Source organism: Rhodococcus artemisiae (assembly GCF_036327795.1).
GTDB classification, from domain to species: domain Bacteria; phylum Actinomycetota; class Actinomycetes; order Mycobacteriales; family Mycobacteriaceae; genus Rhodococcus; species Rhodococcus artemisiae.
In genome coordinates this window covers 1-57,671 of record NZ_JAUTXY010000010.1, presented here as the reverse complement: position 1 = coordinate 57,671, position 57,671 = coordinate 1, and the positions used below count along the sequence as shown (strand labels likewise).

Genomic DNA, 57,671 nt, shown 5'->3' with positions numbered 1-57,671 from the left:
TCCAACGCCGCAGCACCGGCACTGGCGACGGTGACCTGTGGCAGCGGCAGCCGCACCCGAAGCTGCTGGGCCTTGCGCAGCGACAGCACCGTCGAGCACACCGATCGCACGTCGTCCATGGCCGACACGAGGTCAGGATCGGCGGGGAGCTCTTCTGCAGCAGGCCAGTCGGCCAGATGTACAGAGCGACCGCCGGTCAGACCACGCCAGATCACCTCGGTCGCCAACGGCAACAGTGGGGCCGCAAGCCTGGTGACCACCTCGAGCACCGTGTGCAGGGTGTCGATCGCATCGGCGTCCTCATCCCAGAACCGCGACCGCGACCGCCGCACGTACCAGTTGGTCAGCGCGTCGCAGAAGGTCCGCACCTCGTCGCAGGCACCCGCGATGTCGATCACCTCGAGTGCCTCGGTCACGGACTCGCGGGTCTCGGCGAGTTTCGCCAGGATGTACCGATCGAGCACATGGGTCGAGTCGGTGCGCCACGTGCCGGCCTTCGGTGCGTACAGCTGCAGGAAGCTCCACGCGTTCCACAGCGGCAGCAGGGCCTGCCGCACCCCCTCGCGAATCCCCTGTTCCGTCACGACGAGGTTGCCGCCGCGCAGGATCGGCGACGACATGAGGAACCAGCGCATGGCGTCGGAGCCGTCGCGCGCGAACACCTCGTTGACGTCGGGGTAGTTGCCCTTCGACTTGCTCATCTTGAGCCCGTCCTCGCCGAGGACGATGCCGTGCGCGGCGACGCACTTGAACGCGGGTCGGTCGAACAGTGCGGTTGCGAGGACGTGCAGCGTGTAGAACCAGCCGCGGGTCTGCCCGTTGTACTCGACGATGAAATCGCCCGGGTAGTGCGCAGTGTCATCCCCCCTCGCTCCGCTCGACCCGATGAACCACTCGGTGTTCTCGAAGGGGTAATGCACCTGCGCGAACGGCATCGAACCCGACTCGAACCAGCAGTCCAGAACCTCCGGCACACGACGCATCGTCGACTTCCCGGTCGGGTCGTCCGGGTTGGGGCGCGTGAGCTGATCGATCATCGGCCGGTGCAGATCGCCCGGGCGCACACCGAAATCGCGCTCCAGTTCGTCGAGCGAACCGTAGACGTCCAGCCGGGGATAGTCGGGGTTGTCGGACACCCACGCGGGGATCGGACTGCCCCAGTAGCGGTTCCGGCTGATGTTCCAGTCGCGCGCACCCTCGAGCCATTTACCGAACTGGCCGTCGCGGATGTGCTCGGGGACCCAGGTGATCTCCTGGTTCAGTTCGACCATGCGTTCGCGGAACCGGGTGACGGCCACGAACCACGACGGCACGGCCATGTAGATCAACGGTTGACCGGACCGCCACGAATGCGGGTAGGAGTGCTCGATCGTCTCGTGCCGCAACAGCTTTCCTGCGGCCTTGAGATCCTTGATGATGACCGGGTTCGCGTCGAATACCTGCAACCCCTCGTAGGGCGGAACCATCGAGGTGAACCTACCGCCCGGATCGAGCGGCTGCACCAGTTCGATACCGTTGCGCTGGCAGTACTCCATGTCCTCTTCACCGAAAGCCGGTGCAAGGTGGACGATTCCGGTACCCGACTCGGTGGTCACATAATCTGCGGCGATCACCTGGTGGGCATTCTCACGGCCCACGAAGAAATCGAACGGTGGCTCGTACGCGAGCCCCACCAGATCGGTACCGGTGTATTCGGCCAGCACTTCGGGCTCATCGCCCAGCTCGCGGACGTAATGGCCGAGGCGATCCTTCGCCAGCAGGTAGGTCTTCGTCTGGTCGCCCTCACCCGCCCGGACCGCGACGTAGGTGATCTCGGGGTGCACCGCGATCGCGAGGTTCGACGGCAGCGTCCACGGCGTCGTGGTCCAGATCAGGGCATTGGCCCCGTCGAGTTCTGTGCCTGGCGCGCGCAGCACCATGTCGACGGTGACCGCCGGGTCCTGCCTCATCTTGTACGCGTCGTCGAGCCGGGTCTCCTGGTTCGACAGCGGCGTCTGCTCGTACCAGCTGTACGGCAGCACACGGAAGCCCTGGTAGATCAGGCCCTTGTCGTACAGAGACTTGAACGCCCACATGACCGACTCCATGAAGTCCAGGTCGAGCGTCTTGTAGTCGTTGTCGAAGTCCACCCAGCGAGCCTGCCTGGTGACGTAGTCGCGCCACTCACCCGTATAACGCAGCACCGACTGCTTGCAGTACGCGTTGAACTCGGCCAGGCCCATCGTGTCGATCTCGGACTTGTCCTTGATGCCGAGTTGCTTCTCGGCTTCGAGCTCGGCCGGGAGCCCGTGGGTGTCCCACCCGAATCGCCGGTCGACCTTCTTGCCGAGCATCGTCTGGAAACGCGGGACGACGTCCTTGACGTAACCGGTGAGCAGGTGACCGTAGTGCGGGAGCCCGTTGGCAAAGGGGGGCCCGTCGTAGAAGACGAACTCCTCGGCGCCCTCGCGATTGGCGATGGACGCTTTGAAGGTCTCGTCCTCGGCCCAGCCGGTGAGCACGCGTTCTTCGAGATCGGGGAAGTCGACACCGGCATCCTTGGCGACGCCGTAGTCGACCTTCGGATACCCGCCGGTCGCTGCAGTGGAATTGACGTTCTCGGTCACCGCGTGACTCCTCCGTGCCTCACATCCTCGGCACGGGGACGATCACCGCGCATTCTGCGCGGCCACCGCGGTACCACCCCGCTTGCACTCCCCGGAAGTATCCGACGGGGTGCCTCTTCGTTCGGGCTGTCACGGGCCCTACCCGTTCGGTTCTACTTGGTACCTCACAAGTGCATCCGCACCGGCTCGGCACTGTTCTTCCGAAGGCTCCCCGGTGATGGCCGGATCGACACCATCCCGCACACGCGGGAAACAGCAGTACGTGTACTGAACTCTACCGAACAGTACTCGTGCTGCCTATTGTAGGCAGCGCTGGTCATTCTCGTGAATCGTGCTGTTCATCGCCTCGGGTAGGCCGCGCACTCGGTGATGCGCGCCGACGAGAGGGTTTCACCGGAGTCGCCGGCTCCCGGGACGTGAGCGAGCTGGCAAGCAGGATCACTCCGCCCACGACACACACCGCAATACAACCCCAGGCCCACGCGATGGATCCGGTCATCAAGGCAATGACGAGAAGACCGAATCCGATCGCTGCGAGCACCAACGTCACGACGAGCACGACACCTCCTCAACCGAGGTGCGGAACCAGGCTCAGGACCTCGTTCAGCTGTTGCCCTTGGCGAAGGACGACGAGCCGAACGACGACGAGTTGGACTGGTTGAACGCATCCGCACCACTGTCCACCGGCACCGCGGAACCGCGCTGCTCGAGCTCTTCGAGCTGTGATTCGAGGTATGACTTCAGGCGCACGCGGTATTCGCGCTCGAACGTCTTCAGTCGTTCGATCCGGTCTTCGAGAACGGAGCGCTGCTGATTGATCGTCGCCATGATCTCGGTGTGCTTCTTCTCGGCGTCCGCCTGAAGGCCATCGGCCTTCTCCTTGGCCTGACGGAGCTGCGTCTCGGACCGCGTACGTGCATCGGAGAGCATCGCGTCGGACTTCTGGCGAGCATCGGCGATCATGGCCTCGCTGCGCGTACGCGCATCCGAGACGAGCTGCTCGGAGTTCGTGCGGGCGTTGCGCACCAACTCCTCGGCCTCCGTCTTGGCGTCGCCGGTGAGACGATCGGCCATCTCCTGGGCAAGGCCGAGAACCTTCGCGGCCTGCATGCTCGCATCACCGGACGGCGCGGCTGCCGCCACCGGAGCGGGAGTGGGTGCCGGGGCAGGTACCGGAGTGGGCTCCGGCTTGGGAGCCTCGGCGACCCTCGCCGGTTCCGACTTCGCCGACGACACTGCCGGTACGGCAGAGCGCGGCGCCTTCTTCGCCTCGGCAAGCTCCTGGTCGAGCTCCGCGACGCGCTGGCGCAGGTCGGCGTTCTCCTCGATCAGGGACGTCAACTCCTGCTCGACAAGATCGAGAAATGCATCGACCTCGTCCTCGTTGTATCCGCGCTTCCCGATCGGAGGCTTGCTGAACGCGACATTGTGCACATCAGCTGGTGTCAGCGGCATGGAAGGATCCCTTCACGCGTCAAATAAGCGGTCAAGCAGGCGTTCCGTAGTTCAGACAGTGCGTTACGCGTAGTGAAACCCACTGTATATGGCATTCCATTCTGGCACAGCGGAGCGTGCGAAGGCCCCGCGACGGCGCCACGACGGCGCATCTCAGATCCCCCCGCTACGCGGGATGAATGCCATCAGGAAGTACACGATGAACAGCAAGACCATGATGGATAGATCGAGCCGGATCCCACCCAGATTGAGCGGGGGTATCAGACGCCTGAGCAGCTTCACCGGCGGGTCGGTGACCGTGAAGATCGCTTCCAGGATCACCACGACGAATCCCGTCGGCTTCCAATCCCGCGCGAAGGTTCTGATGAACTCGACAATGATTCGTCCGATCAGCAGAAGCCAGAAGATGAACAGCAGGAAGTACAGCACATCGAATACGGCCACCCACCCACTCTGCCCGACAAACCCGACCCCTTCCAAACCGAAACGCCCGGCCTGCAGTTATCTGCATCACGCCGGGCGTTCGGTGTGCGTTTCGAGGGAGGAACGAGCACGGTGCCCGGACGCGGCACCGCGTGCACTATTGCTGACTGTAGAAGCCTGTCTCGGCGATACGACGGCGCTCCTCCGCAGAGACATCGATGTCGGCGGGTGAGAGCAGGAAGACCTTCGTCGCGACCTTGTCGAACGACCCACGCAAAGCGAATGCCAGTCCGGCCGCGAAGTCGACCAACCGCTTCGCATCGGCATTGCTCATCTCGACGAGATCCATGATCACCGGGGTCCCGTCGCGGAACCGCTCACCGATCGTGCGTGCCTCGCCGTAATCGCGTGGACGCAGCGTCGTGATCTTCGACAACGGACCTCCTTCATCGAACAGCGCGCCGCGCCGCGCCTCGGTCCGCTCGAGCCGCGACTCCGCAGCCATCGTCGACCGTGCAGGGGAACGCGCCGGAGCCGCCGCCGGACGGGGGGCTCGGGCAGTGATCGGCTCGACACGGGCACTGCGCGCCGGCGGGTCGTACCGATCGAAGTCGTCTTCCACGAAATCACGCTCGGGCTCGTCACGACGCGGAGCGGGATACTCCTCTCGACGCGGCGCGGCATACCCGCCGTACGGCTGTTCACCGTAGTCGCGCTCACGACGCGGGCTCGCCGGATCGTCGAGGTAGTCGTCCTCGTAGTCCTCGAGCGGAACCATTCCGAAGTAGGCCTTGAACTTGTGGAGCGTGCTCATCGATCGCCCTTCCCTCGCGCGGCGGTTGGAATTCAGGCTAACGGTCTCGAACCCAACACTCCCGTTCCGACACGCACGCATGTCGAACGGTGGCGTACAGCATGTTCGAGATCACCCGACATCCCGGCAGACAGCTCGCGTGCCTCGGGGTGCTGTTGCCGCAGCCGCTCCCCCAGTTGCGCGAGCACCTCGAACGAGGCGTCGACGTCGGCGCCCAGCGGAGGCACTCCCATCAGACCTGCCAGTTCCAGACCGTCGGCCGCGGCCACCGCATCCGCGAGAGCATCGAGACCGTCCGCGGGGACACCACCGCGCTGCGGGTCGCCATCCAGACTGACCTGCAGTAACACCCGCAACGATGCAGTCCGGTCACCGGCGTCGATCGCCGCTGTCACCCCGTTGGAGAGGGCGCCTGCGAGCCGCGCGCTGTCGACCGAATGCACCGTGTGCGCCCAGCGCGCAACAGCACGGGCCTTGTTCCGTTGCAGCCGCCCGATCATGTGCCACTGCACGGTCGGGTCGGGTACCTCTGCCCGGAACTCCTCGATCTTGGCGTGTGCTTCCTGCTCACGTGATTCCCCGAACGTGCGGCAACCCAGCTCGTACAGCAGGACAGCGTCCGACGCCGGGAAATACTTGGTGACGGTCAGCAGCCCGACATCGGACGGGTCGCGTCCACAGGCGCGTGCCGCATCGTCCAACCGACGCCGTACCGAGGCAAGCCCGCGTGCCAGCTCCTCGCGCCGGGTCTGCTGCGCCTCGTCGCTCACTGCGGATCTTCCTCGAGCCAGATGACGGAGGCCAGCCTTCCGGTCGGCGCGTCTCGGCGGTGGCTGAACAACGTCGGGTCCTCGATGGTGCATCGTGGGTCCTCGGCCACGGCCGCGACACCGTGATCGAGCAATTGCCTGCGCAGGCCGGCGCGAAGATCCAACCCGGCCGTGCCTTCGACGGTGCGTGTTGCACTACCGGGAAGATGTGCTTCCACGTCGTCGCGCATCGCAGCCGGTACCTCGTATCGGCGGCCACTCGCTGCTGGGCCCAGGAACGCCCCGATCCGGTCCGCGCGTGCACCGAGTTCGATCATCGCGTCGAGAACACGCGGGACGATGCCGATGCGCGCGCCGATGCGTCCAGCATGTACTGCGGCCACGACACCGGCTTCCTCATCGGAGAGGAGCACCGACACGCAGTCGGCGCTGAGGGTGGCGAGCGCGAGCCCGGTCACAGTGGTGACGAGTGCGTCGGTCGCGGGAACCGGCTCCGTGACCGGCCCCTCCACCACCGTGACGTTGCGGCTGTGGATCTGCTCCATCCACACGAACCGTTCGGGTGGCAATCCGACGACCGCAGCCAGACGCTGCCGATTGGCTGCGACGGCTGCGGGATCGTCTCCTACGTGGTCACCGAGGTTGAAGGAGTCGTAAGGAGGGGCCGAGACCCCGCCGGTTCGTGTGGTCACGACCCGGCGGGCACGTACCCCGGGGCTAGGCGCCGTCAACGCCGCATGAAGATCGGCACGTCCACGTCGTCGTCGCCCTCGTCGTCGACGTCGACCGAGCGCGCAGAACCCCCTCCCGCCGGGGGAAGTCCGCCCGAGGCCGGAGCCGGCTCACGAACCGGCGCTTCGTCGGCACCGCCCCGATCGGGTCGGCCCAGCTCACCTGCGCGACCCGCGCCGATGGCGCCGGGCCGGGAACTCTGCTGCGGGTTCTGCTGCGACTGCTGACCCTGCTGCTGGCCGGGGCCTGCTTCGACGGGACGCCGAGTCGGTGTGCCTCCGTCGAAGCCGGCAGCGATCACCGTGACCCGCACCTCGTCGCCGAGCGAGTCGTCGATGACGGTGCCGAAGATGATGTTGGCGTCGATGTGCGCAGCTTCCTGTACCAGCGACGCTGCTTCGTTGATCTCGAACAACCCGAGGTCGGAGCCACCGGCGATCGACAGCAGCACGCCGCGCGCACCCTCCATCGACGCTTCGAGGAGAGGCGAGTTGATCGCGGCTTCCGCCGCCTTGATCGCGCGCCCTTCACCCCGCGACGAACCGATCCCCATGAGTGCACTACCCGCTCCGGACATGACGCCCTTGACGTCGGCGAAGTCGACGTTGATCAGACCGGGGGTGGTGATGAGGTCGGTGATGCCCTGAACACCGTTGAGAAGGACCTCGTCGGCGGACCGGAATGCGTCCATGAGGCTCACGGCAGCGTCGCCGAGCTGGAGCAGCCGGTCGTTGGGGATCACGATGAGGGTGTCGCACGATTCGCGCAGCGTCTGGATGCCGGTGTCTGCCTGACCGCCACGCCGCTTGCCTTCGAACGAGAAAGGTCGTGTGACAACACCGACCGTGAGTGCACCGAGCTTGCGCGCGATGCTGGCCACGACGGGTGCACCGCCGGTACCGGTGCCACCGCCCTCACCGGCAGTGACGAAGACCATATCGGCGCCCTTGAGCACCTCTTCGATCTCGTCCTTGTGGTCTTCGGCAGCCTTGCGACCCACTTCGGGGTCTGCACCGGCGCCGAGGCCGCGGGTCAATTCGCGTCCGACGTCCAGTTTGACGTCGGCGTCGGACATCAGGAGTGCCTGTGCATCGGTGTTGACCGCGATGAACTCGACTCCCTTGAGTCCCTGCTCGATCATGCGGTTGACCGCGTTCACGCCGCCACCGCCGATACCGACGACCTTTATTACGGCGAGGTAGTTGTGCGGGGGCGTCATGGGCTCTCGCCTTCCTGGGATTTCGGGTTCATACTTCGATCGATCTACACGAGGTACCCGGCCAAACCCTCAACCATAGCTTGAAGGTTATGTCAAGTACCCGACTGCTGCGAAACGCTATGGCACGGCAGCCCGAATCCGCCAGCAGACTCGCCGACGACACGCCACCAATTTCACACCGACCACCTCACCGCACCGTCGGAAGGTCCGGACTGGCGACATCGAACTGCTGACCGGGCTGTGTCAGGAGCGGCAGAATCACTGCAGCCTTGCGATCCGAACGGTCCACGCCACCCCACACGACCACTCGGCCGTCGACCAGGATGAGGGAAATGTCCGAGTCCGAGCCTGCCGCGACCTCCTGCACCTGCACCGCCAGCTCCGGTGGCAGCAGTCCGACGACCTCTACCGCCGCCGCCGTCGCGGGGTCGCCGGTGCCCGGAGATCCTGTGACCAGTCGGGGAGTCAGTAGCGGTGGCGGCTCCACCGCGAAGTCCACACCTTCCGCGTCGATGGAGTGCGTGCCGTCCTGTCCGTCGAAGTACACCACGGCGATACGTTCGACGATGGTCACCCGCACGGTCGACGGGTAGACCCGCTGCACCCGGACCGTCGCGGCGCGAGGTAGCGCGGACGCGACACGTTGCGCGACTTCGGCCGTGTCCACCTGAAGCAGCGGTGTCCCGTCTGCGATCTCGAGGCTCGAGACGACTTCTTCCCGGGTGATGACGTCGTTTCCGGTCACCTCCACCGAGCGCACCGACAGTAACGGCGAGGTCCATGCCACCACGATCGCTACGAGCAGCGCGATGACCACGATTCCACCGATGAGCACCGTGCGCAGCCGCACCGAACGGCCCGAGGGGCGCCTTGCTGCGTTGCTCACCCCGGTGGCCTCGTCGCGCGCGGATTTCCTGGCACGGCGAACTGTTGCGCGCTCGTCGCGCCGCGTGCGCCCGCTGCGCGACGCTCGACGCTCGGTGGTCTTCGTGGAATCGGGTGTCACGATCCGATCGGCCCCGTTCCAGCGCCTGTCGACCGGAAGCGGCCGGGCTTGCTGTGCAGAGCGTCGAGGATCTGGCGTCCGAGCATCGTGACGTCACCCGCGCCCATCGTGATGACGATGTCGCCGGGGCGGCTCAGCCGGGCCACCTGGCGAGGTACGAGCGACAGGTCGGGTTGGTAGTGCACCGGCTTCGACACCGCCTGCGCGACCAGCGCCCCGCTTACGCCGGGAATCGGTTCCTCGCGGGCCCCGTAGACGTCGAGGACCACCACTTCGTCGGCGAGGTCGAGCGCGGCACCGAACTCCGTCGCGAACGTTTCGGTGCGTGTGTACAGGTGCGGCTGGAAGACGACTATCACTCGGGGTCGCTCGGTTCCGGACTCCGTGTAGCGCAACGGCTCGCCCGCCACGAGCTCCGCGGCCGCAGCGAGGACGGCACGCACCTCGGTGGGGTGATGCGCGTAGTCGTCGAACACTCGCACACCTTGTTCGCGCCCACTGAACTGAAACCGTCGGTGGACACCGCCGAACCCCGCGAGCCCTTCGATCGCCTCGTCCACGGACGCTCCGGATTCGAGCGCTGCGAGCAGGGCTGCGAGCGCATTGAGAGCCATGTGCCGGCCGGGTACCGACAGGCGCACGGTGCGCGGAGCGTCCTCGCCGGCGAGATGGAACTCGGCGACGCCGCCGATATCCTTCGCCTCCCACGCCAGCAGGCGTACTCCGACCGGGACACCACGGACGGTCTCGCCCGTGCCGATGACGTCGGCCGTGCCGTACCCGGCAATCCGGAGATCGGTACGACCGAGTGCGACGACGCGCTCGGCGAGTGCGGCGGACCCGGCGTCGTCGAGGCAGACGATGAGCAGGCCACCCGGGACTATCTTGGCGATGAAGTCGTCGAACACCTTGGTGTATGCCTCGGCGGTACCGAAGAAGTCCAGGTGATCGGGTTCGACGTTCGTGACGATCACGACGTTCGGGTCGTACTGCAGCAGCGAGCCGTCGCTCTCGTCGGCTTCCGCGACGAAGACGTCGCCGCTGCCGTGGTGGGCGTTGGTGCCGGATTCGTTGAGTTCGCCACCGACCGCGAACGACGGGTCGAATCCGCAGTGTTGGAGGGTCACCACCAGCATCGACGTGGTCGATGTCTTGCCGTGCGTGCCGGACACCAGGTACGTGCGGTAGTCGTGCATGAGTGCGGCGAGCACTGCGGGTCGCAGCAGAACGGGGATGCCCCGCTCACGGGCGGCGACGAGTTCGGGATTGTTCTTCGGGATCGCGGCGTGCGTCGTGACGACCGCGGTCGGTCCGCCGTCGATCAGGTCGAGTGCGTCGGCGTGATGACCGATCCGCACCTGCGCTCCCCGAGCGCGGAGGGCCAGAACCCCTCGGCTCTCCTTCGCATCCGATCCGGACACCTCACCACCACGAGCGAGCAGGATCCGGGCGATGCCCGACATTCCCGCACCGCCGATCCCCACCATGTGCACCCGCTGAAGTTCCGCGGGCAGCTGCGCGCTCATTCTCGACTCCTGTTCGGTTCCGCGCCGGCGACCTCGAGCACGATTCGAGCCACTTCGGCTGCGGCACTGCGATGTCCGGCGGCTGCCGCGTTTCGTCCCATCTCGGCGAGCCGACCGGGATCACCCAGCAACGGCGTGACCGTGTCGGCCACGAACGCCGGCGTGAGCTCGGCGTCTGCCACGATCATTCCACCACCTGCCGCCACGATCGGCCGGGCGTTGAGTTCCTGCTCGCCGTTCCCGTGCGGTAAGGGCACGTATACCGCCGGTAACCCCACTGCGGAGACCTCGGCCACCGTCATCGCTCCGGAGCGGCAGACCACCGCGTCCGCCGCCGAATAGGCGAGGTCCATGCGTTCGAGATACGGCACAGCCACATAGGGGGCCTTGGCGTGACCCGGATGGGCGGGGACGTCGACGGTGTTCTTCGGACCGTGGGCGTGCAGGACAGCGACACCGGCCGCTGCGAGTCCGGCCGCGGCACCGACCACTGCGTCGTTGAGCGACCGTGCGCCCTGCGAGCCTCCGAACACCAGCAGCACCGGCACGTCGTCGGGGAGTCCGAAGTGGCGACGTGCTTCGGTACGCAGCGATGCGCGGTCGAGTTCGGTGATCGAGGATCGCACCGGGATCCCCACGATCTCGGCCTCGTCCTTCCTCCTGATGCCGGATCCGGGAACGGCAGCGAGCACCCGGGCGGCGCGCAGGGCGCCGATCTTGTTGGCGATTCCTGCGCTGGCATTCGCCTCGTGGACGATGACGGGGATGCGACGTCGGCGACGCAATGCTCCCCGGCCTGCCGCGAGGTAGGCGGGGAGCGCGACATAACCACCGAATCCGACGACGACGTCCGCATCGACCCGGTCGAGCACCTCGCGGGTGTGCCGGACGGACGCCACCACTCGCGCGGGGAGCCGGAGGAGGTCGAGCGTGGGTTTGCGTGGCAGCGGCACCGGGGGGATCAGTTCGAGCGGGTACCCGCGGCGCGGCACCAGAGTCGTCTCGAGGCCACGTGAGGTTCCGAGGGCGGTCACGGCAGCGCCCGGGATCAGTTCACGAATCGCGTCGGCCACCGCGAGGGCCGGCTCGATGTGCCCCGCTGTACCGCCTCCTGCCACCACCACGGACAGTCCTGGCTTGTCCCCACTCACCTACGATTTCCTCGCTCTCCGGTCCTGCCATTACCGTCGCGCCTTCGTGTGTTCTGCGAAGCCGCGCGGCCGTTGTTCGTGCGTTCTGTTCGAGAGCCACGGGCGCGAGCGCCCTCGGCATCACGGGCGCGAGCGCCCTCGGCATCACGGGCGCGAGCGCCCCCGGCATCACGACCGCGAGCGCCCCCGGCATCACGACCGCGAGCGCCCCCGGCATCACGACCGCGAGCGCCCTCGGCATCACGACCGCGAGCGCTGTCCGCGGCGCGCCGGCGGGTTGCTGTACCCGCGGGTGCTCGTTGTGTCCGCGTTGCCAGTGCAGTTCCAGTTCCGCCGGCGCGGGGGTTGCCGCGACCACGCGGCGGCTTCGCTCGGCGGGGCGCCCCGCCTGGTGCGTCACTGCGTGTGGGGCGGTAGGCCTCGGGTTTGCGGATCTTCATGATCCGCGCCAGCCTCCCGTCCTGGCCGGCGTGTAGTGCTGCGATCGCCTCCGGTTCGTGTCTTGCGGCGTTCGCAATCAGGCCGAACATGAGGAGGGTGGTGGCGGTGGAGGTGCCGCCTGCCGATACCAGCGGAAGCTGCAGGCCGGTCACGGGCAGCAGTCCGACGACGTAGCCGACGTTGATGAATGCCTGGCCGATGATCCACACCGTGGCAGTGGCGGTGAACAACCGGAGGAACGGATCGACCGAGCGCATGGCGATGCGCAGGCCCACGTAGGCGAAGAGGGCGAACAGGCCGATGACGGCGACACCACCGATGAAGCCGAGTTCTTCGCCGATGATCGCGAAGATGAAGTCGTTGTGGGCGTTCGGCAGGTAGCTCCATTTGGCGCGGCTCTGACCGAGTCCTCGACCCCAGATGCCGCCGTCGGCGAGGGAGAAGCGTGCCTGTCGTGCTTGGTAACCGGCGCCTTGTGGGTCGTCGCCCGGGTTGAAGAAGGCACGGACGCGCGCCGAGCGATACCCGGCGGTCAATGCGAGGACTGCGGCACTCGCGACGGCAGTACCGACGATTCCGAGGAAGATCTTCAGAGGCAGGCCTGCAAACCACAGCAGGGCCAGCACGACGATGATGAGTGAGACGGTCGTCCCGAGGTCGGGCTGCAGGACGATGAGGATGGTCACCAGCAGTGCCGCGGGAACGAGCGGCACGATCATCTCTTTGAGGGTGGAGTTCTCCCCGCGCCTCGAGGCCAGTATGTGGGCACCCCACATCGCGATCGTGATCTTCGCGATCTCCGATGGCTGCAGGGATATACCTGCGACCACGAACCATCCGCGGGTGCCCTGTGATTCGGTTCCGATTCCGGGGATCAGCACGAGCACGAGCAGCACCACCGACACCGCGAACGCCGGGAATGCGAACCGGCGCATCGTGCGCACCGGGATCTGCAGGGCAACATAGAAGGCGACGAAGCCGACGCAGGCGAACACGATCTGCGATGTGAACATCCGGTACGGCGAGTCCTCTGCCGCTACCGCTTCCACGCTCGACGACGAGAGCACCATCACGAGGCCCAGGACCGTGAGCAGCACGGCGATGGTGACGACGAGGTGGAACGACGCGAGGGGTCGCGCCATCCACAATCCGATCCGGCCGCGCGCGGTCGGTAATGGTGAGCTGCCCTGCGGCGAGGTCACCGGGGTGTCCCGCTCCCGCGCAGTTCGTCGACCGCGGCCGCGAAACTGCGTCCACGCTGGGCGTAGTCGGCGAACATGTCGAGCGACGCCGCGGCCGGCGCCAGCAGGACCGCGTGTCCCGGGGACGCGAGTGCGGCAGCCTCACGAACCGCGATACGCATCGCGGCGGGTCCGTCGGCGCCGGGTGCGCTCACCCGACGTAGCTCCGGTGTGGGTCCGCTACCTTGCTTCGCTCCACTGCCCTGCCCCGGTTCACCGTCCTGACCGAGTTCACTGCCCTCACTGCTCATTGCCCCATCGTCGCGCGTGTCGACCAGGACCACGGGGACGCCGGGGGCGTGTCGTGCCAGAGCGTCGGCGATCAGGCCGGCGTCGCGCCCGAGCAGAACGGCCCCGGTCAGTCGCGGCGCGACATCGGCGACCAGGTCGTCGACGCGCGCGCCCTTGAGCAATCCGCCTGCGATCCACACGACGGCGTCGCGGGCGAGCAGGGAACTTCGGGCCGCGTGCGGGTTGGTGGCCTTCGAGTCGTCGATGTAATCGACGCCGGCGACGGTGCCCACCGGTGCGGCACGGTGCGGACCGACCTGGTGTCGGCGCAATCCGTCGTGCACCGCCGCTTCCGGTACGTCGATCGCGCGGGCCAGTGCGGCGGCGGCCAGCGCGTCGGACAGACCGGCCGGGCCGGCCGGGGTCACGTCGGCGACCGACGCGAGGACGGCGGAGTCGGCGAAGGCTCGGTCGACGAGCACGTCTCCGCTGATGCCGAGCTGCCCTGCGTCCGGGTATCCGAGGGTGAACCCAACAGTGAGTACGGACTGGGAGCGATCGCGGAGTCCACCGGCGATCTGGTCGTCGAGTCCGAGGACTCCGACCGCGCCGGTCAGTGCGCCGAGCTTGGCGTCGATGTAGTTCTCGATGCCACCGTGCCAGTCGAGGTGGTCTTCGGCGATGTTGAGGATGACGCCGGCCGCGGGCCGCACGGAAGGCGCCCAGTGGAGTTGGAACGACGACAGTTCGACGGCGAGGACGTCGGCTCGACGATCGTCACGCCGCAACGCGTCCAGTACGGGCAGGCCGATGTTGCCGCATGCCACGGACGAGATACCGGCCGATTCGAGGATCGCGTGCAGCATCATCGTCGTGGTCGTCTTGCCGTTCGTACCGGTCACGACGAGCCACCGCCTGACCGGGCCGTAGATCTCGGCCTGGTCGATGCGCCACGACAGTTCTATGTCGCCCCAGATGGGGACCGCGGCGCCTGCAGCACGCGAGAGCAGCGGCGCGTCGGGTGGGAAGCCGGGGCTTGTGACGACGAGGGCGAACTCGCGCATGGTTCCGGAGTTGTCGTCCGCGGTGTCGTCGAGCAAGGCGTCGAGTTCGATGGTGTCGGCGCCGAGCTCGACGGAGTGTGCCAGCGCGTCGGGATTGCGGTCGGTGACGGTCACGCGAGCACCGAGATCGAGCAGTGGCCTGATAGTGGCGCGACCCGAGATCCCGGCACCGGCGACGAGAACGCGCGCTCCGTGCAGTCGCTGCAGTTCATCCGTCACGATGTCAGTCTCCGATCGCCGCAAGGTACTCGCTGTAGAACAGCGCAAGGCCCATGGCCGACGCGATTCCGGCAAGCAACCAGAATCTGATGATCACCGTGGTTTCGGCCCACCCACCGAGCTCGAAATGATGATGGAACGGCGCCATCCGGAAGACGCGGCGTCTGCTGGAGCGGAAGACCGCCACCTGGATGACCACCGAGGCGGCCTCTGCGACGAACAATGCACCGATGACGACCATGAGGAGCTCGGTCCGGGTGGTGACCGACAGGCCGGCGAGCATGCCGCCGAGGGCGAGCGAACCGGTGTCGCCCATGAAAATTTTTGCAGGTGCTGCGTTCCACCACAGGAAGCCGAGGCAGGCCGCGCCCCCGGCAGCGCACAGAAGTGCCAGATCGAGCGGGTCGCGTACGTCGTAGCATCCGGCGGTGGGCTCCACCGCGCACGCGTTCCGGTACTGCCAGAAGGTGATGATCACGTACGCGCCGAGCACGAGCGCCATCGCACCCGCGGCAAGTCCGTCGAGTCCGTCCGTGAGGTTCACGGCGTTCGACCAGGCGCTCACGAGCAGGTAGACGAAAAGGATGAAGACGATCGATCCCATCGACACGGTCGCGATGTCGCGCACGTACGACAGATCGGTACTCGCCGGGGACAGGCCGTCGGAATTGCGGAACTGAAGCGCCAGGATACCGAACACCACTGCGACGATCAGCTGGCCGACCAGCTTCGCGGTCTTGTTCAGACCGAGATTCCGCTGTTTGCGGATCTTGATGAAGTCGTCGAGGAACCCGACGCCGCCCAGCGCGGTGGTCAGTCCCAGCACCAACAGACCCGAGGCGGACGGTCCTTCCGCGTCGTAGGCCAGACCGATCAGGTGCGAGCCCCAGTACCCGGCCCACAGACCCGCGAGGATCGCGACTCCACCCATGGTGGGTGTACCGCGCTTCGCCTGATGGCTCTGCGGTCCTTCGACCCGGATCTCCTGTCCGAAGCCCTGCCGGGAGAACGCCTTGATCAACACGGGCGTGAGCAGAATCGACACCGCGAGTGCAATACCCGCGGCGAATAGGATCTGTCTCACCGTGCAGCCTCCGTCTCCAGAACAGCGTTGTCATTTCCGAGCAGAGCCTCAGCGACCGACCACAGGCCGACCGACTGCGACGCTTTTACCAACACGATGTCGCCGGGGCCGACCTCGTCACGCAGAAGCGCGATCGCTGCGTCGGCATCGGGCACGTGGCTTGCTTCCTCGCCCCAGGATCCTTCCATCACCGCACCCTGGAAAAGCCCCCGGACCGGTCTCGTCGCACCGACCGCGACGATGCGAGTGATGTCGAGGCGCACAGCGAATCGGCCGATTGCGTCGTGCTCGACGACGGAATCGTCGCCCAGCTCCCCCATTTCACCGAGAACGGCGAAGGTCCGACGCCGGGTCGGTCCGCTGCGGGCCACAGTTGCGAGAGCCTTGAGTGCTGCTCGCATCGAATCCGGGTTCGCGTTGTACGCGTCGTCGATGACCGTGACTCCGTCGGCACGAGTCGTCACGGCCATCCGATGCGCCGAGACCGGAGCTGCGCCGGACAGGGCGGCGGCGGCCTGTTGTGGCGTGGCGCCGCATTCGAGTGCGATCGCGATCGCAGTGAGCGCGTTTCCGACCTGGTGCTCCCCGTGCACGGCAAGCGTGACCGGTACACACTGCTCGTTTCCGGTCGCGTGGTCGGTGATCACGAGGGTGAACGTCGCTCGGGCGTCGCCGTCGAGGGTGATGTCGGCGGCCGCGACCGCGGCCGTGGCGGAGCTTCCGACGGTGACCACGCGCGCGCGGGTCCGCTCCGCCATGCGTGCCACGAGTGTGTCGTCGGCGTTGAGAATCGCGACGCCACCATCGTCCTTCGACGGGAGGGCTTCGACGAGTTCTCCCTTGGTCTGCGCGATCACCTCCTGCGAGCCGAACTCACCGAGGTGAGCTGTGCCGACGTTGAGGACTGCACCGATCCGGGGCGGTGCGATCTGTGCGAGGGCTGCGATGTGACCGGGTCCGCGCGCAGACATCTCGAGAACGAGGAAACGGGTGTCGCCGGTGGCGCGCAACGCAGTCCAGGGGTGACCGAGTTCGTTGTTGAAGGAACCCGGTGGTGCCACAACGGGCCCGAGCGGTGCGAGTACTGCCGCGATGAGGTCTTTCGTGGACGTCTTCCCGGACGACCCGGTCACTCCGATCACGGTCAGTCCCCCGTCGACGAGTTCGTCGACGACCGCCCGGGCGAGTTTCGCGAGGCCGGTCAGCACCGCCGCACCGGATCCGTCTGCGTCGTGCTCGAGCGCCAGAGCGTTGGTCTCAGCGGCGGCCGTGGATGGGACGACGATGGCGGGTACCCCGACCGGGCGCGCCGCGAGGACGGCGACCGCGCCCGCTGCAACTGCGGCCGCCGCGTGATCGTGACCGTCGGCATTCGCACCGGGCAACGCGAGGAACAGGCCGCCCGGGGCAATCCGGCGAGAATCGAATTCGACTGTGCCGGTGACTTCGACGGTCGGGTCGTCGACATCGTGCAAGGTGCCCCCGACCACATCCGCGATCCGAGCCAATGTCATCGGGATCATTCCTTGCCTCCGCTGCGCTGATGCCGCTCGATCGCCACCGCGAGTACCTCGCGATCGTCGAACGGATGCTTGACTCCGCCGATCTCCTGGCCACGCTCGTGGCCTTTGCCTGCGATGAGCACGACGTCGCCGGGGCGCGCCCACGCGACGGCAGCGTCGATCGCAGCGGCCCGGTCACCGATTTCCCGGATCTCACCACGCTGGTCCTGCGGGAGCGCGCGGGCTCCCTCGAGTACTGCGGCGCGAATCGAGGCAGGATCTTCGGTCCGAGGATTGTCGTCGGTGACGACGAGGAGTTCCGCCGATGCCGCAACCGAACCCATGAGCGGACGCTTCCCGCGGTCGCGATCACCGCCCGCGCCGACGACGACGGCGATGCGTCCCGTCATGCCGCGTCGCAGGGTGGAGATGACGGCCTCGAGCGCTGCGGGTTTGTGCGCGTAATCGACGACCGCGAGGAACTTCTGTCCGCGGTCGATGCGCTCGACGCGACCCGGGACGTCGACGCTCCCGATTCCACGGGCGGCCACGTCGACATCGACACCGACTGCGGAGCAGAGCGCAATGGCGAGGGACGCGTTGGCGACGTTGTATCGTCCCGGCAACCGCACGCTGACCCGATGGGCCGTACCGTCGGGGTCGGTCAAACTGAATTCCTGGGTGCCGGCGGGGTCGGATGCGGCATCGGTCACCGTCCAGTCCGCGACCGTGCTCCCGGTCTCGTCGGTCGACACCGTCCGCACACCGGCGGGATCGTCGTCATTCGCAGCACGCGCGAGTTCGGCCATGCGGGTGCCCCACTCGTCGTCGACGCACACGACGGCGCGTCGTGCGTGAACTGGCGAGTCGGGCGCGAACAAGCGTGCCTTGGCGGCAAAGTAGTCGTCGAGATCCTTGTGGAAGTCGAGGTGATCCTGTGACAGGTTCGTGAACCCACCGACCGCGAATTCGGTTGCGGCGACCCGTCCGAGGGCCAGCGCGTGGCTCGATACCTCCATCACCACCGTGTCGACACCGTGTTCGAGCATGGTCGCGAACAGCGCGTGAAGCTGCGGCGCCTCGGGCGTGGTCAGTGCGCTGGGGACTCGCTGGCCTGCGATGCGCGTCTCGACCGTGCCCACGAGACCGGTGACCCGGCCGGCAGCATTCAGGCCCGCTTCGACGAGGTAGGAGGTCGTGGTCTTGCCCGACGTTCCGGTGATACCGATGACCTGCATCCGCTCTGAAGGGTGCCCGTACACGGTGGCCGAGGCAACACCCAGCGCCGAGCGGGGGTCCGGGTGGACCAGCACCGGCACCGGACCGAATCCTCCGGCGGCAATGGCCTCGACGCCCGCCGTGTCGGTGAGAACGGCCACAGCACCGCGCTCGAGTGCTGTGCCGGTGAACGCTGCCCCGTGCGCGCGAGCACCCGGTAACGCAGCGAACAGGTCGCCCGGCCGGATCCGCTGGGCACTCAGGTCTATCCCGGTCACGACCCCGCCTGCCTCAGCGGCACCACCTGATGTCGCCGCGGGCCCCACCGCAACGAGGTCGGCGCTGATGACATCGGCCAGATCCCGGAGGGAGGTCATCGGCGGATGCTCGGGTCGGCGTCCCTCCTCGGGGGGAGTCGGATCCGGACTCGATGGCACAGGTACAAGTTCCTCTCTTGCGGCATCCCGCTGCTGTTCTCGATCGGTGCCGGACTGCACCGTGGTGTCACGTTACCGACGTGTCAGGTTACCCAGACTGCGAGGCTGCACCGACACCCGTCAGCGCTCGCGAGTATGAGGGGCGGCCGCGCGGACATGAGGATCAATCGACCTGGAGAATCAGCTTGCCACCCGGGTCCGGAGACAGCGGCACTGCGGCACGCTGCAGCAGCCACGACGCGATATCGCGGAACAGCGGCGCCGCGGACTGACCGCCGGTGCCGTCGGAGCTGCGTGTGGGTGCGTCGAGCATGATCCCGATCACGTACTTGGGGTCGTCCGACGGTGCGACACCCGCGAAGGTGATCCAGTAGTCCGAGTTCGAGTAGCACCCGCAATTGGGATCGATCTGCTGGGCGGTACCGGTCTTGCCTGCGATCTGGTACCCCTCGATCGCAGCCTGCGCCCCCGTCCCCTGTTGATTGCCCGTGTCGGATTGCACGACCGACCGGAACATGTCGCGAACCGTAGCCGCTGTCTGCGGACTGACCACGCGGATCGGTTCGGGCGATTCGGTTTCGGTGCGGGTCCCGTCGGGACCGATGGTCGCGTTGACGACGCGGGGTGGAATGCGCTCACCGTCGTTGGCGATCGCCTGATAGATCCCGGTCATCTGCAGCAGTGTCATCGACAACCCCTGCCCGATCGGAAGATTCGCGAACGTACCGCCCGACCACTGTTCGCGACTGGGCACCAATCCTCCGGACTCACCTGGGAGCCCTACCTCGGTGCGCTGGCCCAGGCCGAACAGGTCGAGCATGTCGGCGAACCGGTCCTCGCCGACGCGTTGCGCAAGCATGAGCGTGCCCACGTTGGACGACTTCCCGAAGACTCCGGTGGTGGTGTACGGCACGACTCCGTGGTCCCACGCGTCCTTGACAGTGACACCCGACATGTCGATGCTGCCGGGTACCTGCAGGACCTCGTCCGGGGTCGTGAGGCCGTCCTCGATGGCGGCCGCGGCCGTGATGATCTTGTTCACCGAACCGGGTTCGAACGGCGACGCAACCGCCGGATTGCCTTGCTCTGCCGAAGCGGGATTGTTGGCGACGCCGATGGACGGATCGAACGTGCTGTCGTTGGACATTGCGAGCACCTGGCCGGTCTGCGCATCGAGCACGACCGCCGACGCATTGTCGGCGCCGGACAGGTCCTTCGCTCGCTGCACCTGCTGCTGCACGTGGTACTGGATGTCGTTGTCGATGGTGAGCTCGATGGACGAACCGTCCACGGCTGGGTGCTGGTCGCGCCAGCTCCCCGGAATCACCACTCCGTCCGACCCGCGGTCGTAGGTGGACGAACCATCGGTACCGGCGAGGGCCGAGTCCATGGAGGCCTCGAGGCCGATCAGCCCGTACCCGTCCCACCCGGTCGCACCAACGATGTTCGCGGCGAGCGACCCCCCTGGATACAGCCGGATGTCCTGCCGCTCGAGTCCCACCATGCTGTATTCGTCGACAATGCCTGCCGCCACCCCCGGATCGACCCCGCGGGCGAGATATACGAAGGTCTCGTCGCTCTCGAGCTTGTCGAGCACGTCCTTCTTGGGTGCAGCAGCACCGAGTGCCTCGTGCAGTGCATCCGCCACTCCCTCGAGATACTCGGACACCTCCGGCTGCGACGGATCCTTCGCCCGGGCCTCGCTCAGCTCCTTCCGGACGCGAACGGGCTGGAACGTGATCGCCTTCGCTTCCATCGTGTAGGCGAGGGGATTGCCGTTCCGGTCGCTGATCGTTCCGCGCGTCGCGGGTTCGACCAACCGGGTCGTGCGCTGGCTGGCAGCCTCCGCCGACAACTTCGGTGCCTGAAACAGCTGGATCGACAGCAGTTGTGCGGCTGCGAGCGCAAGAATTGCGAAGACCGCCCAGAGACCGAGTCTGTTCCGGAACCGGAAGGCAGTGGTGTCGGGCCGGCGGCGACTCGGGCGCCATCCCGAACCCCTCGGTACGGGCCGACGCCTGGGTGCACTACCGCGCGGGCGAGCCGCGCGGCGAGGGGTGGGGCCGGTCCTCACCGCTGTCCGGCCTCCGATCCCACCGGCTCACCCAACTGGGAAACCTCGGGCTGTGGCAGTTCACTCACAGGCATCGATTGTTCCGCGTTCGCGGGCGGAACCACGGCATTCCCGGGCCCCGGCGCGGCGCCGCTCTCCCGCCGCACTGCATCGACATCGGGTGTGGGACCGGTAGCCCTGCCCGACTCCGGGTCTCCGACAGGAACCTGCCCTGCCTCGTCGGATGCGCGCGGCGCCTCTGCTGCTCCGGCGGCCCGCCGTTCGGGGTCCGCCCCATCGAGCGATTCCACACCGTCGCGGGGTTCCGGCTGTTCGCCCGTCGGCGACAGCGGGCGAGGATTCTCGCGTCCGGCGCTGCCCGCCAACGGAGGCTGCACATCGCTCCGCGGCTCCGGCCTGTTCAGCGGCGCCGGCGGTGCGCCCTGCGCAGCCACCGGTTCACCGACGACCTCCACGGAGCCATCCTCGCCCACCACCAGCCGAGCGGCCTGCCCCGTCGGGATCATGCCGAGTTCGGCAGCATGTTGCGCGAGCACCGGAGCGGTCAGACCCGCTTCGACGTCGCGCTGCAGCACTGCTCGCTGTTGAAGGAGGCTCTCGTTGTACGCGCGCGCAGCACTGAGTTCGTAAGAGTCTTCCGCGGCCCGTGTCGTCAGGAGCAATGTCACCATCATCCCGACCGCGAGCAGCGCGATGATGCTCGCCACGAACGGGATGCGTGTCGCGACGCGGCGAGCACCGGTGGTGCGCCCGCGGGTCTCGGTGGGCGAGACCAACTGTGCGGCCCGTTGATTGCGACGCTGATAGGCACGCTGCGCTGCCGTCGATCGAGCCTGCCGAGGTCGGGGCGGTGATGGCACCTGCAGGGTCATCGGTTACCTCCTGGCGATTCTTTCTGCGGCACGCAGTCGGACGGGCGCCGAGCGTGGGTTCTTGTCGATTTCGTCGTCGGACGCGCGCTCTGCACCCCGCGTCAGGATCCGAAGTTCCGGACCCATTCCGGGCAGCTCCACCGGAAGACCCTCCGGGCTACGCGATTTCGAGCGTGGTGTCAGCTCCTGCTTGACGACTCGGTCTTCGAGTGACTGGTAGGACATGAACACGACCCGGCCCCCGATCGCGAGAGAATCGAGCGCCGCGGGAATCGCGGCACGCAACGAGTCGAGCTCGCTGTTGACCTCGACGCGCAGAGCCTGGAACGTGCGCTTGGCGGGGTGTCCGCCGGTACGTCGCGACGCGGCGGGAATCGTCCGGTACAGAAGCTCGACGAGTTCGCCACTGTTCCGGAACGGCGACTTCTCGCGCGCCCGCAGAATCTCGGACGCGATCTTCCCGGCGAATCGCTCCTCGCCGTAGGTGCTGAGGATCCGGGCGAGATCACCGTGCCCGTAGGTGTTGAGCACGTCGGCAGCCGTGATTCCGGAGGTGGGGTCCATGCGCATGTCGAGCGGCGCATCCTTCGAATACGCGAATCCGCGGTCGGCCTCGTCGAGCTGCATCGACGACACGCCGAGGTCGAACAGGATCGCGTGAACCGACCCGACCCGATCGAGCCCCACCTGATCGAGCGCGTCCGCGATCCCGTCGTAGCGGGTGTGGACGAAATCAGTGCGGTCGGAGAACTCGGCCAAACGACCACGCGCGATATCCAGGGCATCAGGATCGCGATCGAGTCCTACCGACCTGAGCCCGGGAAAACTACGCAGAAAATGCTCGGAGTGCCCACCCAGACCGAGTGTGGCATCGACGTACACCGCACCTGACCCGCCCGGGCCTGCTGCTTCGATTGCCGGACCGAGAAGCTCCACGGCGCGATCGAGCAATACCGGGACGTGACCGAATCCGTCGCCCGTGTCCGTGGCGTCATCCTCGCCGTCCACCATGTGGTCCTCCGGAATCCTGCTCGTTCGATGCGGGCCACTCGGGCCATTCGATCTTGGTGATCGGTCGGATGGTCTGGATATGGCGGCGGCGAATGCCAGGAGGTCTCTGTCCGATTCCGGAGACCTGACACTGGGGAAGTGTGTCAGGGCATCCGTTCCGTACCTGGCGCCGGGGAAGTGCGTCAGGGCCGGTCCCGGGCAGAGGCCTCACGGCACTCGCCGCGCGGAGCCGAAGATCCGTCACAATATGTCGCGAAGTACCTCGTCCCTCGCTTCGGAGAAGCCCTCCTCGTGTTCGGTCAGGTACGCCGCCCACGACTCGGCGTTCCATATCTCGAGATAATTGACGGAACCGATCACCACGCAGTCCTTGGTGAGCCCCGCGTATGCCCGATGCGATGTGGACAACGTGATGCGCCCTTGCGAATCCGGACGCTGCTCATCCGTGCTCGCCGCGAGGTTCCTCAAGTACGCACGCATGTTGGGGTTGCTACGGGACGCGGCCGCTGCACGCTCGGCGAGCGCAGCGAACTCATCGCGCGGGTACACGGTCAGGCTGTGATCCTGCCCTTTGGTGATCATCAACCCTCCCGCCAATTCGTCTCGATACTTCGCCGGCAGGGTGAGCCGGCCTTTGTCGTCCAACTTCGGCGTGTAGGTACCGAGGAACACCCGGAACCTCCCGCCTTTGCCGGACGGACTCTTTGTCGTGCGGCGGAAACACTCTCGCTCCCCGCCGCGCCCCACAGTACCCCACTTCGCCCCACGAACATCCGAATAACGGGCGCCCGATGGGCGTGTTGTTCATGAAATTGCTGTTCAACCGATGTGGGTGGAGGTGGGCCACGGCGCGCGCCTGTGACGGGAACCCCGCCCACCCCCGCATGTGATGCACACCCGACCACACGAGGGCACCAGGAAACCGCAGGTCCACACGATCGATGCGAAGACCGTGACAGCGCCGGCGCCCCCTTGTGCGCTCCCTTGTGGGGCAAGGTGGGGAGCAAGCGGAAAGCCCAGTGGGTCTCCCACCCACAAGAGCAGGGGCGCCTTCACGCACAGCAAGGGCGCGACCCTCATGGGTCGCGCCCTTGCTGTGTACTTGTGCGCGCCGCGCGCGCGTCAGATCACTCTTGTCACTCTTGCTCGAAACGACGTCGGAACCGTTCCTCCATCCGGTGCGTGAAGCCATCCGAAGACTTCTTCCGACCCCGAGTGGAGGACTTACCACCCTTTCCGGAATCCGCTCCGCTGGATGCGGTACCCGAAGTGGACCGGCGCCGCCCGTCGACCAGCACGAGGACTCCCGCACCGAACATCACGAGAAACCCGAGCAGGCTGATGATCGGGAAACCGCCCGGCTTGACCGGTAGGGCAACTCCCGCAATTAGCAATGTCAAACCCAATACGAACAGCGCGCCGGCCTGCAGCCGTCGTCTGTTCGACGCCATTCCCATTCGCTTTCCGCGGACGGTCGAGGCGAACTTGGGATCCTCAGCATAGAGCGCGCTCTCGATCTGATCGAGCATGCGCTGCTCGTGCTCGGAGAGTGGCACGGTACCTCCCCCGGCACTAAACGGTGGCCGCCGGACCCGGTGGGACGAATCCGGCGGGGCGCCGACATCACGGCCGCCTGAGTCAATGATACGAGCACATTTCGTCCTGGACCACCAACTACGAAAGTTGGTTCGCTCTCCCACAGCGAAAAATGCCGTTCGGCCAGGGACCAACGTCACATGCGAGGCCCGGTTCCGCTCTCAGCGGACAGGTAGTTCTCGACATCATGCAAGAAACGCCCGACCTCGTCGTAGAACTTCGATGCATCTTCGGCATCGACCACTCGCTGCACCCCGGCTTCGACCGCGGCGCGCGCAGCGGATCGATCGGCGAAGTAGTCGGCCCAGCCGGCGAACGTGTCGTCGGCACGCATCATCAGCACCCAGGCGTTTCGGGTCGCGGGCCGCCGCTTGGACCGGTGAAGCCCCCTCAACTCCGCTGCTGCCACCACCGCACCCGCACCGCGCAATGCCGCGAGATAGGACAGCCGGAATCGTTCGCCGGGAACGTCGGCACCCGCCGCACCGGACAGCAGTTCGTCCGCCTTGCGCAACAGAGATGCGGCACGCGCCGACATGGACGGCCCCACACAACTCCCGGGAACCCGCCCTCCGGCGACCCGATGTGATCTTGATCTCGCGGTGTTCGGCGCTGCCATGGCTCGTGCACCTTCCTGCCCTGCCGCGCTACGGCTCCGGCCCGGAGAATCCGGGGATGTTCGCTTCCCTCGAACATCCCCGGATCACCGGTATCGAACATTAGTTCGACGTATTCAATATAACTGGACCCACCGACACGTCGTCAAGGGAAGGCGGTCTCCGTCCCCACATGAGCACTGACCCGAATCGGCACGACCCCACGCCGATACTCGTCGACCTCACTCCCGCGGAGTTCCGCACCCACCTGCCCGAACTCCTGTCCGTCTACGTCAGCGCAATGCGATATCCGCGAGGCACCGAACACCACCGGGCACCGATGTGGTCGGAGCACGCGGACCGCGACGGCTGGCGGGCCGTTGCGGCGATGATGCCCGGCGAACCCAGCACCATCGTCGGGATCGCCTACGGCTATCACGGACACCCCCACCAGTGGTGGAATCAGCAGGTGCGTACCGGGATGCGTCACGCGGGAATGTCCCCGGACTCGATCGATGCGCTACTCCGCGACTACTTCGAGCTGACCGAACTGCACGTGCGGCCCGACGCGCAGGGTCACCGCATCGGCGAGGCGCTACTCCACAGATTGCTGCGAGAGCGCACCGAGGAAGCGGTCCTGCTGTCGACACCCGAGGTCGCCGAGGAGGACAACCGCGCGTGGCGTCTCTACCGGCGTTTCGGTTTCCGCGATGTGGTCCGCCGGTTCGTATTCACCGGGGACGCCCGTCCCTTTGCGGTTCTCGGTCGCGCACTGCCGGTGGACGCGGACCCATCCGAGGTACCGACATGACTGCCGCTGGTGGTTCCGCGCTCGACGCCGTCGTCGTCGGTTCGGGCCACAACGCACTCGTCTCGGCTTGCTATCTGGCGCGGGAAGGTTGGTCCGTCGAGGTGCTCGAGCGCGACACCGTGCTCGGTGGAGCAGTCTCGACCGTGGAGCGATTTCCCGGTTACGCGGTCGACCGCGGGTCGTCGGCGCACATCATGATCCGGCACTCGGGCATCCTCGAGGAACTCGATCTGGCCTCACACGGCCTGCGCTACATCGACTGCGATCCGTGGGCCTTCGCCCCGCCGCCGGTCCCGAGCGGCCGACCCGGCATCGTCTTCCACCGCGACCTCGATCGCACCTGTGCGTCGATCGAGGCGGCGTGCGGGGGTCGCGACGCCGAGGCATACCGCCGGTTCGTACGCGACTGGGCCCCGCGCAGCGCCGCCGTGATGAAATCGTTCGCAGCACCACCCACCGCCCGCCATCTCGTCCCGTCGTTCCGGGGACTCGACCTGAGCGGCGGCGCATTCGACATATCGCGCCGATTCCTCACCTCGGGCGACGCACTGCTCGACGAGTACTTCGACGACGAACCGCTCAAGGCCGCACTCGCCTGGTTCGGTGCACAGTCCGGGCCACCGATGTCCGAACCCGGCACCGCACCCATGGTCGGATTCGCCGCACTGATGCACACCCTGCCTCCGGGCCGAGCCGTCGGTGGTAGTGGCGCACTCACCCGAGCACTGGCGTCCAGGCTCGCCTCCGACGGAGGCGACGTGACATGCGGTGACGCCGCGGTGGAGATCCGCCGCACAGGCGAGACCTGGACGGTCCACACCGAATCGGGGCGGATCATCAGCGCCCGTACCGTCATCGCGGGATGCCACATCCTCACCACCCTGGATCTGCTCCGACGGGGCGGATTCGATGCCTCTCTGATCGACGGGTGGCAACGACGCATCCGCGTCGGTCCCGGCATCGGCATGGTGCTCCGGCTCGGAACCGACTCGCTCCCCCGCTATCGCGGGGCCCCCGGCGACGGCAGCGACACCGTGGGTCTGCAACTGCTCGTCGACGACCGCGCACAGCTCCGTCTCGCACACGGCGCGGCGCTCGCCGGCGAGTTGCCGCCGACACCCGCCGTTCTCGCGATGAGTTTCTCCGCTCTCGACCCGTCGATCGCACCGCCCGGCGAGCACCAGATCACCCTGTGGTCTCAGTGGCATCCCTACCGGCTCAGCAATGGACGGAGTTGGAAGTCGGAGGCGGCCGCGGAAACCGATCGGATCATCGCCGAGATGGAGAGCCGGGCGCCCGGCTTCGCTGCAGGTATCCGCCATGTGCACACGCAGACGCCCGAAGACATCGAACGAGAAATGGGCCTGATCGGCGGCAACGTCATGCATGTGGAGATGACGCTCGACCAGATGTTCTTCTGGCGTCCCGTCCCCGAACTGTCCGGGTACCGGGTGCCGGGTGCGTCCGGGTTGTATCTCACGGGTGCGTCGATGCATCCCGGAGGCGGTGTGTCCGGGTCGAGCGGTCGTAGCGCCGCACGCGTCGCGCTCGGCGACACCGGTGGTGGTCTGCTGCGCCGAGCCCTCGGCAGGCTCTCACGGTGACCCCGGCAGATCCGGCGACGCGCCGGATCGGACCCGATGGTCCGACCGCACGACACCGGCCTGGCACCATATCCTTTGTGCCACCGTCCTCCACATCTGTTCGTCCCACAGCCATCCGTCGCCGGGTCATCGCCGCGCTCGGACTGCTGGTCCTTCTGGTCCCTGCTCTCACCGGATGCCTTCGTGTGCAGACATCGATGGGAATCTCGTCCGACGATCGGGTCTCAGGCCAGATCGTCGCGGCGACGATCCCCATCGACGAGAACGACAAGGGTCCCGAACTCACCGTTCCCTCGGCTCTGGCCGGGAAAGTGCGCGTTCAGGAATACGCACAGGACGGGTACGTCGGAAGCCAGGTCTTGTTCAGCAACCTGACCTTCGGTGACGTGCAACAACTTGCGACCATGTCCGATCAGAGCGCCGGATCCTTCCAGCTCTCGCTACAACGTGCGGGTGATCTCGTTTCGCTCACCGGACGGGTCGATCTCGAAGCGGCGCCCGAACGCGGCACCGACGTCCAGTTCACCATCGCCTTCCCCGCGCGTGTGGCCACCACGAACGGCGACCGCGAGTCCGATTCGATCGTCTCGTGGAAACTGCCGGCGGGCGAGGTGAGCACACTCCGCGCAGAAGTGCGTTACTCCGACCCCAACACCCGCGGATTCGCGGGGTGGGCGGGAATAGTGGCGGGTGGCGCCATGGCCGTCACGCTGCTGATCGGCGCACTGGCCTGGTTCACGCGCAACCCCACCCCCGCACGAGCACCATCGAACGGTCGTCTCGGGTCCTGATCTGCGCGGCGCCCGCTGCCACCGCTGTCAGGCCGGTTGCGCAGCAGGTGCCGGCATCTCGATCCCGAGACGCGTGAGGACCTCACTGGTCGCCCTCGCGAAGTTCAGTGTGATGAAGTGCAGGCAAGGGGCACCTTCCGAGATGAGGCGTTCGCACATCTCGGTGGCGACATCGATGCCGACCTCGCGCACAGCTGCCCGGTTCTCCTCCGGGCCGTCGCCGGCTGCCCGCACCAGTCGCTCCTCGAGCGCCGCGGGAAGATTCGATCCGGACAGTTCCAAGCTCCGGCGCGCTGATCGCAGCGACGTGATCGGCATGATCTCGGGGATGATCGGCTTCGCGGCCTGCTCTGCGTCGAACGCGGCAACGCGGTCGCGCAACCTCAGGTAGTGCTCCACATCGAAGAACATCTGGGTTATGGAGTATTCGGCACCCGCGCGGAGCTTGTTCACCATGAATCGGGTGTCGTGGTCGAGGTCGGGTGAACGGTGATGCCCTTCCGGGAACGAAGCCACTCCGACGTGGAAGTCGCCCAGATCGCGCACGAGCCGCACCAACTCGTCGGCGTGCGCGAGCCCTTCGGGATGCTGTTCCCACTCACCGAGCGGATTTCCGGGCGGGTCGCCGCGCAGCGCCAAAATATTCGTGATGCCGCGATCAGCGTAGGCACCGACCATCGCACGGAGCTCGTCGATGCTGTGTCCGACCGCGGTGAGATGCGCCACCGGCAGCAGGGTCGTCGCTTCCGCAAGCTCGCCGGTCACGCGGACCGTGCGGTCCCGCGTGGAGCCACCCGCCCCGTACGTCATCGAGACGAACGCGGGACCGAGCCGCTCGAACACCCGGACGGCGCGCCACAGGCGCGCCTCGGCGTCCGCGTCGCGGGGGGGAGAGAATTCGACGGAGAACGGAATCCGCCTGCCACGCGGATCCCCGAGGCGATCCACGATCGACGGCGTACGCGAGTCGCTCTCTTGCTCGACTCGCTCGGCGCCGCCGGTCACCGCGCCCTCACTGGTCCCCCTGAAATCGACTACCACGCGTCCAGCATAGGGTGCGCCGACCAGCGACCGGCCACCGGCGACGACGAAGGGCGCCGGATAGGCTTGGTGTCGGTGCCGCGCGACCCGTCGCGCGACACCCGACGCATTCGACCAGGAGGAATCCCCTGTCCACCGGACCCGCCCCCGTGCCCACCGTCCCGCTCCCCGAACTCGTCGAAGGCGCGCTGCGGGAGTTCTTCGACTCCAAGGCCCCCATCGTGGAGACCGTCGGTGGAGGTTACCCAGAGGCGGTCGCCGCGCTGGAGTCGTTCGTTCTCCGCGGAGGTAAGCGGATTCGTCCGTCGTTCGCGTGGTCCGGATGGATCGGTGCCGGCGGGGATCCGACCGGGCCGCACGCCGACGCGGTGTTACGGGCGTGCTCGGCACTCGAGCTGGTGCAGGCGGGTGCGCTGGTCCACGATGACATCATCGATGCGTCCACCACGCGTCGCGGCTTTCCCACCGTGCACGTCGACTTCGCCGGGCTGCACCGCGACAACGGGTGGCGCGGGGCGCCGGCAGAGTTCGGGCAGGCCGTCGCGATCCTGCTCGGCGATCTCGCGTTGGTGTGGGCTGACGACATGGTCCGCGAAGCCGGACTCGACAGCGCAGCGGCGATGCGGCTCGGCCCCGTCTGGTCGGCCATGCGCACCGAGGTCCTCGGTGGCCAGTATCTCGACATCGCGGGTGAGGTCACCGCAGACGAGTCGGTCGAGGCCGCTGCCCGCGTCAACCGGTTCAAGACCGCCGCCTACACAATCGAGCGTCCCCTGCATCTCGGTGCAGTTCTGGCCGGTGCAGACGAGCGGTTGATCGATGCGTACCGCCGGTTCGGCACCGACATCGGCCTTGCGTTCCAGCTGCGTGACGACCTCCTCGGCGTCTTCGGTGATCCGGACGTGACCGGAAAACCGTCCGGCGACGACCTGCGCGCAGGCAAACGCACCGTGCTGTACGCGCTGGCGTTGGAAGCCGCAGACGCCGACAACCCGGTCGCCGCGGCGACCCTGCGGAAGGCGATCGGCACCGACCTGAACGATGATCAGGTCGAGCAGATCCGCGATGTGCTCGTCGAGGTCGGCGCAGTCGACAAGGTCGAGCAGCAGATCACCGGCCTCACCGAGCGGGCATTCTCCACCCTCGAGTCCTCGGGCACGACCGACGAGGGCGCCGCGCTCCTGCGTGAGGCGGCGTTGGCCGCGACGCGGCGCGCGGCCTGATGACGGTCCGCACCGTTCCCGACGCACAGCGAGTGGTCGTGGTGGGCGCGGGCCTGGCCGGACTGTCCGCGGCCCTGCACCTACGTGGCGCGGGGAAAGAGGTGACCGTGCTCGAACGCTGTGATGCGGTGGGCGGCCGCGTCGGGGTCCACACCGGTTCCGGCTACGAAATCGACAACGGCGCGACCGTGCTGACGATGCCCGAACTCATCGACGATGCGCTCGCCGCGGTCGGTGCGGACGTCACCATGGTGCACCCGCCTCTGCGCACCACCCGGCTCTCCCCTGCCTATCACGCCCGGTTCGCCGATGGCAGCACGCTCGATGTGCACTCCGACCCGGACTCGATGGTCGCTGAGATCACCCGGGTGTGCGGCGCGGACGAGGCTCGTCGTTACCTGACGTTGCGGCGATGGCTGGCGGATATCTTCGACACCGAGTTCGATCGATTCATGAACGCGAACTTCGATTCGCCTCTGACCCTCGTCTCATCACCGGCGGCCGTGCGCGATCTCGCCAGGCTCGTCCGGCTCGGTGGATTCGGCAGGCTCGGCGCACAGGTGAACCGTCGGATCCGCGACCCCAGGCTGCAGAAGGTGTTCACCTTCCAGGCCCTGTATGCGGGAGTGACACCGGCACGTGCCCTCGCCGTGTACGGCGCGATCCCGCACATGGACACCTCTCTCGGCGTCTATGCCGTGGACGGAGGGATGCGCACCGTTGCCCGCGCGATGGCGGATGCCTTCGTGCGCGCGGGTGGCCGACTGCACCTCGGTGCCGACGTGACGGAACTGCAGTTCGACGGTGATCACGTCCGGAGCGTGCAGACAGCCGAAGGCTCCCGTTATCCGTGCGACGCTGCGGTACTGACCCCCGACCTGCCCGTGGTCGATGCGCTTCTACCGCGCCCCCGACGTCGGCGGACGCTGGCGTCCCCGTCCGCCGTCGTCCTCCATGGCACCGTGCCCACCTCCGTCAGCCGGACGTGGTCGGCAGCACACCATCACGTCATCGAGTTCGGTGCACGGTGGGAAGGCACCTTCCGCGACATCACCGCGCGCCGGGGCCATGGACGGCTGATGACCGATCCGTCGCTGCTCGTGACCCGGCCCGCACTGTCCGATCCTGGCCTGTTGCTCCGTCGCAACGGAGCCGAGCACGAACCCCTGTCCGTACTCGCGCCCTGCCCCAACCTCGAGAGCGCACCCCTCGCATGGGACGCACTGGCCGGTCCGTACTCCAGGGAACTGCTGTCGTCGCTCGACGCACGTGGATACGCGGGAATCATCCCGGGGTTCGACGTCGATCACATCGACACACCCGCGACGTGGTCAGCTCAGGGCATGTCGGCGGGAAGCCCGTTCGGAAGCGCCCACGTGTTCCGGCAGACGGGCCCCTTCCGTCGCCGCAATCTCGATCCGCGCTATCCCAACATCGTTCTCGCAGGGTCCGGAACTGTGCCGGGTGTCGGGGTTCCCACGGTGTTGCTGTCGGGCCGTCTCGCTGCCGAGAGACTCGGTGTCACCCGGCATCCGAACTGAGGTGTCACCCGGCATCGGCAGTGAGGTGCTCGCCACGCCGACACCGAGGCGAGCGCGCCGCGTTTTCCGACTCCACTAAACTGTGTCATCGTTCTTGTCAGTTGTGCCCAGCACCGACGCGACTTCCGGGGGAGGAATCGTACCCATGTCGTCCCCTGTCTCTTCCGAAGCCGATCCGGATGATCTGCCGACAACCGAACCTGCAACGGTCATGATGTCGCACGAACCGGCCGATCCACGTCGGCGTCCGACCGATTTCCTTCGTGGTCCGGCCGGTAATGCGGCACTCCTCGGGGCCTGCGGAGCCGCCTTCGTGACCTTCGGCAGCTTCGGTGCGGGCAGTGTGCGCCGTGTCGACCCGCTACTCGAAGATGTGTACCTGTCGTGGCTTCGATTCGGGCACGGTCATCTGCTCTCCACGATCATCATCTGGATCGGTGTCCTGTTGATGATCGGTGCATGGGTCCGGCTGGGGCGTGCCGTGCTCGCCGACCACGCATCGGTCCGCGACCTCTGGAAGGTCCTGCCCGCGTGGACCGTGCCGCTGCTGGTCGCGACTCCGATGTTCAGCCGGGACGCCTACTCGTATCTCGCCCAGGGCGCCATGTTGCGTGAGGGATTCGATCCGTATTCGGAAGGTCCCGTCGTCAATCCGGGTCTGTTGCTCGACAACGTCAGCAACGTCTGGACCACGACGACCACCCCGTACGGGCCGGTCCATCTGTTGCTCGGCGCGGGCATCACCTCGATCACCGGCGACAACGTCGTCTCCGGCACGTGGCTGTGGCGGCTGCTGATGCTGCCCGGTCTGGTGCTCATGGCGTGGGGTGTGCCACGGCTCGCTCGCCGGATGGGCGGCAATCCCACCGTGGCGTTGTGGCTGGCGGTCCTCAACCCACTCGTCCTCGTCCACCTCGTCGGGGGTGTCCACAACGAGCTGCTCATGGTCGGGCTGATGCTCGCCGGGATCGTGCTCGTTCTCGAAGGACGGCATCTCAGCGGCTTCGCTCTGGTGTCGCTGGCCGCCGCGATCAAGGCCACCGCCGGACTCGCACTACCCTTTCTGGTGTGGGTGTGGATGATCCACGAACGCGACCGAGCACTCGCCGAGGGCCGCGAACCCGCCTCCCCGATCACACTCTTCACCAGAGCCGCAGGCACCGGAATCGCGGTGTTCGTGTTCGTGTTCGGCGGCACCTCGTTGATCGCCGGCGTCGGAATCGGATGGCTCACTGCGCTGTCCGGATCGTCGAAGATCATCAACTGGTTGTCGCTTCCGACGATGATGGGCCATGCAGTCACCTGGTTCACACCGTGGCGTCTGGGTTCCGTACTCGAAGTGACACGGATGCTCTGCATGATCGCTCTCGGCGCCATCCTGGTCTACGCGTGGTGGCGCTTCCGCCGAACCGAACGCGATGCCGTCCTGGGCATCATGATCGCACTCACCGCCGTGACACTGTTGTCGCCGGCCGCGTTGCCCTGGTACTACTCGTGGCCGCTGGTCGTGGCGGCGGCGTTCGCGATGTCGACGCGCACCCTGATGGTCCTCGTCGCGTTGTCGACATGGCTGATGCTGATCTTCAACCCGGACGGCTCGATCGGGATGTACAACATCGCGCACGTTGCGCTCGCCGTGTTCGCGGCCGTCGTCGCCGCGCTGTCGCTGCGCACCCCCGATCCCTTGCATCTGCGCGCGGCTTCGCGGTGAGGCCTGGTGTGCCGACACCACACATTTCGGCCGAGTCGGGGGCAGTCGCACCCGACCACCTCGATGAAGCGTTCCGGCTCTGTGCGTCACTGACCGCCGAGCACGGTCGCACCTACGATCTCGCTGCGAGACTCCTGCCGGAGCAACGCCGTCACGCCGTACACGCCCTGTACGGATTCGCGCGCATCGTCGACGACATCGTCGACGTGACCGACGTCGACGATCCGGCTGCGGCTGCGCGCGGCGTCGACGACGCGTACGCACGCCTGCATGCAGCCCTCGAGGGCGATCCAGGAGCGCTCGACCAGACCGGGCTGGTCGTGCGGGCCCTCACCGCAACCATCACCCGCTACGGCATCCCGGTGGAATACTTCGATGCATTCCTCCGGTCGATGCGGATGGACATCCCCGGCACCGCCGAACACCGCGTCCGATATCGCGACATGGACGAACTGCGCGAGTACATGTACGGGTCGGCCGCCGTGATCGGGCTGAAGTTGCTCCCGGTGTTCGGCGTCGATGACGTCGACGCGGCCGCGCCGTACGCGAGCACCCTGGGCGAAGCGTTCCAGCTCACCAATTTCATCCGTGATGTCGGTGAAGACCTCGACCGCGGCCGCGTGTACCTGCCCACCGACCTGTGGACGGCATTCGGCGTCGACGACGACCTTCTCCGCGCGGGCCGGAGCCACCATCGCCCCGACCCCCGGATACGACGCGCCCTCGCCCACGCCGTCGCTTTGACGAGAGACCGCTACCGCAAGGCCGAACCCGGATTGGATCTGCTTCCTCCCCGCATCCGACCGGGAATCAGCACCGCCTTCGTCCTGTACGGGAGGATTCTCGACGAAGTCGAGCACAGCGGCTACCAGGTACTGGACCGACGGGTGGCGGTGCCGCGCCACGCGCGGCTGTCGGTCGCGCTGAGGCAGGCAGCCTCGGGCATGCGCATCAGAAGACCGAAGTCGGTCCTGGACAACTGAGGCTGTGCGCTAGAACGCCGACGCCTGAGCCCGCCTGATCACTTCCCTCATCGCATCGGTGTGCAACGCGCTGATGGCGTTTCCGCCGGGGAGGGTGACGTCCTCGCGGAACATCCATTCCAGGATCTCTTCGTCGGTGAATCCCCCATCGTGGAGCACCGCTATGAGTCCCGGAAGACCTTTGGCGATCGCCCCGGTGTCGTCGAAGAACACCTCGGGTACGACGGGAACGCGGTCTCGTTTGATCGCCAGTAGCCGGCGATCGCGCAGCAGTTGGTGAACGCGGGTGATGACGAGATCGAGTTGCTTGGCCACGTCCACGAGTTGCAACACCGGAACGGTGCGGTCGAGGACGTCGTCGCAGTACGGAATAGTGCTCACGGTTCCACCGTATCGCCGAGGTACGAGGGGCACGTACGCGACCACCTGGCGGCACCATGGCTACGATCGACAGAGACGAAATCGGGACATCGAGACACGGGGGTACACCGGGTGACCGCTGGAGGCGACCACATGGTCGGCAAGCTCCTCGACCGGCGCTATCTGATCGAAGCACGGATTGCCCGCGGTGGCATGTCGACCGTGTACCGCGCCACCGATCAACGCCTCGATCGCCCGGTCGCGGTGAAGGTCATGGACCACCAGTTCGCTGCCGACCCCCAGTTCCTCGCACGATTCGAGTTCGAGGCCCGATCGGTGGCGCGGCTCAACCATCCGGGTCTCGTGGCGGTGTACGACCAGGGACAGGACGGCGACGACGTGTTCCTCGTCATGGAACTCGTCGAAGGTGGCACCCTCCGCGAACTGCTGCGCGAACGCGGGCCCATGCCACCGCACGCCGCGGCGGCAGTGGCAGCACCTGTCCTCGGAGCCCTCGCGGTGGCCCATCGGGCCGGACTCGTGCACCGCGACGTCAAGCCCGAGAACATCCTGATCTCCCGGAACGGCGAAGTGAAGATCGCCGATTTCGGCCTCGTCCGCGCGGTCGCGGCCGCGAATACGACGTCTCGCAGTGTGATCTTGGGTACGGCTGCGTATCTCTCGCCGGAGCAGGTCACGACCGGCAACGCCGACGCACGTAGCGACGTGTACTCGACCGGTGTGCTGATGTTCGAGATGCTCACCGGACGCACCCCCTTCACCGGCGACACGTCGCTGTCCGTCGCGTACCAGCGTGTCGAGAAGGACGTGCCCGATCCGGGTACGTGGATCGACGGTGTGCCGGAGGAGTTCGACACGCTGGTGCGTCACGCGACGGAACGTGAGCCGGGCCAGCGATACACCGATGCCGGTGCGATGGCCGATGCCCTCACCGACCTCAGCGACGCACTCGATCTTCCCCGCTACCGCGTGCCGGCGCCCCGGAAATCCGCTACCACGGCGACGGTCGCGGCATCGTCGCCGGTTGCCGGGGGCGCTGTCCCTGAGACCACCGTGGTCAGGCCGCCCGCCGCGGCTATCGCGGATGCGGCGCCGACCACGGTCCATCAGGCCGCGCCTCCACCCGCCCCGCAGGTCCACGCGCAACCGCAGCACACCAGGGTCGTCACGCGGGAGCACGCCCGGACCGAGGCCCAGGGGCACGACGGTGGTCCCGCGTCCGGTGGCGGCACGCAGGTCGACCATCGCACGAATCGACGCACCTCGCGGCGGACCACCGCCGTCTGGATCGCCGCGATCGTCGTACTCGCGCTGCTCATGGGCCTGGCCGGATGGTGGCTCGGGTCGGGGCGGATGATCGACATTCCTGCGGTGCAGGGCATGGATCGCGCTGCTGCCGTCACGGCCGTCGAGACTGCAGGCGCGACCGTCGAGACCCGCGGTGAGTATTCGGACGCCATTCCGATCGACACGGTGCTCGGCACCGATCCGGCGGTGGGTTCGCAGGTTCCGCGCGGCGACACGGTCGCGCTGCTGGTCTCGTTGGGGCGGCCGACGGTGCCGGGGGTGCCCGGTGGCGGCGACCGGAACACGGTCGAAGACGAATTGCGGCGGCGGACGTTCGAACCCGTCGACGGCGGTACGGCGTTCAGCGCGTCGGCACCGGAGGGGACTGTCGCGGCCCTCGATCCCGCGCCGGGCACCGTCCTGCCGGTCGGCGCGAAGGTCGAGGTGATCATCAGTAAGGGCGCCGCCCCAGTGGAGCTTCCGGATCTCGAAGGCCTGACCGTCGACGCCGCGCGAGCAGCGCTCGAGAAGGTCGGCCTGACCGTCCAGGACGAGCGGGACGTGTTCGATCCCGATATCGATGCAGGCCTGGTGTCGGGAACCGATCCGTCGGAGGGCGACAGGGTCGGAGCAGGCGGCACGGTGACTCTGCTCGTGTCGAACGCGGTGAAGGTGCCGTCGATGATAGGCCGATCGGTCGGATCGTCCCGTGGGGAACTGGAGAGGCTGGGACTGGAGGTGGAAGTGCGGCAGCTCGCCGGCTCCGACCGGTCCGTGGTGATCGGGCAGAGCCCCGGCGCCGGTGGCCGAACCGAACCGGGCAGCACGGTCGTGCTGACCGCCGTGCCCTGATCCGTTCGGCGCTCCCGGTCGCGGCGGCCGGCCGCGTGTACGAACCGGGCCGTTCTGTCGATTCAGCCCCGCAGCATCTCGGCGACGAGGAACGCCAGCTCGATGGACTGCTGCGTGTTCAGTCGCGGGTCGCAAGCCGTTTCGTAGCGGCCGTGCAGGTCCACGTCGGAGATGTCCTGCGCTCCGCCGAGGCATTCGGTGACGTCTTCACCGGTGAGTTCGATGTGGATGCCACCCGGGTGGGTGCCCAGCGCGCGATGCACCTCGAAGAAGCCTTGGACCTCGTCGACGATCCGGTCGAAGTGTCGGGTCTTGTACCCGGTCGATGACTCGTGGGTGTTTCCGTGCATCGGGTCGCACTGCCAGATGACCTTGTGCCCAGTGGCTTCGACGGCCTCGATGATGCCGGGCAGCAGATCACGGACCTTCGAGTGCCCCATCCGCGAGATCAGGGTGAGCCGACCGGGCTTGTTGTGGGGGTCGAGGCGTTCGACGTACTCTGCGGCCATCTCGGGAGTGGTGCTGGGGCCGACCTTCAGGCCGATCGGGTTGGAGAGCAGCTCCGCGAACGCGATGTGTGCGCCGTCGAGCTGGCGGGTGCGGTCGCCGATCCACAGGAAGTGCGCCGACAAGTCGTACAGGCGAGGCTCGTCCCCGGTGGTGTCGAGACGCAGCATCGCGCGCTCGTAGTCGAGCACGAGCGCTTCATGACTTGCGTAGATCGTCGCGGCACGCAGATTCGGATCGATGACCCCGCAGGCGTCCATGAACCGCAGGCCGCGGTCGATCTCGGAAGCGAGTGCCTCGTAGCGAGCACCGGCGGGCGACGATGCGACGAATTCGCGATTCCAGTCGTGGACCCGGTGCAGGTCGGCTTCACCACCGGACGTGACGGCACGCACCAGGTTCATCGCGGCGCTGGCGTTGGCATAGGCCCGGACCAGGCGTGACGGATCGTGGACTCGGACAGCGGCGTCGGCGACGATGGAGTTCACCATGTCGCCTCGGTACGACGGCAATCCCAGCGCGTCGGTGTCGGACGAGCGCGGCTTGGCGTACTGCCCGGCGATGCGCGCAACCTTGACGACCGGGGTCGATGCACCGTAGGTCAGGACGACGGCCATCTGGAGCAACGTGCGGATGTTGCCCTTGATGTGCGGTTCGGTGTTGTCCATGAACGTCTCGGCGCAGTCACCGCCCTGCAGCAGGAAGGCTTCGCCCCTCGCGACGGCCGCGAGTTGATTCTGCAGTTCCTCGACCTCGCGGGGCACCGTGATCGGTGGGACGCTCTCGAGGACGGTCCGCATCGCCTCGGCCTGGTCTTCGGGCCAACTCGGCTGCTGCAATGCGGGCTTGGACAACGCGATGTCGAGCTTTTCGCGCAGTTCCGAGGGCAGCGGCGGAAGTTCGGGCAAGCGGTCGATCGGTACGTCGACAGTCCAGTTCACCCCACAAGGATATGGCCCCGGCTGCCGAGCGTCACACAGGCCCGGTCATCCGGCCCGGCGGGCAACCTCGATTGCGTCGAACTTCGCGAGATTGTGACGGGCATCGGTGAGCGCATCGTGGTTGTCGTCGGGTACCGACGGGAGCTGCGGAGATCCGTGCTGTTCCCAGTGCTGCCGCAGTTCACGGGTGAATCGGGGCAACACATCGGGCAACTCCGGCATGGATCCCCACAGCTGGACCAGTGCTACGTGGTCGTATGCGCCTATCCACGCCCACAGCTCGGGCCGAATACCCACCCGGGGGACGAGAAACTTCAGAAGGTCGTCGCGGATGCGGCTTCGCGACTTCCAGGCCGGGTGGCCCGGGTTCGGCAGCTTGGGAAGGACATGGCGGCGAACCCACGGGCCCGCACGCTCGGGGTCGAATTCGGTGGACACCGCATAGAATTCGCGGCCGTCCTCGCACACGACACCGATCGACACGAGTTCGATGGTGCGTCCATCCTCGATGAACTCGCAGTCGTAGAAGTAGCGCACGTGGTCACATTATGCCCGGAACACCATGCGTCACCCCGCTTGGGTGTCGGGCATGCGATCGGCATCGGATGTGATGGCAGGTTCGGCCGGGATGGTCGCACCTTTCGGCGACGTGTCCTTCAAGGAGGCAGCATAGACGTCGACATATTCCTGACCGGCCAGCTGCATGAGCGAGTACATCACTTCGTCGGTGACAGTGCGCTCGACGAAACGGTTCCCGCCCATACCCTCGAAACGAGAGAAGTCGATCGGCTCGCCGACTCGAACGGTGATCTTCGCCGGCTTCCACATCTTGGAGCCGATCGGGTTCATCTTGTCGGTACCGATCATCGCGACGGGAATGACCGGCACTCCGGTCTCGAGCGCGAGACGCGCCAGGCCGGTCTTGCCCTTGTACAGACGTCCGTCGGGCGATCGGGTGCCCTCCGGATAGATGCCGAGCAGTTTTCCCTGCGAGAGCACTCGGACACCGGCGTTGAGTGCGTCCTGGGCGGCATCCGCGCCCGTCCTGTCGATCGGGACCTGGCCGACGGCGGAGAAGAACCAGCGCTGGAATCCTCCTTTGAGCCCGGTGCCGGTGAAGTACTCGCTCTTGGCAAGGAACGTGATCCGCCGCTTCGCCAGCAGCGGCAGGTAGAACGAGTCGAGCACAGCGCGATGGTTGCTGGCGAGAATGGCGGGCCCACCGGTCGGGATGTTCTCCCCGCCTTCGAGCTTGGGCCTACCCATGAGCCAGAGCAGTGGGCCCAGCAGGACGTACTTGAACAGCCAGTACCACATGGCAAACCTTCCCGGGATCGTCGACGCGGGCTCACCAAGCCCGCCGGTCGACTCTACGTCGCTCCCAGGGTCACACGCACGCCGCAGAGGTGCCCGGCTCCACGCGGGCGCTCAGGGAGTGACGAGAATCTCACGAGAAGGTCGTTTCCTGATTCGCCGTCATCGCCCGGCGGGCGAGGTCGGCCGCGCCGATCAATCCGGCGGCATCCCCCAGCTGCGCGGCACGTACCCGGGCAAGGGGTCGGTGTCCGGCACCGGTCGAGGCAGCGGCGTAGTGCTCTCGTGCGTCGTCGAGGAACAGCGACGCCGACCCCGACACTCCTCCTCCGACCACGATGAGTTCCGGGTCGTACACATCGGCGACGAGCGCCAGCCCCAGTCCGAGCCACCGAGCGAACTCGGCCATCGCGGCCAGAGCGAGCGGATCGCCGTCCTGCGCGGCGCCGGCAATCCGCCGGCCGGTCAGCGATCCCGGATCCGCAGCGGTTCCGGCGACCAGCTGCGAACGGCCGGGGTCGGCGGCGAGCATGTCGACGGCGATGTCGACCAACGCGGTGCCGCTGCAATATCGCTCCCAACACCCTCGTTTACCGCAGGGACAGGCCCTGCCGCCGGGAACGACCTGCAGGTGACCGAGTTCGGGTGCGACTCCGTGTGCGCCCCGGAAGATGCGGCCGTCCAGCATCAACGCGGCACCGATTCCGGTTCCGAGCGCCACCAGCACCGCGATCCGGCTGCCCGCGGCGGCGCCGAACCGGTATTCGGCCCAGCCCGCTGCGTTCCCGTCGTGTTCGAGGATCACCCGCAGCCCGAACCGGTCCGTGAGTCGTTCTGCGATCGGCGCGTCGACCCACGGGAGGTGCGGGGCGAACCGGACCGTGCGACAGTCGGCGGTGAGAAAGCCGGCGACCGCCAGTCCCACCGCCGAGACATCGTTGCGGTCGGCGAGTTGCCGGACGACCCGGTGCAGCGCGTCTTCGAGCACCGGCGCCGATCCGGGGGTCGGCGCACGAGCAGAGTCGATCACTGATCCGGACGCATCGACCACGGCGGCGCGGATGCTCGTGCCGCCCACATCGATACCGATCGTGGGCCGTTCGTGTTCAGCCATATCGTCAGTGTCCGCTGTCAGGGACGGATGGTGACGGAGATGGGCACGAACCCGCCTCGATCGGGAGGTTCCGGAGGCGGAGGGCCGTCGGGACCGGTGTCGGCCTCGGTGCGAGGAGGCGGCAGAAACCGGGCCACCAGTTCGCGGATGATCGCGATCAGCGCGGCAAGTTGCGACGCCAGCTTGGTGATCAGCTCGTGGTTTTCACCGCGAACGAGAGCGGCGACCGCGCAGAGGGGGCACCAGGTACAACCACCTGCGGTCTGCGCGGGCACACTCGCCTCGGCGGCGCTGTCATTCGACGGAGTATCCGTACGCGACGCACCGTCCTGTGCAGCCACCTGCTCGACCAGCGCCTCGACGCGATCGAGGACGGTGTCGGCGAGGATCCTCAGATCGGCCAGGAGGGCGTCGTGATCCGAACTCACTGCGGCCACACCGCCGGATCCGGGGCGAAGCGCAGCAGCAGATCGGTTCCGTCGAATTCCGCCTCCGACACGATGCAGCGACGCAGCCCGGAAGCCAGACGTAGTCGGCGACGAATGCCGTCGGCCCCCACAACGAGGTCGTCGTCGACCCGGCCGAGCGTGAGCGACGACGGATCGGCGAGCGGGAGATGCATCCGCATCGTGTACACCGCGTCCACCCCTGTTCCCGTGTCGTGACTGATCCGGACCGGTTCGATATCGCCCCCCTGCTGCGCTGGATCCCGGTCACCTCGGTGGTGCTGTGTCATCTCACCGAGCGACGTCATCTCACCGAGCGAGCGCAAGCCTATCGGTTCGCTGCTCCGGCGCTCGCATACGGCGACCGGTGTCTCGAGGACCTGCTCACGGATCTCGTCGACGACGGCACACTGCGCAGCGCGCGCGGACGCGATCCACTGGGCGGCAGGCCCGTCCTCGCCGAGGTCGGGCAGGACTCCGTTGACGATGACGGCGTCGAGCCGGAGTGTGGCCATCGCGGCCCAGGAGCGAAGCCTGCGTAATTCTGCGAATCCCGCGCGGTCCGGGGTCGTCACGAGTGTCACGCCCGTCCGGGTGCGGTCGTCGAGAAGGTCGCGGACCGCGCCGAGTCCACCGAGGATCCGGTCGTAGAGGGCCACGACCAACATCAAGCGCGGATCGGATCCGGTCGCGGCGGCGATCCGGCTGTGCTGCGGCCAGATTCGGTCCATGTAGTCGGAGAAGGTGCGGGGCGATGCGATCATCCGGAATGCGTCTGCCGACGCGGGTGCATCGACGATCACCGTGCTCCAACGTCCTTCGTCGGCCAGGCGCGCCACCTCGGCGAGCGCGAGAAGCTCCTGCACCGCGGGTAACCCGATGAGTTCTTCGGGGGCCGGCAGATCGAACTGCCCCGCGTGCTCATGTCCCCCCGTGACCGTCGCGAGTCGATGCAGGGTCGCGTAGCGCTTCTCGAGCAGCCCGAGCGAATCGATCTCGAGCACGTCGAGACCGTCGGTCACGGACGTGACGCCGGTTCCCACGTCGACGGCGAGGACATCGGCGAGCGAGTGTGCCTGGTCGATCGAGACGAGGAGCACCGAGCCGTCGACGCGCACGGTGGCGAGTGCCGTTGCCGCGGCAAGGGTGGTCTTGCCCCCTCCTCCCTTACCGAGAAACAGTCGTACGCGGGCGGGCCTCGTCCCGGCTTCGGTGTTCAGCCTTCCACCTTCTTCTTCAGTTCTTTGAGCGCAGTGTCGGTGATCACCTTCTCGGCCTTTCTCTTGAACAGGCCGATCATCGGGATGGTCAGATCGACGGTGAGTTCGTAGTCGACCACGGTGCCTCCGCCGGGGGCATCGCCGAGGACGTAGCTTCCGGACTGTGCCTTCTGGATCTCGCCGCTCTCGAGGTTCCAGCTGACTGCCCGGCCGTCCGCCGCCCAGCGGTATCGCAAGACATAGGTGTCCTTGACGATCCCCGCGTCGAGCACGAACCGGACGGTTTCCGCGCGGCCGTCGGGCCGCCGCTCGAGCACCTCGACGGTCTTGGCCGCCTCCACCCAGGTGGGGTAGGCGCCGAAGTCCGCGATCGCGGCCATCACCCGATCTGCCGGTGCATCGATGGTGATCGACCTCTTGGTCTTCTCGGCCATTCGACGAAGACTCCTTTTCAGTCCGTCCCGTGTACTGAAGGTGCGCAGCCGTCTCCGCCACCGGAGGTGCCGAGACCGACGTCGTTGTCTACCACACACCGTATCGACACGGTATCGGTCCGCTCAGGACCGGTCACGCGGAGACTCACCGGCGGGTCGTCCCGCTTCGAGGCGAGCCTTGACCTCGAAGGTCATCTTCTTCCCGGCGACCCTGCGCTCCCGGTTCATCGCTGCCAGGTCGAGTTCCGCGACACGGTCGGGGGCGACTCCGGTCGGCTCGCAGTGCAGGAAGTAGTGGATGATCGCGCCGTCGAGCGAAGGTTCGAGCCACACTTCCATCGTCCCGGTCAGCGAACCGGACACCGCCCAGCGGATTCCCTGTTCCGCACGGTCCTCACGTACGGTCAACGCGAGATCCGGCCACCACACCCGCCACCGGTCCGGCGCGGCGATTTCCGCCGAGATGCGGGCGGGGTCTGCCGCAATGAAAGTCTGATCCGACACCTGAATACTGCTCACGCGGACAGCTTCACATACCGCTCACCCTGCCGATTCGTCACCCCGCGGTTCGGTACACAGCTCCCGGCCGTTGCGGCGAGCACCCAGAAGTTGCCGCAGCTTGGCACCGAGAACGTCCCAACGCCACTGCGACGACACCCACTGCCGACCAGCAGTTCCCATCGTTACGGCCCGGTCCGGATCGGCAAGGACACCGGTGATCGCTGTCGCGACCGCGGACACCGAGGTGCCATCGACGACGAACCCGGTTTCCCCGTCGCGGACCGTCTCGGGGGCACCGCCGGATCTCCCTGCGACCACCGGCACACCTGTGGCCGAAGCCTCGAGATAGACGATCCCGAGACCTTCCACGTCGAGCCCGGCACCCCGGGTACGACACGGCATCGCGAATACATCCGCGATCGTGTGATGCGCTGCCAGCTCCGCGGCGGGCACACCGCCGGTGATCACGACGTGGTCCTCGACACCGACCTTGTGCGCCAGCTCACGAAGCGTGTCCTCGTACGGACCGCCACCGACGATGACGAGTACGGCGCCGTCGATGCGACGTCGGATCTCCGGCAGCGCCCGGATCAGGATGTCCTGTCCCTTACGCGGCACCAGTCTCGACAAACACAGCACCGTCGGCCGGTCACCGAGTCCGTACCGTGCGCGGAGTTCGGCGCGCGCCGCCGGGTCCGGCCGGAACACCTCGGTGTCGACACCGGACGGCAGGTGCTCGAGACCGGCCTCGGGACCGAACGCCGCCGCGAACCGGCCTCGGGTGTACCGGCTGACGTAGGTGACGGTGTCGGTCTCGTTGCCGATCCGACGCAGCGCCTGCCTGCCACCCGGCACCATCGACCAGCCCACTTCGTGACCGTGGGTGCTCGCTACGATCCGCTCGGCGCCGGCGCTGCGCAGCACCGGCGCCAGCAACGCCAGCGGCGCGGCGGCACCGAACCACACCGTGTCGCACCCGGTGTCGGTGAGCAGACGAGACGCACGACGTGCGACCGCCGGGGTCGGCAGCATCAGCGTCGTCGGATGTCGCACGACCTCGAACGGCTGGTCCGCGTCGTAGCGGATGTGACTGTCGCCGCGCCAGCGCGGTGCGTACACGACGACCTCGTCGGCAGGGAGCTGCGCCGCGAACAAACGCAGGTACGACTGGATTCCTCCCGGCCGGGGCGGAAAGTCGTTGGTCACCAGCAGCGTTCGCGACATGGCTACACCGTAGGGGGTGGGAGGCCGTGACCGCTCGACGGGGCCGGGTCGAGGGGAGGGGATCTCAGACTCGGTCGGTGAGCCAGTCGCCCCATCGGTCGACGACGTCCGCCGTGCTCATTCCCACGGTCGCGGTGAATGCGTCGCTCTGGCCGGCTTCCGACACCGGGCCGTCCGCGAGTGTGCGGTACAGAGAGGTCAGATCGTCTTCGCCGTACTCCTCGGCGAGGAACGTCGCGAGACTCCACGCTGTCTCGTAGGCGGTGCGGGAGCGGCCCGGGTCGGCGAAGTCGTCGTCGGTGGGAATCTGTGACGGCGCGCCGTTGCGAGTGAGCTCCCCGACGAGGTTCGGGGCGATTCGGCGGAGATCGGCACCGGTCACGGCTGATCCGGTATCGGAGCGGTAGCCGATGTAGTCGGCGTATCCCTCGAGGATCCACATCGGTGACCCGTCCACGGTCTGCGGCCGGGCCGCGATGTGCGCCAGCTCGTGCCGGAGCACCGCACGCAGGCCCTCCTGCGAGAGACGACTGCTCGCTGCCGGACTGAAGACGATGCGCTGGCCGCTGGCTCTGTCGTGCTCGGGGTCCACGGCATCGGAGATCGCCACCGCCGCGATCTCGTCACCGTTGTGCGCGGTGCCCACCTGGTCGGTGAACTCGTCGTGGCTCGAGGTGACCAACACGAGCGAGCGTTCCGGCCAGTCCGTCCCCCACACCTCCGACACCGCGTCCACCGCGGAGGGAAGCTCGTCTGCGATGTCGTCGACGAGGTCGGTCGTGTCCGGGTGAGCGAGGATCAATGACGTTCCGCCGGCCGTCGCGGTCGTCGTCATGTCGAGCGGTCCGTGGTCCCAAGGGCCCCTCCATGTCGCGGGCACCGACCCCGGAAGCGGCCGGTCGGATGCAATCTTCCATCCGTCGCTACGTGCGACGATCAGCAGCGCGACGGGTTTGCGGGTCGGCACCTCGTCGACGCCCTCGATTCCGTAGCGCAGCGACACCGTGAGGGCGCGTACGGGGTCGTCTCCGAACCGGCGAACGATCTCACTCGGGATGTCGGCTGCCGACTCGGTGCCCAGCTCGTATCCGAATTCGGCCAAGGGCACGCCGGTGAGTGCCTGGGCGCGGCGGGTCTCGGCCTCGAGCAGCTCCGGCCCGACGGCGGTGTCGATGATCTCGGCGAGCGCGGCGCGGTCGTCCGTGCGTATGGCATCCGCCCACGAATCGAGAAGTGCCTGCACCTCCACACGGACGTCCGACTCGGACGGTCCGGTGGTGTCAGGGGCAACGAGGAGCACACCTACGGCCGCCACCGCGAGCGCCAGCCCGGCGAGCCCGATCCGTTCCCACGGCACGCGACGACGGGGTCGGGGCAGGGTCTCCGGCGCGTGCACGGCGGCAAGTGTATGTGGCGCTCGGTGCCACCGTCCGTGCCGTGCGTCGGTTGCCTCCGGGAGCGGTCAGTAGCGTCGAGCGCTGTGGAACGGGAAGCTGTCCATCGCCTGCACCTTCACCGGCACACCGAACGTGGAGGCATGCACGATGTTTCCGTCGCCCGCGTAGATGCCGACGTGTGAAGCGTCGTTGTAGAAGATGATGACGTCGCCGGGTTGGAGATTGTCACGCGAGACCGGCGTCCCACCCTGGGCCTGCGCCTGGCTCGAGCGCGGCACGGTCTTGCCGACCTGTTGATATGCCCAGACCACGAGGCCGGAGCAGTCGAATTGGTCGGGGCCGGTGGCGCCCCACACGTACGGATCGCCGATCCGGGTGAGTGCGGCGCGGAGCGCTCCCGCGCCGTTGCCGGGAATGAGGTGCTCCATGATGCGATCGGCATCGAGACCGGGCGGGAACGGAGTGCCGGCGAGGATCGACTTCTCCTCGTCGCTCAGGTTGTCGAAGGCGTCGAGGACGGCCGCGATCTGCGACTCGAGTTCGGTTTCCTGACGCTGCAGGTCGTCGCGCAGCGCCTGCGCCTGCTCGGCCGCGACGCGAGCGGCTTCGGCCGACTTCCGAGATGCCGACGCGGCGGCCGCGGCGGCGTCGGTGGCTCGACGGAACCCTTCGATCTCACGATCGGTCTGCGCGCCCAGTACGTCCAGCATCACCATCTGGTCGAGAAGCTGTTGGGGTGAGTCGCTGACCATCACCGCGAAGAGGCGGTTGGTGCGCGAACCCCGGTAGTTGGCCTGGGCCAGCTTGTCGACGGTGGGCTTGAATCGCGCGACTTCTACCTGGGCTGCAGCGAGCGTGTCGTGGTCCGCGGCGGCGCGTGCATCGAGTTCGTGCTGCTCTGCGATCCGGGCGTCGAGGTCGATCCCGGCCTGGTGCAGTGCTTCGTTGGCCTGCTCGGACCGACGGGACAGGTCGGCGAGGTGTTCGAGTTTGGCGGTGGGACTGTCGCCGATGGGGTCGGCCACTGCAGGCGCGGAGGTGAGACCCAGGATGAGAAGTACACATGCGGCGAGAGCAGTGCGAACAGCCCGCCTGGCGGGAGCGGAGAACACTGGACTTGTCTTCCTTTCGCAAAGATCTCGATCAGGTTACGGAACCGCATAGCTTCGTGTCTACCCGCGGGTAGTGCACTGCATTTCGTTATCTACAGCATTCACCATCGCCGGTTCGGACCCGCCAACGGAGTGAGGGTGGACCGGTGATGTCACCGATCCACCCTCACAGGCACTGCTCGTCGATCAGAAGCGGCGGGCGCCGTCCACGGGCATCGAGTCCAGCGGAGCAACCTTCACCGGCTGGCTCGAGGTCGAGGCATGCACGATGTTGCCGTTGCCGATGTAGATACCGGTGTGGCTGCCGCCGTAGAAGGAGACGACATCGCCGGGCTGCAGCGCACCGACCGACACGTCCTGGCCGGCAGAGGCCTGCTGGTAGCTGGTGCGGGGGACACTCAGGCCCACCTGCTGGTATGCCCACTGCACAAGACCCGAGCAGTCGAACGCGTTCGGGCCCGTTGCGCCGTAGACGTACGGAGATCCGACCTTGCTGAGCGCGGCGTCGGCGGCGCGCTGGCCGACCGAGCTGAACGGCGCGGTGAAGGGTGCGGCGGGAGCGGCTTCAGGAGCCGGCGGGATGAGATCGGTGACCTCCGGCGGCAGGGTCACGCCGGCGGGGAGTTCGAAGGTGCCGACACCGGGGATGGTGACGGGCTCTGCCATCGCCGGACCGGCGGTGACGGTGACTGCACCGAGCGCGAGTGCGCCGGCAACGAGGGCGCGACGCACTGCGCGCTTGCTGTTCTGCGAGACCACGAGGGGATGTTCTCCAATTCTTCCGTTCACCCGCCGACCGAGTTAGCTGACGGATTCGGGCCGGAAGATCAGCCCTACCCCTCTCCGCGGGGCGGAGGAGGGGATTCACCCCAGTAACGCGTGTGGGTCCCCGGCTCGGACGCTCGAGGTCGAGCGGCCGATTAGGCGGTTACCTTGCGGCTCCAGCCCTCGGGAGTGGGCCGGACGAACTATTCCGCTTGGTCTCAGGAAGGTTACGAAACTGCATCGCCGAGGCCAACCCGAACTCGCGGAGAATGCGCACTAAGTCCGTTTCAGGCGTTTTGGGACCAGTGCCGCCGCCTTTTCATAACGACCCGATAACGGCGCGGAGGGCAGTCATCCCGGCCTGGCCGACCGGATCCGGACAGTACCACCGCAGATCTGCACACCTCAGTGACTCATCCCTGCTCAGGACGTCGCTCGGCCTTGCCCGCACACCTCCGGGACGACAACCCCGGCGTACCGCAGGGGCGCCCCACAACAGGGATGGGCACCCCGGGGATCCCCCGCTCGATCCGCCGTTCCCACGTGGGTGTGATCCTCATCTCATCGAGGGTGGAAAGTCCGGTTCCGGGGCGTGTCGGAGGTGGTTTCTACGCTCAGGCGCATGACGTCGCCCCCTACCGGTTCCGATACCGCCCTCGGCATCCAGCTCAGCTTCGACGAACTCGACACTCCCCTACGCGACACCACCTTCGTCGTGGTGGATCTGGAGACCACCGGGGGACGCTCGGGCGACGACGCCATCACCGAGATCGGGGCGGTCAAGGTCCGCAGCGGTGAGGTTCTCGGCGAGTTCGCGACCCTCGTCGACCCCGGCCGGTCGATCCCACCCGAGATCGTCCGACTCACAGGTATCACCACCGCGATGGTCTATCAGGCTCCTCGTATCGAGGAAGTACTCCCCGCGTTCCTCGAATTCGCCACCGGTTCGGTCCTCGTGGCGCACAACGCCGGGTTCGACACAGGTTTCCTCCGCGCGGCGGCGATCCGATGCGACGTGGCGTGGCCGCGGTTCCCTGTCGTCTGCACCGTCAAACTGGCGCGGCGGGTCCTCGGGCGCGACGAAGCGCCGTCGGTGAAACTCTCTGCACTCGCCGAACTGTTCAGCGTGTCGACACAGCCCACACACCGTGCGCTCGACGATGCACGCGCGACCGTCGACGTCCTCCACGCACTCATCGAGCGGATCGGCAACCAGGGGGTCCACAGCCTCACCGAACTGCGCGACTACATCCCCGCCGTCACGGCCGAACAACGCGCCAAACGCACGCTCGCCGCTCACCTGCCCCACCGGCCCGGCGTGTATTTGTTCCGGGGCCCGTCGGACGAAGCGCTCTACATCGGCACGGCCGTAGATCTACGTCGTCGCGTCCGCAACTACTTCACGGGTTCGGAGACCCGACCGCGCCTCCGCGAGATGGTCACGCTGACGACCCGTATCGACCACGTCGAATGCGCGCACGGCCTCGAGGCGGGGGTACGCGAACTCCGGCTCATCACCGCGCACACTCCCCCGTACAACCGTCGTTCCAAATACCCCACTCGCGGGTGGTGGATCACACTCACCGACGAGCCGTTTCCGCGCCTGGCGATCTCGCGCACGCCCTCGGCCGACGCGCTCGGCCCCTTCTCCGTCCGGAACGCAGCCGCCGAAGTGGCCGCCACCCTCTCCGAATTCAGTGGGCTGCGCACGTGCACCCGCAGGATCGGCCGGTCCGCGCGCCACGGCGACCGCTGCCTGCCCGACGCGGTCGGTGCCTGTTCGGCCGCCTCGTTCGGCCCGCAGAGCCCCGACGACTACTCCGGCCAGGTCCGGCGGGCACGCGCGCTCCTCCGCGGCCACGACGCCTCCGTGATCGTGCGGGCACAGGAGCGCATCGACGAATTGGCTGGCAGAGAACTGTTCGAGAACGCGGCACGACTACGCGACCGCACCGCCGACGCCGTCCGTGCACTACGACGCACGCAGCGCCTCGCGGCGCTCGCAGCCATCGACGAACTGATCGCGGCCCGTCCACGCGCCGAAGGAGGGTGGGATTTCGCCGTCGTGCGCGCCGGCCGGCTGGCGTCGGCCGGCGTCGCGGAACGCGGTGTGCGTCCCATGCCCGTCGTCGAAGCGATCGCGGCGAGTGCCGAGACGGTGGTGCTCGGACCGGGTCCGCTACGCGGTGCACCCCCAGAGGAGATAGGACTGGTCACTCGGTGGCTGGACTCCGACGGTGTGCGCATCGTGCGGACCTCCCACGGATGGTCCGAGCCTGTCGATGGCGCGGGCCGTTGGAGTGAATGGGCGGAGCTGGCACGACAGGCACGCGATACGTCCGGGGCAGTCCCGGAACCGGATGCCCACCGCATAGGCTGATCGGCACCGGAGGAAGATCTGCGTCACCGGAGTACAGACAAGGAGTCCCCATGATCAATGCCATCGTTCTGATCGACGCCGACGCCCACCGCATCCCGGAGACCGCTCGAGCGGTAGCCGACCTCGCCGGGGTCGACACGGTGTACTCGTGCGCCGGGGACGTCGATCTCGTGGCGATTGTGCGTGTCCGCGACCACGAGCAGATCGCCGAGGTCGTCACGCGGGGCATCAATATAGTGGAGGGCGTGAGCAAGACCGTCACGCACATCGCATTCCAGTCGTATTCGAGCGCCGACATCGAGGCCGGCTTCTCCATCGGGAACTGACCACCCTCGCATACGCACGAAAACAGGGGTGCCCGCCTCACGAGGCGGGCACCCCTTTCGGGTCACTGCGACCGTGTCAACGCTGGGCTTCGGTCCCGAGACGGGTCGTCACGGCAGCCCACTTCTCGAGCACCCTCGCAGCCGCACCACTGTCTACGGCGGTCGCGGCCTTGTCGAGCCCGGCCACGAGCGCATCCTCGAGGCCACCCTCGATACCCCGGAACGCGGCGATCGCGGCTGCGGCATTGAGAAGCACTGCATCACGGACCGGTCCGGCCTCGCCTGCAAGGCAGGCACGCGCGATGACCGCGTTCTCGGCGGCGTCGCCGCCCCGGAGCGCCTCCAGCGGCACCTGTGCGATCCCGAGCCTTGTCGGATCGAGTGTCCGGACCTCGACCGCACCTTCCCGAACGACATGCACAGTCGACGTCGTCGACGTCGTCAGCTCGTCGAGACCGTCGTCGCCACGCACGACCAGCGCCGAGTTACCGCGCTGCGCGAGCACCCCCGCAATGGTCGGGACCAACGACTCGAAGGCGCAGCCGATCAATCCCGCGCGGGGACGCGCAGGGTTGGTGAGCGGACCGAGAACGTTGAACACGGTCGGGATGCCGATCTGCTTGCGTGGTGCAGCCGCGAACCGCAGCGCCGGGTGATACACCGGCGCGAAGCAGAATCCGATGCCGGCTTCCTCGAGCGAGCGCGCAACCTGCTCCGGCCCGAGATCGATGTGCACCCCGAGTGCCTCGAGCACGTCGGCGCCGCCGCTTTTCGACGAGGCGGCGCGGTTGCCGTGTTTGACCACTCGGATTCCCGCTGCCGCCACCACGAGTGCCGCCATCGTCGAGATGTTCACGGTGTTGGCGCGGTCGCCGCCGGTTCCGACGATGTCGACCGTGTCGTCGTCGACCGGCACCAGATTGGCGTAGCCGAGCATCGTGTCGGCGAGGGCACGCAATTCGTCGGGTGTCTCACCCTTCATCTTCAGTGCGACGCCGAACGCCGCGATCTGTGCGGGGGTCGCGTTGTCGGAGAAGATCTCGTCCATTGCCCAGACGGCCTCGGGTCGCGTCAGATCACGACCTGCAGTCAGCGATCCGAGTACTGCGGGCCAACTGGCAACCACCTCGTGCGCCGTCTGCCTCGCGTTCATGCAACCCACCCTTCGCCACATCCGACTCGCTGCCGGGGCGCTGTTGCGCCCTCCGCCCGGAAAGCTTAGTCAGGCGGTGTCCGGGAACAGCAGGCCGCGTCACTCGGGCTGGAGCGCGTCCCATCCGAGGGCATTGCCGCCGAGACGTTGCGCGAGCGAGGCCATCCGCGACTTCTCCTGGGCGCAGTGCATCGCGTCGAGTCTCTGGACTCGCTGCAGTATCAGTGAGAGCGGAGTCCCCCCGTCTGCGGCAGAGTGTCCCGGGGACACCGGATGGGAAGGTACAGCAGCGGTATAGCCGTCCTGCCCGGCCAGCGCGAGTGCCTCCTCCACCGCCGCCGGCGGCAACTCCAGATGATGTCGCAGGACTGCGTCGTCGGCTTCGATCCAATGCGGTGCCCCCTGCGCGCCGCGATCGAGAGCTGTGGAGCAGGCCTCCGAGTCGTCGAACGATTCGACGACGACAACGAGATCCTGCCGGGTGACGTCGAGAGGCTCGGGTGTTCGCTTGGTCATAAGCCTGCGAATTCTCCCCAGCACACCCGCGTGTTCACTCATCCACTCCACCTTCACATCCGTCACACAGGGATGGCTCCGGGCCCGGAACTAGGCATTTCTCGACCCGGACGCACCAAAGACGCGCCGATTTCGGCCCCGATTGCCCATCACTTACTACGACGGGTCATACTAGCCAGCGTGACGAGCGCAGTAGGGACTTCAGGATCTGCAATCACACAGCGCGTGCACTCGTTGAACCGGCCCAACCTGGTCAGCGTCGGCACCATCGTGTGGTTGTCCAGTGAGCTCATGTTTTTCGCAGGGCTCTTCGCCATGTACTTCGTGGCACGGGCACAAGCGCCGGAGGGCATGTGGCCCCCGCCGCCCACCCATTTGAACCTGTGGCTGGCAGTACCGATCACGGCGGTGCTGATCGCGTCCTCCTTCACCTGCCAGCTGGGTGTGTTCGCAGCAGAGCGTGGCGACGTATTCGGCCTGCGACGTTGGTACCTCATCACGCTCGGCATGGGCACGTTCTTCGTGCTCGGTCAGGGCTACGAATACATCACGCTGGTCCAGCACGGCACCACCATCCCGGGCAGCGTGTACGGCTCGGTGTTCTACATGACCACCGGCTTCCACGGCCTGCACGTGATCGGTGGACTCATCGCGTTCGTGTTCCTGCTGTTCCGTACCAAGGTCAGTAAGTTCACTCCCGCGCAGGCCACCGCAGCCATCGTCGTGTCGTACTACTGGCACTTCGTCGACATCGTGTGGATCGCGCTGTTTGCCACGATCTATTTCATCCGTTAGCCAGCTGAACGCTTAGGCAGCCCCCTGACGTCCAGTCAGTCCCGACTTACATAAAGGGATACAGATGAGTTCATCCCCACCTCTCGCCCCCGAGGGTGACGACATGCCCGGTCGATCCTCGGCAGCCCCGGCTGCCACGTCCCGCCGTCAGCGCAAGCTCAGGCGCCGCGTCACCGGCGCCTTGGTGCTCGCCCTCGGTCTCCTCAGCGCAGGCTTCCTCGCCTCTGCACTGACGCCCGACCCGCAGGTGGCCACTGCCCAGGACGACCAGAGCGCTTTGATCCGCGAGGGCCAGCAGCTCTACGAGACCTCCTGTGTGACCTGCCACGGTGTCAACCTGCAGGGCATCGAGGATCGTGGCCCCACGCTGATCGGTGTGGGCGAAGCTGCGGTCTACTTCCAGGTGTCCTCCGGTCGTATGCCGGCCGCTCGCAACGAGGCGCAGGCCGAGCGTAAGAACCCGAAGTTCGACGCCCAGCAGACCGACGCCCTCGGCGCCTTCATCCAGGCCAACGGTGGTGGCCCGACGGTGATCCGCGACGAGAACGGGGAGATCTCCCAGTCCTCGCTGCGCGGCAACGACATCGGACGCGGTAGCGAACTGTTCCGCCAGAACTGCGCTTCGTGCCACAACTTCACCGGTCGCGGTGGAGCCCTCTCGTCCGGCAAGTTCGCGCCCAACCTCGATCCGGCCAACGAGCAGCAGATCTACACTGCAATGCTCACCGGGCCGCAGAACATGCCGAAGTTCTCCGACCGTCAGCTGACGCTCGAGGAGAAGCAAGACATCATCGCGTACATCAAGTCCGCCAGCGAGACTCAGGATCCGGGCGGATACGGCCTCGGAGGCTTCGGGCCCGGCGCTGAAGGTCCCACGATGTTCGCCGTTGGCATCGTCGCGGTTGTCGGTGCTGCACTGTGGATCGGAGCAAGGTCATGAGTAGCGGCGACACGCCGAACAAGCATTCGATCGAGAACCTCGATCAGATGAGCCGCGACGATCTCGTCGAGCTCGGCACGAACCTCGACGGCGTCGATGTCGTGTTCCGTAAGGATCGGTGGCCCGTCGAGGGCACCCGCGCCGAGAAGCGTGCGGAGCGCAACGTAGCCGCCTGGTTCACGCTGGCCGGCCTCGCAGGTCTTGCGTTCATCGGGATCTACCTGTTCTGGCCGTGGGAATACCAGAGCATCGACGACCCGCAGTACGGCTGGTACAACCTCTACACCCCGCTGCTCGGCCTGACCCTCGGTCTGTCGATCCTCGGAATCGGTGTCGGTGCAGTCCAGTTCACGAAGAAGTTCATTCCCGAAGAGGTGTCGATCCAGGATCGTCACGACGGACCGTCGGCCGAGGTCGATCGCAAGACGATCGTCGCCGAGCTGACCGACTCGCTCGAGACCTCGACGCTGACCCGCCGCAAGCTCGTCAAGCGGACCGCGATCTTCGGTGGTGGCGCGCTGGGCGTCGGGTTGATCATGCCGCTCGGCGGATTGATCAAGAATCCATGGGCCGAGGGCGACGACTCGCCGCTCTGGGTGTCCGGCTGGACTCCCCGCTACCCGGGCGAGACCATCTACCTGCGCCGCGACACCGGTCGCCCGCAGGACATCGTTCTGGTACGACCGGAGGACCTCGACGCAGGAGGCATGGAGACGGTCTTCCCGTTCCGTGAAGCCGACCGTGGCGACGACCACGCGCTGCTCGACAGCCTCCGCGGTATCCGCAACGCCGTCATGCTCATCCGTCTGCGGACCGACGACGCCGAGCGTGCCATCAAGCGCAAGGGCCAGGAGAGCTTCAACTACGGCGACTACTTCGCCTTCTCGAAGATCTGCACCCACCTCGGTTGCCCGACGTCGCTCTACGAGCAGCAGACCAACCGGATTCTCTGCCCGTGCCACCAGTCGCAGTTCGATGCACTCGAGTACGGCAAGCCGATCTTCGGTCCCGCTGCTCGCGCTCTTCCGCAGCTGCCCATTACAGTGAATGAAGAGGGCTTCCTCGTCGCCGGTGGCGACTTCATCGAAGCTCTCGGCCCGGCATTTTGGGAGCGTCGCCCGTGAGTACTGCAACTCAATCACACGCTGCAAAAGCAGGCGAGAACCTCGACTCGCGGTATCACCTTTCTGCTGGCATCCGCCGTCAGATCAACAAGGTGTTCCCCACCCACTGGTCGTTCCTGCTCGGCGAAGTCGCCCTGTACAGCTTCATCATCCTGTTGATCTCAGGTGTCTTCCTGACACTGTTCTTCGACCCGTCGCTGGCCCACGTCACGTACGACGGCGTGTACACGCCGCTCCGCGGTGTCGGCATGTCTCGCGCTTACGAGACCACCTTGAACATCTCGTTCGAGGTGCGCGGCGGCCTGTTCGTCCGACAGATCCACCACTGGGCAGCCCTGATGTTCGCCGCGTCGATCATCGTCCACCTGCTTCGCATCTTCTTCACCGGCGCGTTCCGTCGCCCACGTGAGGCGAACTGGGTCATCGGGTCGCTCTTGCTGATCCTCGCGATGTTCGAGGGCTTCTTCGGATACTCGCTGCCCGACGACCTGCTGTCCGGCACCGGCCTTCGCGCCGCGTTCTCCGGCATCACGCTGTCGGTTCCGGTCGTCGGCACCTGGTTGCACTGGATGATCTTCGGCGGAGACTTCCCCGGCGAGCTGATCATCCCGCGCTTCTACGTCCTGCACGTGCTGCTCATCCCGGGCATCATCCTGGCGCTGATCGCCGCTCACCTCGCACTCGTCTGGTACCAGAAGCACACGCAGTTCCCCGGCCCCGGCCGTACCGAGCAGAACGTGGTGGGTGTGCGCATCCTCCCCGTGTTCGCGGTCAAGTCCGGTGCATTCTTCGCGATGACGTTCGCAGTGCTGGCCCTGATGTCCGGCCTGTTGCAGATCAACCCGGTCTGGAACATCGGCCCGTACAACCCATCGCAGGTCTCCGCAGGCTCGCAGCCCGACTTCTACATGATGTGGACGGACGGTCTGGCTCGTATCTGGCCGGCCTGGGAGTTGTACCTGTTCGGCCGGTACACGATCCCCCAGCCATTCTGGATCGCGCTGCTCATGGGTCTCGTCTTCACGGTCCTCATCATCTACCCCTGGATCGAGAAGAAGTTCTCCAAGGACGACGCACACCACAACCTGCTGCAGCGTCCGCGCGACGTGCCGGTGCGTACGGGCCTCGGTGCGATGGCCCTCGGCTTCTACACGGTCGCCACCCTCATGTGCATCAACGACCTCATCGCGTACAAGTTCGATATCTCCATCAACGCGACGACGTGGATGGGCCGTATCGGCCTGGTGATCGTGCCTCCGCTCGCGTACTACATCGCCTACCGGTTCTGCCTCGGTCTGCAGCGCAGCGACCGTCAGGTGCTCGAGCACGGCATCGAGACGGGCATCGTCCGCCGACTGCCGCACGGCGAGTACATCGAGATCCACCAGCCGCTCGGCCCGGTGGACGACCATGGACACCCGATTCCGCTCGACTACCAGGGCGCTACAGTGCCCAAGCGGATGAACCGACTCGGCAGCGCGGGTAAGCCCGGTCTCGGTAGTTGGTGGAGCGCGGATCCTGCCGACGAGGCGGCTGCACTCGAAGCGGCTCATCACGAGAGCGAAGCCGAGCTGCGCACGATCCTGAAGGAATACCAGGACCGGGTCTACAGTGAGGCCGACGGAGACGACTCCAAGGCGCTGTCCGACAAGGACGGCAACGGCGAAGCGCACTGACGCCGCTTTACCTGCTCGACCTTCTGCAGAGGGCCCCGAACCTATCGGCGGTTTCAAGGGGTCGGCGCAACACTGCCTGTCAATAGGTGGTGATTAGATCACGCAGACGCTCGGCTGGAGTATCCCAGCCGAGCGTCTTGCGTGGTCGGCCGTTGAGTTCCTGGGCGACATGCTCGAGGTCCTCGGGACCGTAGACGCTCAAATCGGTGCTCTTCGGGAAGTACTGCCGCAGCAACCCGTTCGTGTTCTCGTTACTGCCCCGCTGCCACGGAC

The 57,671-nt window shown here is 66.9% G+C and carries 53 protein-coding genes and 1 riboswitch (1 of these 54 running past the window's edge); of the genes, 14 read left to right on the top strand and 39 right to left on the bottom strand.

From position 1 onward, the window contains the following. The 22 genes from ileS to Q7514_RS20225 form a co-directional block, all read right to left on the bottom strand. Positions 1 to 2,606 carry the 5' portion of an isoleucine--tRNA ligase gene (ileS, locus tag Q7514_RS20330; protein WP_330135075.1) on the bottom strand. 571 nt of this gene lie to the left of the window's left edge, so 2,606 of the gene's 3,177 nt are visible here — the first part of the coding sequence; its start codon is at positions 2,604 to 2,606; the stop codon falls past the left edge of the window. 316 nt (positions 2,607 to 2,922) lie between these two features. Continuing rightward, positions 2,923 to 3,165: a hypothetical protein gene (locus Q7514_RS20325; protein WP_330135074.1), complete on the bottom strand. Its 243-nt coding sequence runs from the start codon at positions 3,163 to 3,165 to the stop codon at positions 2,923 to 2,925. Positions 3,166 to 3,209: 44 nt separating this feature from the next. After that, positions 3,210 to 4,061, bottom strand: a complete 852-nt coding sequence (gene wag31 / locus Q7514_RS20320; RefSeq protein ID WP_330135073.1) for a DivIVA-like cell division protein Wag31 — start codon at positions 4,059 to 4,061, stop codon at positions 3,210 to 3,212. 153 nt (positions 4,062 to 4,214) lie between these two features. Then, positions 4,215 to 4,505 carry a YggT family protein gene (locus Q7514_RS20315; protein WP_132472883.1) on the bottom strand — a complete coding sequence of 97 codons (291 nt, stop codon included), beginning with the start codon at positions 4,503 to 4,505 and terminating at the stop codon, positions 4,215 to 4,217. 136 nt (positions 4,506 to 4,641) lie between these two features. Beyond that, positions 4,642 to 5,298 (bottom strand): cell division protein SepF, encoded by a 657-nt coding sequence (locus tag Q7514_RS20310; RefSeq protein WP_330135072.1) that lies wholly within the window; start codon positions 5,296 to 5,298, stop codon positions 4,642 to 4,644. Positions 5,299 to 5,330: 32 nt separating this feature from the next. Continuing rightward, positions 5,331 to 6,068 carry a YggS family pyridoxal phosphate-dependent enzyme gene (locus Q7514_RS20305; RefSeq protein ID WP_330135071.1) on the bottom strand — a complete coding sequence of 246 codons (738 nt, stop codon included), beginning with the start codon at positions 6,066 to 6,068 and terminating at the stop codon, positions 5,331 to 5,333. Beyond that, positions 6,065 to 6,799 carry a peptidoglycan editing factor PgeF gene (gene pgeF / locus Q7514_RS20300; protein WP_330135070.1) on the bottom strand — a complete coding sequence of 245 codons (735 nt, stop codon included), beginning with the start codon at positions 6,797 to 6,799 and terminating at the stop codon, positions 6,065 to 6,067. Before pgeF ends, Q7514_RS20305 begins: the two co-directional genes overlap by 4 nt. Continuing rightward, positions 6,796 to 8,019, bottom strand: coding sequence for a cell division protein FtsZ (ftsZ, locus tag Q7514_RS20295; protein WP_330135069.1), 1,224 nt, complete (start codon positions 8,017 to 8,019; stop codon positions 6,796 to 6,798). Before ftsZ ends, pgeF begins: the two co-directional genes overlap by 4 nt. Positions 8,020 to 8,206: 187 nt before the next feature. Beyond that, complete coding sequence (locus tag Q7514_RS20290) at positions 8,207 to 9,025, bottom strand: cell division protein FtsQ/DivIB (RefSeq protein ID WP_330135068.1); 819 nt, start codon at positions 9,023 to 9,025, stop codon at positions 8,207 to 8,209. Continuing rightward, the gene (gene murC, locus Q7514_RS20285) at positions 9,022 to 10,551 is read right to left on the bottom strand and encodes a UDP-N-acetylmuramate--L-alanine ligase (protein WP_330135067.1); all 1,530 of its coding nucleotides are present in this window, start codon (positions 10,549 to 10,551) and stop codon (positions 9,022 to 9,024) included. The genes Q7514_RS20290 and murC overlap by 4 nt, the downstream gene beginning before the upstream one ends. After that, positions 10,548 to 11,702, bottom strand: coding sequence for an undecaprenyldiphospho-muramoylpentapeptide beta-N-acetylglucosaminyltransferase (gene murG / locus Q7514_RS20280; protein ID WP_330135066.1), 1,155 nt, complete (start codon positions 11,700 to 11,702; stop codon positions 10,548 to 10,550). Before murG ends, murC begins: the two co-directional genes overlap by 4 nt. After that, positions 11,699 to 13,285 (bottom strand): putative lipid II flippase FtsW, encoded by a 1,587-nt coding sequence (gene ftsW / locus Q7514_RS20275; protein WP_330135246.1) that lies wholly within the window; start codon positions 13,283 to 13,285, stop codon positions 11,699 to 11,701. The genes murG and ftsW overlap by 4 nt, the downstream gene beginning before the upstream one ends. Positions 13,286 to 13,341: 56 nt before the next feature. Beyond that, a complete protein-coding gene (murD, locus tag Q7514_RS20270; RefSeq protein ID WP_330135065.1) occupies positions 13,342 to 14,898 on the bottom strand; it encodes a UDP-N-acetylmuramoyl-L-alanine--D-glutamate ligase in 1,557 nt (518 codons plus the stop codon). Between the two features lie 4 nt (positions 14,899 to 14,902). Beyond that, positions 14,903 to 15,982: a phospho-N-acetylmuramoyl-pentapeptide-transferase gene (gene mraY / locus Q7514_RS20265; protein ID WP_054720282.1), complete on the bottom strand. Its 1,080-nt coding sequence runs from the start codon at positions 15,980 to 15,982 to the stop codon at positions 14,903 to 14,905. Then, positions 15,979 to 17,505: a UDP-N-acetylmuramoyl-tripeptide--D-alanyl-D-alanine ligase gene (locus tag Q7514_RS20260; protein ID WP_330135064.1), complete on the bottom strand. Its 1,527-nt coding sequence runs from the start codon at positions 17,503 to 17,505 to the stop codon at positions 15,979 to 15,981. Before Q7514_RS20260 ends, mraY begins: the two co-directional genes overlap by 4 nt. Next, entirely contained in the window at positions 17,502 to 19,079 is a 1,578-nt protein-coding gene (locus Q7514_RS20255) for a UDP-N-acetylmuramoyl-L-alanyl-D-glutamate--2,6-diaminopimelate ligase (RefSeq protein WP_330135063.1), read from the bottom strand. Before Q7514_RS20255 ends, Q7514_RS20260 begins: the two co-directional genes overlap by 4 nt. A 223-nt stretch (positions 19,080 to 19,302) precedes the next feature. After that, positions 19,303 to 21,213 (bottom strand): peptidoglycan D,D-transpeptidase FtsI family protein, encoded by a 1,911-nt coding sequence (locus Q7514_RS20250; protein ID WP_330135062.1) that lies wholly within the window; start codon positions 21,211 to 21,213, stop codon positions 19,303 to 19,305. Then, positions 21,210 to 22,085 carry a hypothetical protein gene (locus Q7514_RS20245; protein ID WP_330135061.1) on the bottom strand — a complete coding sequence of 292 codons (876 nt, stop codon included), beginning with the start codon at positions 22,083 to 22,085 and terminating at the stop codon, positions 21,210 to 21,212. Before Q7514_RS20245 ends, Q7514_RS20250 begins: the two co-directional genes overlap by 4 nt. 3 nt (positions 22,086 to 22,088) lie before the next feature. Next, positions 22,089 to 23,096, bottom strand: a complete 1,008-nt coding sequence (rsmH, locus tag Q7514_RS20240; protein WP_330135060.1) for a 16S rRNA (cytosine(1402)-N(4))-methyltransferase RsmH — start codon at positions 23,094 to 23,096, stop codon at positions 22,089 to 22,091. Positions 23,097 to 23,336: 240 nt separating this feature from the next. Then, positions 23,337 to 23,768, bottom strand: a complete 432-nt coding sequence (mraZ, locus tag Q7514_RS20235; protein WP_330135059.1) for a division/cell wall cluster transcriptional repressor MraZ — start codon at positions 23,766 to 23,768, stop codon at positions 23,337 to 23,339. Positions 23,769 to 24,232: 464 nt separating this feature from the next. Further along, on the bottom strand, positions 24,233 to 24,652 hold the full coding sequence (locus Q7514_RS20230; protein WP_330135058.1) for a DUF3040 domain-containing protein: 420 nt from the start codon (positions 24,650 to 24,652) through the stop codon (positions 24,233 to 24,235). Positions 24,653 to 24,828: 176 nt separating this feature from the next. Continuing rightward, a complete protein-coding gene (locus Q7514_RS20225; protein WP_330135057.1) occupies positions 24,829 to 25,230 on the bottom strand; it encodes an SAV_6107 family HEPN domain-containing protein in 402 nt (133 codons plus the stop codon). Positions 25,231 to 25,481: 251 nt separating this feature from the next. On the opposite strand from Q7514_RS20225, the gene Q7514_RS20220 reads away from it, so the two are divergent. The 3 genes from Q7514_RS20220 to Q7514_RS20210 all read left to right on the top strand — a co-directional run bounded on the left by Q7514_RS20220 (position 25,482) and on the right by Q7514_RS20210 (position 28,494). Beyond that, the gene (locus Q7514_RS20220; protein ID WP_330135056.1) at positions 25,482 to 26,099 is read left to right on the top strand and encodes a GNAT family N-acetyltransferase; all 618 of its coding nucleotides are present in this window, start codon (positions 25,482 to 25,484) and stop codon (positions 26,097 to 26,099) included. Beyond that, positions 26,096 to 27,703 carry a phytoene desaturase family protein gene (locus tag Q7514_RS20215; protein WP_330135055.1) on the top strand — a complete coding sequence of 536 codons (1,608 nt, stop codon included), beginning with the start codon at positions 26,096 to 26,098 and terminating at the stop codon, positions 27,701 to 27,703. Before Q7514_RS20220 ends, Q7514_RS20215 begins: the two co-directional genes overlap by 4 nt. Before the next feature lie 77 nt (positions 27,704 to 27,780). After that, positions 27,781 to 28,494 (top strand): LppM family (lipo)protein, encoded by a 714-nt coding sequence (locus tag Q7514_RS20210; RefSeq protein WP_330135054.1) that lies wholly within the window; start codon positions 27,781 to 27,783, stop codon positions 28,492 to 28,494. A gap of 27 nt (positions 28,495 to 28,521) precedes the next feature. Here the strand turns inward: Q7514_RS20210 and Q7514_RS20205 are convergent, their stop codons facing one another. Further along, complete coding sequence (locus tag Q7514_RS20205; RefSeq protein ID WP_330135245.1) at positions 28,522 to 29,442, bottom strand: methylenetetrahydrofolate reductase; 921 nt, start codon at positions 29,440 to 29,442, stop codon at positions 28,522 to 28,524. 242 nt (positions 29,443 to 29,684) lie between these two features. On the opposite strand from Q7514_RS20205, the gene Q7514_RS20200 reads away from it, so the two are divergent. From Q7514_RS20200 to Q7514_RS20185, 4 genes are all read left to right on the top strand, one after another. After that, on the top strand, positions 29,685 to 30,758 hold the full coding sequence (locus tag Q7514_RS20200; RefSeq protein WP_330135053.1) for a polyprenyl synthetase family protein: 1,074 nt from the start codon (positions 29,685 to 29,687) through the stop codon (positions 30,756 to 30,758). Beyond that, positions 30,758 to 32,299: a phytoene desaturase family protein gene (gene crtI / locus Q7514_RS20195; protein WP_330135052.1), complete on the top strand. Its 1,542-nt coding sequence runs from the start codon at positions 30,758 to 30,760 to the stop codon at positions 32,297 to 32,299. Before Q7514_RS20200 ends, crtI begins: the two co-directional genes overlap by 1 nt. A gap of 211 nt (positions 32,300 to 32,510) precedes the next feature. After that, complete coding sequence (locus Q7514_RS20190) at positions 32,511 to 34,010, top strand: alpha-(1->6)-mannopyranosyltransferase A (RefSeq protein ID WP_408016148.1); 1,500 nt, start codon at positions 32,511 to 32,513, stop codon at positions 34,008 to 34,010. An 8-nt stretch (positions 34,011 to 34,018) separates the two neighbouring features. Continuing rightward, positions 34,019 to 34,993, top strand: a complete 975-nt coding sequence (locus Q7514_RS20185; protein WP_408016138.1) for a phytoene/squalene synthase family protein — start codon at positions 34,019 to 34,021, stop codon at positions 34,991 to 34,993. Between the two features lie 9 nt (positions 34,994 to 35,002). On the opposite strand, the gene Q7514_RS20180 is transcribed toward Q7514_RS20185, so the two are convergent. Continuing rightward, a complete protein-coding gene (locus Q7514_RS20180) occupies positions 35,003 to 35,374 on the bottom strand; it encodes an Rv2175c family DNA-binding protein (RefSeq protein WP_330135050.1) in 372 nt (123 codons plus the stop codon). A gap of 111 nt (positions 35,375 to 35,485) precedes the next feature. Between Q7514_RS20180 and pknB the strand changes: the two genes are divergently transcribed. Beyond that, positions 35,486 to 37,513 (top strand): Stk1 family PASTA domain-containing Ser/Thr kinase, encoded by a 2,028-nt coding sequence (gene pknB, locus Q7514_RS20175; RefSeq protein ID WP_330135049.1) that lies wholly within the window; start codon positions 35,486 to 35,488, stop codon positions 37,511 to 37,513. A gap of 62 nt (positions 37,514 to 37,575) precedes the next feature. Here pknB and Q7514_RS20170 read toward each other — a convergent pair whose 3' ends face one another. From Q7514_RS20170 to Q7514_RS20115, 12 genes are all read right to left on the bottom strand, one after another. Continuing rightward, entirely contained in the window at positions 37,576 to 38,961 is a 1,386-nt protein-coding gene (locus Q7514_RS20170) for a class II 3-deoxy-7-phosphoheptulonate synthase (RefSeq protein WP_132472919.1), read from the bottom strand. Between the two features lie 45 nt (positions 38,962 to 39,006). Continuing rightward, complete coding sequence (locus Q7514_RS20165; protein WP_330135048.1) at positions 39,007 to 39,498, bottom strand: polyadenylate-specific 3'-exoribonuclease AS; 492 nt, start codon at positions 39,496 to 39,498, stop codon at positions 39,007 to 39,009. A 30-nt stretch (positions 39,499 to 39,528) separates the two neighbouring features. Further along, positions 39,529 to 40,278, bottom strand: coding sequence for a lysophospholipid acyltransferase family protein (locus Q7514_RS20160; protein ID WP_330135047.1), 750 nt, complete (start codon positions 40,276 to 40,278; stop codon positions 39,529 to 39,531). A gap of 130 nt (positions 40,279 to 40,408) precedes the next feature. Beyond that, entirely contained in the window at positions 40,409 to 41,389 is a 981-nt protein-coding gene (locus Q7514_RS20155) for an ROK family protein (RefSeq protein WP_330135046.1), read from the bottom strand. Positions 41,390 to 41,406: 17 nt separating this feature from the next. Next, the gene (locus Q7514_RS20150) at positions 41,407 to 41,817 is read right to left on the bottom strand and encodes a hypothetical protein (protein ID WP_330135045.1); all 411 of its coding nucleotides are present in this window, start codon (positions 41,815 to 41,817) and stop codon (positions 41,407 to 41,409) included. Then, a complete protein-coding gene (locus Q7514_RS20145) occupies positions 41,814 to 43,016 on the bottom strand; it encodes an ArsA family ATPase (protein WP_330135243.1) in 1,203 nt (400 codons plus the stop codon). The genes Q7514_RS20150 and Q7514_RS20145 overlap by 4 nt, the downstream gene beginning before the upstream one ends. Positions 43,017 to 43,051: 35 nt before the next feature. Beyond that, entirely contained in the window at positions 43,052 to 43,489 is a 438-nt protein-coding gene (locus Q7514_RS20140) for an SRPBCC family protein (protein ID WP_330135044.1), read from the bottom strand. 123 nt (positions 43,490 to 43,612) lie between these two features. Continuing rightward, a complete protein-coding gene (locus Q7514_RS20135) occupies positions 43,613 to 44,008 on the bottom strand; it encodes a polyketide cyclase / dehydrase and lipid transport (RefSeq protein ID WP_330135043.1) in 396 nt (131 codons plus the stop codon). Between the two features lie 21 nt (positions 44,009 to 44,029). Beyond that, positions 44,030 to 45,214, bottom strand: coding sequence for a glycosyltransferase family 4 protein (locus Q7514_RS20130; protein WP_330135042.1), 1,185 nt, complete (start codon positions 45,212 to 45,214; stop codon positions 44,030 to 44,032). 64 nt (positions 45,215 to 45,278) lie between these two features. Next, positions 45,279 to 46,610 (bottom strand): hypothetical protein, encoded by a 1,332-nt coding sequence (locus Q7514_RS20125; RefSeq protein ID WP_330135041.1) that lies wholly within the window; start codon positions 46,608 to 46,610, stop codon positions 45,279 to 45,281. Positions 46,611 to 46,676: 66 nt separating this feature from the next. Then, a complete protein-coding gene (locus Q7514_RS20120; protein ID WP_330135040.1) occupies positions 46,677 to 47,723 on the bottom strand; it encodes a C40 family peptidase in 1,047 nt (348 codons plus the stop codon). A gap of 186 nt (positions 47,724 to 47,909) precedes the next feature. Next, the gene (locus tag Q7514_RS20115) at positions 47,910 to 48,482 is read right to left on the bottom strand and encodes a C40 family peptidase (RefSeq protein ID WP_330135039.1); all 573 of its coding nucleotides are present in this window, start codon (positions 48,480 to 48,482) and stop codon (positions 47,910 to 47,912) included. 15 nt (positions 48,483 to 48,497) lie between these two features. Next, a riboswitch (cyclic di-AMP (ydaO/yuaA leader) is annotated at positions 48,498 to 48,660 on the bottom strand. Between the two features lie 450 nt (positions 48,661 to 49,110). Between Q7514_RS20115 and Q7514_RS20110 the strand changes: the two genes are divergently transcribed. Further along, the gene (locus tag Q7514_RS20110) at positions 49,111 to 50,868 is read left to right on the top strand and encodes a DEDD exonuclease domain-containing protein (protein WP_330135038.1); all 1,758 of its coding nucleotides are present in this window, start codon (positions 49,111 to 49,113) and stop codon (positions 50,866 to 50,868) included. Between the two features lie 50 nt (positions 50,869 to 50,918). Then, positions 50,919 to 51,194, top strand: a complete 276-nt coding sequence (locus Q7514_RS20105) for an Lrp/AsnC family transcriptional regulator (RefSeq protein ID WP_330135037.1) — start codon at positions 50,919 to 50,921, stop codon at positions 51,192 to 51,194. Between the two features lie 76 nt (positions 51,195 to 51,270). Here the strand turns inward: Q7514_RS20105 and trpD are convergent, their stop codons facing one another. Then, the gene (gene trpD, locus Q7514_RS20100) at positions 51,271 to 52,347 is read right to left on the bottom strand and encodes an anthranilate phosphoribosyltransferase (protein WP_330135036.1); all 1,077 of its coding nucleotides are present in this window, start codon (positions 52,345 to 52,347) and stop codon (positions 51,271 to 51,273) included. Between the two features lie 99 nt (positions 52,348 to 52,446). After that, the gene (locus Q7514_RS20095) at positions 52,447 to 52,905 is read right to left on the bottom strand and encodes a hypothetical protein (protein WP_330135035.1); all 459 of its coding nucleotides are present in this window, start codon (positions 52,903 to 52,905) and stop codon (positions 52,447 to 52,449) included. Between the two features lie 138 nt (positions 52,906 to 53,043). Here Q7514_RS20095 and ctaE point away from each other — a divergent pair, with 138 nt between their 5' ends. The 4 genes from ctaE (at position 53,044) to qcrB (ending at position 57,398) form a co-directional block, all read left to right on the top strand. Beyond that, positions 53,044 to 53,658 (top strand): aa3-type cytochrome oxidase subunit III, encoded by a 615-nt coding sequence (gene ctaE / locus Q7514_RS20090; protein ID WP_330135034.1) that lies wholly within the window; start codon positions 53,044 to 53,046, stop codon positions 53,656 to 53,658. 103 nt (positions 53,659 to 53,761) lie between these two features. Beyond that, positions 53,762 to 54,598: a cytochrome bc1 complex diheme cytochrome c subunit gene (gene qcrC / locus Q7514_RS20085; RefSeq protein ID WP_330135242.1), complete on the top strand. Its 837-nt coding sequence runs from the start codon at positions 53,762 to 53,764 to the stop codon at positions 54,596 to 54,598. Next, complete coding sequence (qcrA, locus tag Q7514_RS20080) at positions 54,595 to 55,722, top strand: cytochrome bc1 complex Rieske iron-sulfur subunit (RefSeq protein WP_330135033.1); 1,128 nt, start codon at positions 54,595 to 54,597, stop codon at positions 55,720 to 55,722. Before qcrC ends, qcrA begins: the two co-directional genes overlap by 4 nt. Next, positions 55,719 to 57,398, top strand: coding sequence for a cytochrome bc1 complex cytochrome b subunit (gene qcrB / locus Q7514_RS20075; protein ID WP_330135032.1), 1,680 nt, complete (start codon positions 55,719 to 55,721; stop codon positions 57,396 to 57,398). Before qcrA ends, qcrB begins: the two co-directional genes overlap by 4 nt. Before the next feature lie 79 nt (positions 57,399 to 57,477). Here qcrB and Q7514_RS20070 read toward each other — a convergent pair. Then, positions 57,478 to 57,671, bottom strand: a 194-nt coding sequence (locus Q7514_RS20070) for a transposase (protein ID WP_408016137.1), incomplete at its 5' end; no start/stop codon positions are given.

Excerpts from the sequence above, each read along its gene's own strand:
- Q7514_RS20095 (WP_330135035.1), bottom strand. The coding sequence starts at position 52,905 with ATGAGTGAACACGCGGGTGTGCTGGGGAGAATTCGCAGGCTTATGACC.
- Q7514_RS20130 (WP_330135042.1), bottom strand. The coding sequence starts at position 45,214 with ATGTCGCGAACGCTGCTGGTGACCAACGACTTTCCGCCCCGGCCGGGA.
- Q7514_RS20260 (WP_330135064.1), bottom strand. The coding sequence starts at position 17,505 with ATGATCCCGATGACATTGGCTCGGATCGCGGATGTGGTCGGGGGCACC.
- Q7514_RS20255 (WP_330135063.1), bottom strand. The coding sequence starts at position 19,079 with ATGACCTCCCTCCGGGATCTGGCCGATGTCATCAGCGCCGACCTCGTT.
- Q7514_RS20310 (WP_330135072.1), bottom strand. The coding sequence starts at position 5,298 with ATGAGCACGCTCCACAAGTTCAAGGCCTACTTCGGAATGGTTCCGCTC.
- qcrC (WP_330135242.1), top strand. The coding sequence starts at position 53,762 with ATGCCCGGTCGATCCTCGGCAGCCCCGGCTGCCACGTCCCGCCGTCAG.
- Q7514_RS20190 (WP_408016148.1), top strand. The coding sequence starts at position 32,511 with ATGATGTCGCACGAACCGGCCGATCCACGTCGGCGTCCGACCGATTTC.
- Q7514_RS20155 (WP_330135046.1), bottom strand. The coding sequence starts at position 41,389 with ATGGCTGAACACGAACGGCCCACGATCGGTATCGATGTGGGCGGCACG.
- Q7514_RS20225 (WP_330135057.1), bottom strand. The coding sequence starts at position 25,230 with ATGTCGGCGCGTGCCGCATCTCTGTTGCGCAAGGCGGACGAACTGCTG.
- ftsZ (WP_330135069.1), bottom strand. The coding sequence starts at position 8,019 with ATGACGCCCCCGCACAACTACCTCGCCGTAATAAAGGTCGTCGGTATC.
- Q7514_RS20245 (WP_330135061.1), bottom strand. The coding sequence starts at position 22,085 with ATGACCCTGCAGGTGCCATCACCGCCCCGACCTCGGCAGGCTCGATCG.
- Q7514_RS20160 (WP_330135047.1), bottom strand. The coding sequence starts at position 40,278 with ATGTGGTACTGGCTGTTCAAGTACGTCCTGCTGGGCCCACTGCTCTGG.
- wag31 (WP_330135073.1), bottom strand. The coding sequence starts at position 4,061 with ATGCCGCTGACACCAGCTGATGTGCACAATGTCGCGTTCAGCAAGCCT.
- trpD (WP_330135036.1), bottom strand. The coding sequence starts at position 52,347 with ATGAACGCGAGGCAGACGGCGCACGAGGTGGTTGCCAGTTGGCCCGCA.
- qcrA (WP_330135033.1), top strand. The coding sequence starts at position 54,595 with ATGAGTAGCGGCGACACGCCGAACAAGCATTCGATCGAGAACCTCGAT.
- rsmH (WP_330135060.1), bottom strand. The coding sequence starts at position 23,096 with ATGGTGGACGGCGAGGATGACGCCACGGACACGGGCGACGGATTCGGT.
- Q7514_RS20215 (WP_330135055.1), top strand. The coding sequence starts at position 26,096 with ATGACTGCCGCTGGTGGTTCCGCGCTCGACGCCGTCGTCGTCGGTTCG.
- murC (WP_330135067.1), bottom strand. The coding sequence starts at position 10,551 with ATGAGCGCGCAGCTGCCCGCGGAACTTCAGCGGGTGCACATGGTGGGG.
- Q7514_RS20220 (WP_330135056.1), top strand. The coding sequence starts at position 25,482 with ATGAGCACTGACCCGAATCGGCACGACCCCACGCCGATACTCGTCGAC.
- crtI (WP_330135052.1), top strand. The coding sequence starts at position 30,758 with ATGACGGTCCGCACCGTTCCCGACGCACAGCGAGTGGTCGTGGTGGGC.
- Q7514_RS20110 (WP_330135038.1), top strand. The coding sequence starts at position 49,111 with ATGACGTCGCCCCCTACCGGTTCCGATACCGCCCTCGGCATCCAGCTC.
- Q7514_RS20140 (WP_330135044.1), bottom strand. The coding sequence starts at position 43,489 with ATGGCCGAGAAGACCAAGAGGTCGATCACCATCGATGCACCGGCAGAT.
- Q7514_RS20105 (WP_330135037.1), top strand. The coding sequence starts at position 50,919 with ATGATCAATGCCATCGTTCTGATCGACGCCGACGCCCACCGCATCCCG.
- ftsW (WP_330135246.1), bottom strand. The coding sequence starts at position 13,285 with ATGGCGCGACCCCTCGCGTCGTTCCACCTCGTCGTCACCATCGCCGTG.